The sequence below is a fragment of the Nonomuraea sp. NPDC050451 genome (genome assembly GCF_044458585.1).
In genome coordinates this window covers 4473-62143 of sequence record NZ_JBITHZ010000018.1, presented here as the reverse complement: position 1 = coordinate 62143, position 57671 = coordinate 4473, and the positions used below count along the sequence as shown (strand labels likewise).

General features: G+C 64.6%; 36 protein-coding genes and 3 pseudogenes (1 of these 39 only partly in view). 22 read left to right on the top strand and 17 right to left on the bottom strand.

What is annotated here, in order from left to right:
• The 4 genes from ACIBI9_RS40090 to ACIBI9_RS40075 all read right to left on the bottom strand — a co-directional run.
• Nucleotides 1-530, bottom strand: the beginning of a protein-coding gene (locus ACIBI9_RS40090) for an ATP-binding protein (RefSeq protein ID WP_397230353.1). The gene continues 2293 nt to the left of window position 1, outside the view; the window shows 530 of its 2823 coding nt (coding positions 1-530); it begins with the start codon at nucleotides 528-530; its stop codon lies beyond the left edge, outside the window.
• A 55-nt stretch (nucleotides 531-585) separates the two neighbouring features.
• Nucleotides 586-3300 carry a DUF1156 domain-containing protein gene (locus tag ACIBI9_RS40085; RefSeq protein WP_397230351.1) on the bottom strand — a complete coding sequence of 905 codons (2715 nt, stop codon included), beginning with the start codon at nucleotides 3298-3300 and terminating at the stop codon, nucleotides 586-588.
• Nucleotide 3301: 1 nt separating this feature from the next.
• The gene (locus tag ACIBI9_RS40080) at nucleotides 3302-6793 is read right to left on the bottom strand and encodes a helicase-related protein (protein WP_397230349.1); all 3492 of its coding nucleotides are present in this window, start codon (nucleotides 6791-6793) and stop codon (nucleotides 3302-3304) included.
• A gap of 80 nt (nucleotides 6794-6873) precedes the next feature.
• On the bottom strand, nucleotides 6874-7251 hold the full coding sequence (locus ACIBI9_RS40075; RefSeq protein ID WP_397230631.1) for a transposase: 378 nt from the start codon (nucleotides 7249-7251) through the stop codon (nucleotides 6874-6876).
• Between the two features lie 170 nt (nucleotides 7252-7421).
• On the opposite strand from ACIBI9_RS40075, the gene ACIBI9_RS40070 reads away from it, so the two are divergent.
• Nucleotides 7422-7646, top strand: coding sequence for a hypothetical protein (locus ACIBI9_RS40070; protein ID WP_397230347.1), 225 nt, complete (start codon nucleotides 7422-7424; stop codon nucleotides 7644-7646).
• 286 nt (nucleotides 7647-7932) lie between these two features.
• Here the strand turns inward: ACIBI9_RS40070 and ACIBI9_RS40065 are convergent, their stop codons facing one another.
• A complete protein-coding gene (locus tag ACIBI9_RS40065; RefSeq protein WP_397230345.1) occupies nucleotides 7933-9135 on the bottom strand; it encodes a DNA sulfur modification protein DndB in 1203 nt (400 codons plus the stop codon).
• An 877-nt stretch (nucleotides 9136-10012) separates the two neighbouring features.
• Here ACIBI9_RS40065 and ACIBI9_RS40060 point away from each other — a divergent pair.
• A complete protein-coding gene (locus tag ACIBI9_RS40060) occupies nucleotides 10013-12073 on the top strand; it encodes a hypothetical protein (RefSeq protein ID WP_397230343.1) in 2061 nt (686 codons plus the stop codon).
• 500 nt (nucleotides 12074-12573) lie between these two features.
• Nucleotides 12574-13677, top strand: coding sequence for an MrcB family domain-containing protein (locus ACIBI9_RS40055; RefSeq protein ID WP_397230341.1), 1104 nt, complete (start codon nucleotides 12574-12576; stop codon nucleotides 13675-13677).
• Between the two features lie 427 nt (nucleotides 13678-14104).
• Here the strand turns inward: ACIBI9_RS40055 and ACIBI9_RS40050 are convergent, their stop codons facing one another.
• The 3 genes from ACIBI9_RS40050 to ACIBI9_RS40040 all read right to left on the bottom strand — a co-directional run bounded on the left by ACIBI9_RS40050 (nucleotide 14105) and on the right by ACIBI9_RS40040 (nucleotide 18862).
• Nucleotides 14105-15697, bottom strand: coding sequence for a hypothetical protein (locus tag ACIBI9_RS40050; RefSeq protein WP_397230338.1), 1593 nt, complete (start codon nucleotides 15695-15697; stop codon nucleotides 14105-14107).
• A 16-nt stretch (nucleotides 15698-15713) separates the two neighbouring features.
• Nucleotides 15714-16463, bottom strand: coding sequence for a hypothetical protein (locus ACIBI9_RS40045; protein ID WP_397230336.1), 750 nt, complete (start codon nucleotides 16461-16463; stop codon nucleotides 15714-15716).
• A 512-nt stretch (nucleotides 16464-16975) separates the two neighbouring features.
• Entirely contained in the window at nucleotides 16976-18862 is a 1887-nt protein-coding gene (locus ACIBI9_RS40040) for a DUF2075 domain-containing protein (protein ID WP_397230334.1), read from the bottom strand.
• Between the two features lie 1344 nt (nucleotides 18863-20206).
• On the opposite strand from ACIBI9_RS40040, the pseudogene ACIBI9_RS40035 reads away from it, so the two are divergent.
• A pseudogene (locus tag ACIBI9_RS40035) lies at nucleotides 20207-20899 on the top strand (RtcB family protein); the annotation flags it as partial.
• On the opposite strand, the gene ACIBI9_RS40030 reads toward ACIBI9_RS40035, so the two are convergent.
• The gene (locus ACIBI9_RS40030) at nucleotides 20796-21335 is read right to left on the bottom strand and encodes an archease (protein ID WP_397230630.1); all 540 of its coding nucleotides are present in this window, start codon (nucleotides 21333-21335) and stop codon (nucleotides 20796-20798) included. The pseudogene ACIBI9_RS40035 and the gene ACIBI9_RS40030 sit on opposite strands and share 104 nt — an antisense overlap.
• 588 nt (nucleotides 21336-21923) lie before the next feature.
• Between ACIBI9_RS40030 and ACIBI9_RS40025 the strand changes: the two genes are divergently transcribed.
• A complete protein-coding gene (locus tag ACIBI9_RS40025) occupies nucleotides 21924-23174 on the top strand; it encodes a PP2C family protein-serine/threonine phosphatase (RefSeq protein WP_397230332.1) in 1251 nt (416 codons plus the stop codon).
• Nucleotides 23175-23338: 164 nt separating this feature from the next.
• Here the strand turns inward: ACIBI9_RS40025 and ACIBI9_RS40020 are convergent, their stop codons facing one another.
• Both ACIBI9_RS40020 and ACIBI9_RS40015 read right to left on the bottom strand, forming a co-directional pair.
• Complete coding sequence (locus ACIBI9_RS40020) at nucleotides 23339-23545, bottom strand: cold-shock protein (protein ID WP_394496440.1); 207 nt, start codon at nucleotides 23543-23545, stop codon at nucleotides 23339-23341.
• 362 nt (nucleotides 23546-23907) lie between these two features.
• On the bottom strand, nucleotides 23908-24150 hold the full coding sequence (locus ACIBI9_RS40015) for a hypothetical protein (protein WP_397230329.1): 243 nt from the start codon (nucleotides 24148-24150) through the stop codon (nucleotides 23908-23910).
• Nucleotides 24151-25194: 1044 nt separating this feature from the next.
• On the opposite strand from ACIBI9_RS40015, the gene ACIBI9_RS40010 reads away from it, so the two are divergent.
• The 5 genes from ACIBI9_RS40010 (at nucleotide 25195) to ACIBI9_RS39990 (ending at nucleotide 31091) form a co-directional block, all read left to right on the top strand.
• A complete protein-coding gene (locus ACIBI9_RS40010) occupies nucleotides 25195-27519 on the top strand; it encodes an ATP-dependent Clp protease ATP-binding subunit (protein WP_397230327.1) in 2325 nt (774 codons plus the stop codon).
• 261 nt (nucleotides 27520-27780) lie between these two features.
• Nucleotides 27781-28008, top strand: coding sequence for a hypothetical protein (locus ACIBI9_RS40005; protein WP_397230325.1), 228 nt, complete (start codon nucleotides 27781-27783; stop codon nucleotides 28006-28008).
• Between the two features lie 631 nt (nucleotides 28009-28639).
• Nucleotides 28640-29065, top strand: a complete 426-nt coding sequence (locus tag ACIBI9_RS40000) for a hypothetical protein (RefSeq protein ID WP_397230323.1) — start codon at nucleotides 28640-28642, stop codon at nucleotides 29063-29065.
• A 940-nt stretch (nucleotides 29066-30005) separates the two neighbouring features.
• Nucleotides 30006-30629, top strand: coding sequence for a DUF5994 family protein (locus ACIBI9_RS39995; RefSeq protein ID WP_397230321.1), 624 nt, complete (start codon nucleotides 30006-30008; stop codon nucleotides 30627-30629).
• Nucleotides 30630-30767: 138 nt separating this feature from the next.
• Complete coding sequence (locus ACIBI9_RS39990) at nucleotides 30768-31091, top strand: STAS domain-containing protein (RefSeq protein ID WP_397230318.1); 324 nt, start codon at nucleotides 30768-30770, stop codon at nucleotides 31089-31091.
• A gap of 875 nt (nucleotides 31092-31966) precedes the next feature.
• On the opposite strand, the gene ACIBI9_RS39985 is transcribed toward ACIBI9_RS39990, so the two are convergent.
• Entirely contained in the window at nucleotides 31967-32116 is a 150-nt protein-coding gene (locus tag ACIBI9_RS39985; RefSeq protein WP_397230316.1) for a hypothetical protein, read from the bottom strand.
• The gene (locus tag ACIBI9_RS39980) at nucleotides 32109-32396 is read right to left on the bottom strand and encodes a hypothetical protein (protein WP_397230314.1); all 288 of its coding nucleotides are present in this window, start codon (nucleotides 32394-32396) and stop codon (nucleotides 32109-32111) included. The genes ACIBI9_RS39985 and ACIBI9_RS39980 overlap by 8 nt, the downstream gene beginning before the upstream one ends.
• Nucleotides 32397-33837: 1441 nt before the next feature.
• Here ACIBI9_RS39980 and ACIBI9_RS39975 point away from each other — a divergent pair.
• Complete coding sequence (locus ACIBI9_RS39975) at nucleotides 33838-37026, top strand: DEAD/DEAH box helicase (protein ID WP_397230312.1); 3189 nt, start codon at nucleotides 33838-33840, stop codon at nucleotides 37024-37026.
• 301 nt (nucleotides 37027-37327) lie between these two features.
• Here ACIBI9_RS39975 and ACIBI9_RS39970 read toward each other — a convergent pair whose 3' ends face one another.
• Together ACIBI9_RS39970 and ACIBI9_RS39965 are read right to left on the bottom strand one after the other, a co-directional pair.
• Nucleotides 37328-37813 (bottom strand): hypothetical protein, encoded by a 486-nt coding sequence (locus tag ACIBI9_RS39970; RefSeq protein WP_397230310.1) that lies wholly within the window; start codon nucleotides 37811-37813, stop codon nucleotides 37328-37330.
• Nucleotides 37814-37842: 29 nt separating this feature from the next.
• Nucleotides 37843-38199, bottom strand: a complete 357-nt coding sequence (locus ACIBI9_RS39965; protein ID WP_397230309.1) for a hypothetical protein — start codon at nucleotides 38197-38199, stop codon at nucleotides 37843-37845.
• A gap of 133 nt (nucleotides 38200-38332) precedes the next feature.
• On the opposite strand from ACIBI9_RS39965, the gene ACIBI9_RS39960 reads away from it, so the two are divergent.
• From ACIBI9_RS39960 to ACIBI9_RS39930, 7 genes and pseudogenes are all read left to right on the top strand, one after another.
• Entirely contained in the window at nucleotides 38333-40501 is a 2169-nt protein-coding gene (locus ACIBI9_RS39960; protein ID WP_397230307.1) for a hypothetical protein, read from the top strand.
• 6 nt (nucleotides 40502-40507) lie between these two features.
• Nucleotides 40508-41248, top strand: coding sequence for a hypothetical protein (locus ACIBI9_RS39955; RefSeq protein ID WP_397230305.1), 741 nt, complete (start codon nucleotides 40508-40510; stop codon nucleotides 41246-41248).
• Between the two features lie 151 nt (nucleotides 41249-41399).
• Nucleotides 41400-41668 (top strand): annotated as a pseudogene (locus ACIBI9_RS39950) (transposase family protein); the annotation flags it as partial.
• Nucleotides 41669-42723: 1055 nt separating this feature from the next.
• Nucleotides 42724-44649: a hypothetical protein gene (locus ACIBI9_RS39945; RefSeq protein WP_397230303.1), complete on the top strand. Its 1926-nt coding sequence runs from the start codon at nucleotides 42724-42726 to the stop codon at nucleotides 44647-44649.
• A gap of 111 nt (nucleotides 44650-44760) precedes the next feature.
• Nucleotides 44761-46968, top strand: a complete 2208-nt coding sequence (locus ACIBI9_RS39940; protein ID WP_397230629.1) for a tetratricopeptide repeat protein — start codon at nucleotides 44761-44763, stop codon at nucleotides 46966-46968.
• Between the two features lie 2 nt (nucleotides 46969-46970).
• Nucleotides 46971-48497: a hypothetical protein gene (locus ACIBI9_RS39935; protein WP_397230301.1), complete on the top strand. Its 1527-nt coding sequence runs from the start codon at nucleotides 46971-46973 to the stop codon at nucleotides 48495-48497.
• 149 nt (nucleotides 48498-48646) lie between these two features.
• The gene (locus ACIBI9_RS39930) at nucleotides 48647-48787 is read left to right on the top strand and encodes a hypothetical protein (RefSeq protein WP_397230300.1); all 141 of its coding nucleotides are present in this window, start codon (nucleotides 48647-48649) and stop codon (nucleotides 48785-48787) included.
• A gap of 415 nt (nucleotides 48788-49202) precedes the next feature.
• On the opposite strand, the pseudogene ACIBI9_RS39925 reads toward ACIBI9_RS39930, so the two are convergent.
• Nucleotides 49203-50707 (bottom strand): annotated as a pseudogene (locus tag ACIBI9_RS39925) (ISL3 family transposase).
• A gap of 114 nt (nucleotides 50708-50821) precedes the next feature.
• Nucleotides 50822-52114, bottom strand: a complete 1293-nt coding sequence (locus ACIBI9_RS39920; RefSeq protein ID WP_397230298.1) for an IS256 family transposase — start codon at nucleotides 52112-52114, stop codon at nucleotides 50822-50824.
• Nucleotides 52115-52730: 616 nt separating this feature from the next.
• On the opposite strand from ACIBI9_RS39920, the gene ACIBI9_RS39915 reads away from it, so the two are divergent.
• From ACIBI9_RS39915 to ACIBI9_RS39900, 4 genes are all read left to right on the top strand, one after another.
• Nucleotides 52731-53414, top strand: a complete 684-nt coding sequence (locus tag ACIBI9_RS39915) for a transposase (protein ID WP_397230295.1) — start codon at nucleotides 52731-52733, stop codon at nucleotides 53412-53414.
• A gap of 288 nt (nucleotides 53415-53702) precedes the next feature.
• Entirely contained in the window at nucleotides 53703-54095 is a 393-nt protein-coding gene (locus tag ACIBI9_RS39910; RefSeq protein ID WP_397230644.1) for a hypothetical protein, read from the top strand.
• The gene (locus ACIBI9_RS39905; protein ID WP_397230628.1) at nucleotides 54023-54343 is read left to right on the top strand and encodes a transposase; all 321 of its coding nucleotides are present in this window, start codon (nucleotides 54023-54025) and stop codon (nucleotides 54341-54343) included. Before ACIBI9_RS39910 ends, ACIBI9_RS39905 begins: the two co-directional genes overlap by 73 nt.
• 374 nt (nucleotides 54344-54717) lie before the next feature.
• Nucleotides 54718-57671: Ig-like domain-containing protein (locus ACIBI9_RS39900; protein WP_397230293.1), on the top strand; the 2954-nt coding region annotated here is incomplete at its 3' end.

Genomic DNA, 57671 nt, shown 5'->3' with positions numbered 1-57671 from the left:
GGTGCGGCACCGGTACGGTCGTGCTCAGCGACGAGGTCGTAGCAGCCGAGCTGCGCGCCGAGTTCGCCCCACAGGGTGTGAGTCGCAGTGCCGGTCGCCGTCATGGGGCTGAGCGGATCGAGTTCCTCACCAGAGAGGACTGCGATCTGAACGGGGCCAGGGTCAGGCAGGTCACGCAGGCTCGCGCAGGAGGCCAGCGACGCCTCACGGTCACGGACCAGATGCAGCAGAGCGACCAGACTGTGGGTCTTGCCACCGCCGAAAGGTGTGCGCAGCTGCAGCACATGCGAGCCGGTCCCTCCGGCCAGCACGTCCATGATGTCCGACAGCAACCCGGCCATCTTCTCAGTCAGGTAGGTGGCCTGGAAGAACTTTCCGGCGTCGCGGTAAACCGGAGCAATGCCCGGCCGATGGCGAAAGACGCCGGCGAGGCTCGCCGCATACGATCCCATATCGAGAACGCCCGCGGCCACGTCGTCGTGCGGGCGTACTAGCTGCGTCCATGGCGGCAGGCGGTAGCTCGAGCTCACGGCGAGTTTGCTCCCTTTTATTCGCTTTTGTCGCTACGGTCGGTGGCTTGACGGATCAGAGCAATCCGCGTTCACCGACGATCGTCCTCCACGAGACGAGCAGCCGTTCGGCCGCGCTGGCCTCCCTGCTCTTAGTCGGCTGGGAGGCCGAGCGTAGTGCGCGTCCCGCTAGAGCCTGAATGACCTGACGAAGCGTGACGATATCGGTATTGACGGACATGAGGTAGGGGCGAACGTCGGCGGGTCGGTATTCGGCTTGCCACAACAAAGCGTGGGCGACATCGATGAGGGGAGGAGGGGTTGTGGAATCGACGTGATACAGCGGCAATGAGCCGCTGGCATCGGTCTCGGGTTTGCCGAGCCGCGCATCGTGGCCTCGTTCTTCGAAGTCGCGCAGCAGGATGTTGGATTTCTCTTTGGCGACCAAGGGGTTACTGCCGCTGGTCAGCCCACCGGGCCCATCTAGGTCGGCGCCAGTCATCCGTGCGAGGTTATTGGCCTCGTCGAAGGGGACGGTGCCGTAGCCGTAGGAGTATTGGGCAGCCACGTAGTAGCGAGTGGCCGGGTCGGCGGCCGACAGGGAGCCGAAAATAGCGTCCAGGACGCGGCTTTGGACCATCTCCAGGAACGTCTCAGCCGGAAGCGGCTCTCCGTTGTCCTGTTCGACCCGCTCATAGTGGGTCAGGGCGCGCAGTCCGGCGCCGACGGTGGCAATAACGAGGTCGGAGCCGGTGATGCCGAGTTCCTCCAGGCGCTTGAGACGCTCAGTGATGATCTCGCCGAGTTCAACCATGATGTCGGCCTCACTGCCCACGCCAGCGTCAGTGGGTCGTTTGCGGGCGACGAGGAAGATCGAAGAGGCGAGACTGGCGGTGCCGCGGCCCACGGCCCGCTCGCGCATCTCGGTGTCCAGGGGCCAAGCCTCGGTGATGGTGAAGCCTGCGCCGCGCAATGCTTCCACGAGGCTGGACCAACCGGAGGTGGTCTTGTGGGCGTACACGCACACCAGCGGCGCACCTGGCTTCAGGACGCGGTGGGCTTCGGTGAAGGACCGACGCATAAGGTCTTCATAGTGTCGGCGGGCGGCGTCCTTGTCGCCAGCATGCCGGTAGGCGGCCACGACCGCCTCGCGGCGTTTGGGTGTGAGTTCGCCGCCGAGATCGGTCGGGTACAAGAACCCAACTGACCGCTTGAGCCATACGTAGAAAAAGTCCGACAGGTCGGCGTAGGAAATGTTGTCGTAGTAGGGCGGGTCGGTGATGACTGCGTCCTGGGAGTTGTCCGGCAACGGGAGGGAGGTCGCCGAGCCACGCACGCAGGTCACGGATGCTGGCAGCGCGGACAGCTGCTCGATGAGGTCTGCGGTTTCCTTAAGGTATTTGCGTACATCGCCGGAGGCGCCACCGAACGGGTTGGCCTCGTAGAAGTCCCACACCATGGGCAGCGCCTGGCGAGCAAAGGTGTTGGTACCACCCTCATTCTTGGTATCGAGCCGGCACAGGCTGGAGCAGCGGTCGGCAACACGGTTGAGCGCCATCGCGAGGGCGGTCGCCATCGCTGCGGCCCGCATGGGCTCCATGCCCTGAGCGACGGCTTGGTCGTGAACAGTGCGGATCCCAGCAGACAGAGTGCTCAGGGCCAAGAGCTGGCGGGAGGTAAACAAGTCCCGGTAACGGGAAAACCCGTACACCATGCATGTGCCGCCGGTGATGCGCATCGTTGCGGGCAGCGGCTCATCCAGCGCCTTAATAGGCACCTCAACAAGCCGCTTGCGGATCCCGGTCTCATCAGGCAGCTCGTACTGGCCGACCTCCAGATAGCGGCGCCCGCGTTGGCCAGGAGTGGTCACAATGGCGGCCAGCGGCGCGACACCCATCCGCCCGGCACGCGCCTCACTCTTGACGTAGTCGCCGGTCACCGTGGCGCCGCAGATCCGACAGCCAACCTGGCCTCCCCGCGAGCCCTCAGCCGGATCAAACCCTAGGGCGCTCTCTGTCGTTGCGGACACCACCTGGTAGGTCACCGTGAGAGCTTCGCGATCGGCGACAGGCCGCAAGGCGACATAGCGTCCCTTCTTGCGGCCCAGCCAGGTCTGCCGGACCAGGTGGGCTTCGTGCTCGGGCATCGCGGGGTTGGGGCAACGCACGGTGCGGGTCCACAGATAGGCCAGCGGAAGTGTGCCCTTGGATTCGCCGTCAACGGAGGGGAAGATCCTCTGCTGGCCAGCCAACTCATCGACTGAGGGGTACAGGTCGGCAAGCTCCCTCCAAGCCGCCTCGACCCACTTGCCGCCCCAGTGCCGCACGTCATCTGCCAGACCGAGGTGAACTTGAGGGAACTCCAGCAGCGTTCGTTCGATAAGATGCGCGACCGGGTTCAACTCGTTGGCGGTGACACGGCAGCCCAGCCGCAGCGCCTCCAACGGGATGGCGCCGCCCCCGGAGAACAGGTCAACGACCGCAGGGCTTGTGCCGCCGTTGGCTGCGATGAGTTCGTCTCGGGCGCTGCGGATTGTGTGGTCTTCCTTGCCCCAGGTGCACAGGCCCTCGAAGAACGCTGACTCCTCCTGCGGGGTGCGAGTGCGGCCTGCAGCTGGGACTAGGGCGGCATAGACCGCAGCGCGGGAGGCGGCCAGCGGGCGGCGCGCCCACCACAGGTGGAGGGATGCCGGGTGCCCGAGTCGGCCGCCGACCTTCTCGCTGGCGCTGGTACGGCTGATCACGTCGATGGGGATGACATCCTCGATCAGCCGCTTGTCGTGTCCCTGCACGCTAGTCCTCTCGCTGCTCTTGCTGTGCGTCGTCGACCGCGTACGCCCGGATGCTCGGGCCTGGGACGCGGTACCCGGTCACTTGTCGGATCTCGGTCACGTTCGGCAGCGTGTGGAACGGGTCCTGCACACGCAGCAGCACAGGGGCCGTCGTGGCACTGTAGACGACGTACAACCAAAACCCAGCGGCCCATCGCTGGGCGGCGTACCACTCAGTGCGGTACAAGCCCACGTCTCCAGTGGCGCTGTCTCGGCCCTTGACCTCGATCCGCCGGACTTGGGTGGTCCCATCAGACAGCGTTCGGGTGGAGCGGATGTCAAAGCCGCTGCCGTCCATGGCAGCCCCGACATACACCGGATCCCAGCCCTGTTCGCGCTCGAACGCCATCGCAACATCCACAGCCGCCTGCTCAACCTCCTTGTTGCTGGTACGCAGCACGTCGATGTCGGGGTCATTAGGCCGCCGCGGCGGCAGCACTAGGGCGCTGCCCAAGTGGGTGACCTTGCCTGCCCGCACAACCCCGAGTCGGCTCAGCGACTCCAGCTTGGCCGCCCGCCGGTGCTCGAGTTCTTTCAGGTCCCGCTCAGCGTTACCACGCAACAATCGGTAGGACTCATCCCCTGCAGCGACCTTCCCGTCGTATATGTCCCAGCGCCGCTGCAAGCCGTGCTTCTGCGCGTTCATCGCCTCAGATAGGTAGGCCGAACGGAGTTTGGCCTGCTCCAGCCGACTGGCTCGCTCGGCCGTAGTGCGCGTTAGTTGGACCTGCACGCGCAGCCAGTCGGCCGCGGACTTGATTCGCCCCGGTGAGGATGCTGCCATATCAGCCTTGTGCACCGCTGAGGAAGGTGCTGGCGTCAGCATGTGCAACACATCGGCGGGTCCGCGCCGTAGCCCGTCCTCGTCCTCGATCACGGCCACCACTTCAGCGAACACCAGCTCAGGCCTACCGTGCAGGTCTTCGCCGACGACCTCATAGCTGAACAGGTGTGCGAAATAGCGCGCGGCCGCACGTGGGTCGACATATGCCGCTGTACCCTGCGGTATTCCAGCTGCGGCCAAATCCCGCTCGAGTGATTCGACCAACGTCGCGAACAGCGGATGCCCTGGAGAACACAGCGCTGCGTCCTCGTGCTCGGCGCGATCGCGATCAGACTTGCGGAATGTCAGCTTGCGATATTCCTGTTCGGGCCGGCCGTATCGGCCAACCGCACGAAGAGACTCGGTCCTCAGGCTGGCGGGCACATGCTCGATCCGCAGCAGATGGTCGGCGCGGCCCTCGACCCGTAGCTTCTGGCGGGCCGCGGCGCGCAGGAAGAACGCCTCAACGTACTCGGGCATCAGCCGACGTTCATCTGATATGAAGTTCTGACCGCGCACCCATTCGATGTCAACGTACTTCTTGGCCAAGGCGATCCCGGTGTCTCGCTCGTACTGTGCGAGCTTACTGGCGTCCAGCCGGTTGATCGCGGCGATCGCCGCGTCCCGGTTCGCTCGGGTGGGGTTGGCCAGGGTCTCCTTGACCAGCCGCTCGAAGTCCACGCCGTTGATGGTGAGAAGCTCTCCCAGCACGTCATACACCCGGCCTCCCAGATCCGCGCGCATGGCCTCAAGCCGAGCATGCAACCGCGCCAGCAGCTCGCCTTCCACCGTGTTGGTGGCACAGAAGTTGAAGATCCAGCAGTCGGCGCTCTGTCCGATCCGGTGAACCCGCCCCATCCGCTGCTCCAGTCGCACCGGATTCCATGGCAGGTCGTAGTTAATCATCAGGTGGCAGAATTGGAGGTTAATGCCCTCGCCCGCGGCTTCAGTGGCGATGCAGATCTGCTTGTCTTGCCGGAACTCTTGCTGGATACGCTTGCGCTCCGCAGGAGCGTGCCCGCCGTGAATCGTGCACACCGAATATCCGCACCGGGTCAGTTCTGCGGCCAGGTATTCCAGGGTGTCGCGGTGTTCGGTAAAGACCAGCAGTTTGCCGCGGCCATCCCGCAATTCGTCGAACTCCGCCTGCTTTAGGCAATCCTTCAACGCCACCAGCTTGCGTTCTTCACCCAGCGTCCGGACCTGGTCGGCGCTAGCGACGAGCCTGCGCAGCTCGGCCACCTCAGCGCGCAGCTGCGAGATCTGGTACGCGCCACTCACTTCGGTGGCAAGGATCTCATCAGCCCGCTCATCGATGTCGTCGTCAGTAGTCTCCCCGTCGTCGATGAAGTCCGAGTCCGCCGGCATTCGGCCGAGCATCGCTAGGCGGAGGCTACGTTCTGTCGGGCTCAGCCCATTCAGCTCGTCAGCCAGCATGGCCAGCCGGTTGGCTCGCTTATCCAGCGACGAACGGATCGCACCCAGGCTGGAGGCCAGGCGCCGTTGCAGCACCGTGCGGGCAAGCGCTACCGCGTTGCCTCGCGTTCCGCCGGTCGCTCCCAGATAGGTATTTACATAGTCGGTGATCTCACGGTAGAGGCCGAACTCGGCATTCGACAGCTGGAAGGGCTGCGTGCGGACATGCCGTTCAACGAACAACGGGGCGTTGCGCTCATCAATCAGATCCTCTTTCTGACGCCGGAGGAAGTACGGGTTGTCTGGGCTAGAGATCTGTTTCTTCACCAGATCAGGCGATGCGAACTGGTCCGGGTCAAGTAAACCCAGGAAATGTGTGAACCGGTCTACATCCCCCGAATGCGGAGTGGCGGTGAGCAGCAGGACTCGATCAGCTTGTCGAGAGACACCCTCGATCAAGGAATAACGCTTGGTCTTCACTACACGCTCGTCCTTGCCGCGTTTGGTGTAGGCCGACGCCTTATGCGCTTCATCCACAATCACCAGGTCCCACCGCGCCCGCAGCAGGTCGTCGCGGACATCGTCCCGCTTAGCAAAGTCGATGCTGCTGATCACCAAAGGGAACCGCTGCCACGGGCTGCGTCCGAGCTGATGGCGGACCTGCTCCCCCGACACGATCTCAAACTGCTCGTCGAACTTGTCAAGCATCTCGTCCTGCCACTGGGTGGTCAAAGGCGCCGGCGCCAATATCAGCACCCGTTCCACCGCGCTGCGTAGCTGCAGCTCCTTCAGCAGCAGGCCAGCCATGATCGTCTTGCCTGCTCCGGGATCATCAGCCAGTACAAACCGCAGCCGGGGCTGGGGCAGCATATGCCGGTAGACCGCCTCGATCTGATGAGGAAGACCCCGCACCCCACTCATGGAGACCGCGAACAACGGATCGTGGGCGAATGCCAGCCCGATGCGCTGCGCCTCCGCCCACAAGAACAAGTCCTGCGGATCGACCAATGCCGTCGAGGGCGCTGAGCGGGCCAGCGCCTCCTCCAGCTCGCTCCCCAGCGCCTGCGTCTCATCCGGTACGCCATCGGCGTGGCGGACTCGAACCAGGTACACATCCGAGCCGATCAGCTCCACATGCTCGATCCGGACCGGATGCGCGAAATGCCCCTCAAGCATGATCAGACGGTTCTTGACGCGCTCGCCCAAGTCGCTCACCCGGAGATCCCCTCTCCATGACTTCCGCCGATGTCAGGGCTAACGTAGTCCATTGCGTCACGACCGTCTCCACACCCGCTTCACGGAGCAGATAAATCCCCCAAACGCCGCGATCGCCTGCCAGTGGCTGGTCGATCAGGCTTTGGAGTGATCGGGACGAGAGCCCAGCGACTTTGGTGTTGGTGAGTTCCAGTGGTTGATTGGGCAACGAAGGTTGAGTGCGGCGGCGCGGTGGTGGAGCCAGCGGTCGTTGGCGTGGGTACCGCGGTAGGTAGGCTGCGGTTGCCTCGGGCGACCAGCCAGGCCATGGCGCTTTCGACCATGGGCCGCCAGTGCCGGTAGTCGGCGTGCCAGGCCGGGTCGGTGGCGGCCTGGTGGCGGGCTGCGGCCTGCAGATCATGGTGCGGTCGGATGGTGACGACACTGCCGGCCTTGGCAGTGGTGCAGCGATCCTGCAGAGGGCAGTCGGCATAGTCCGGTGACGGTGGCGCCCGAGGGCGAGGCTAGGACGACGGTATGGGCGACGGGGCATGGTCACCGTGCCGGCACTGCTGTCGATGACGAAGCCGTCCAGGGTGAACCCGTCGGCCACGGCGGGCTTGAGGGCGGGTGATTTGATCAGCAGCTGGTGTCCGGCTGCGGTCAGGGCGGCGCGGAATGCGGCACTGGCGTAGGCGGCATCGGCCAGAATCTGCAGGGGACCGCTGTCGGCGTCGAGCAGGTCGGGAGCGATGGCGGCCTCATGATGGCGGACCCGATCGGCCGTAACTTTGTGCTCCCGAGGCGGAAGCAGGAAGCGCTCGACAAGCGCGGGTACGAGCTCATCGCGTACGTGCCGGCTGAGGAGGGTTGACTATATCTGGCCACCATCAGCGACATCGCCTCGCGTCGGGTGGTCGGCTGGGCAACGGCCGACCACTGCATACCGATCTGGTCGCCGAGACCCTGCAGCATGCGTGTGCACGCCCCCGTCCTATCCGGACAGACGATCTTCCATTCGGCCCGCGACCGAGCAGTGCACCAGCACCGTCTACACCAACTGACCGCGTCTATCACGTCGTTAAGTATGCGACGCCCCGAGGCGCTACAAAGGGCGCCACTCCCGGTAAGAGAGGCGCCCTCAATAGCCCTGCGATCATTTACAGAGTGGTGGGCGCCTTTTTGTACCAGCTGGTAATAGTCCGCACCAGATGGACGATGTTCTGTGTCCGCATGATGGGTGCTGCGGCGTTCGGCTCGAAGTCGACGCTCGCCTCGGTGGTGCGCCAGATGCTGGTCTCTGCGACCGGTGCGGCCATGTGCGGGTCGAGGCGCTTGAAGAACTCTGTGATGTCGTCGAGTTCCGCCGGATTGTCGCCCGCCCGAAGTTCGCGGAACACACCACCTAGGACGCGCAGCATACCCACCGAACCGAGCAGTGAGGTGCGGCGCAGCTGCTGAGCCATGGTGAGTTCGTCGGCCTTACGTTCCTGTTCGAGATCCTCCTCGGTGACGGCAGAGAGATCGGCAAACGCGTTGGAGATGACATCCAGAAAGTCCTTGACCTGCTCGATCACTTCCCCGTCAGTCAGAGTCTGCTCTGCCTTCTTGCTGATGCGGCCGCCTGCGCCAGCGATGACGGCGCGGGTGATGTCGGCCACGTGCTTGGCGCCCATCAGGTTGGGGTTCTTGGCAGTCATGCGGTCTTGCTCGGCGTCCACCCGGCCCTTAAGGAGCGGATGGTCGATGACGTCAGACAGAGTGCGGTTGGCGACCTTGTAGCTGTCGAAGCGGGCACGGACGGCGCTGCTGATGCCCTTGGCGTTGTCGGCGACGTCGACGAACATCTGCTGCGCCTTGATGGGGTCCAGCTCCACGTAGATGTCGAGTCCGACGTGCTCGGCCTTCAGTCGGTTCATCTGACCGATGAGCTTCTCGCGTTCAGCCTTGAGCTTGGCCTCCTTTTCGGGGCTCACCCTGCGCGCCATCTCACGGTCTACGGCAGCGATGGCGTCCGTGATGCGCTGCTTCTCAATGGAGACGCCGAGCACGCGGTGCTGGCCATCGATGGTGCGCAGGGAACCGATACCACCGAGCGCCCACGGGACGGTGAGATAGCCTACAGCGCCCTGCTCGTCGACCTTCTCGAAGAAGCATCCACCACTGTCACGAGCCAGAAGCGCCGGGGCGACCCAGTCCTGCTTGCTGTCGAGATACTCGCCAAACTGCTTCGCGTGAAGGCGGTCGACCTTCCGGTTGTCCTTGTCGACGTTGTTCGGATCGGGGACGGGGAGGATGGTAGGGAGGTCGAGGAGCGGAACGCGGATGGAGTAGACCGCGCGCCCGCCCTGGACAGTCTTCATGGCCAAGTACGTGCTGGAGTCCTGCGGCTTCGACAAACGCAGAGGATCGACATCGATGCTAATGACAAGCTCCTATCCGATCAGCCACATGCTTGGTGGACGCCGATAAGAGCTAAAGAGTAACGGGAAGAAATAGGCAGCGTCAGCCAATTCTCAAATTGATCTTCCACAGATCTGCATTATAACCAGATGTCCATTAAGTGCTATTAGAAGATTTTATGGGAAGCTATACACCAAGAAGGCCAGGCTGTACTTTTCGCACCATTAGTTCCCGAGTATGCCGAAGCGAGAAATACGCTATTTGTGAGCTTTAGGGCGGATTGGGTAGAAGCAGCCTCGGTCGTCAGGTCTACATCAGCTGCCGACGCGGAACCCATGAACTTCAAAGCCCGGGGACATCTGCGGCTCGATCAAAGGCGCCTACAGCGCCCACCACCATGTTTCAGGTAACCAATCCACGTGCCTTAGGTTCACCATCCTGCGCTCTCCTTACAGCGGACGTAGTGGCTGCCGGCGCCTCTGGCACTCAGGTCTATCCACCCTCCGAATTTCCGCTACATATGGGACCGGAACATGCTAGACATTCCTCGAGCGCGCCTGTACTGAACTCGGCGCCCACAGCGTTGTGCCGGAGCTCATCCGGAGTGCGCAGCCCACGTGCTCGTCCATGGCTCACGACCATGCGGGACACCGGCCATGTGGGGTCCCGGCAGTTGGCGGTCGAACGACACATGCCGCGGCAGCGGATCGTGATTCCTCGACGGCGCCGGCCCAAACTTTCGGGCGGAGCCCACTCCCAGCGGTCGCAACAGCCGCTGGTCGGGTGCGCCCTGCCACCGTCTCATCGTGGGCCGGACGCCAACGCCAAGGGACTCCCATGTCGGAGAAGAGAACGTCTGTGTTCCCAAGCGCCCCGCCTGCCGAATGGCAGGGCCGCTTCGTTGACGCAGTCCTCGCACTCCCATCCGCTAACCTGCCGCGAGGCGCAGTCGAGGCGATCGCGCCGTTCGTGCCTCAGCCCAAGAACCTGCTTCAGCACTCCACCACCGCCAGCCCCTGGCGGTTGCGACCGGAGCTGATCAAGACTGTCACCACCAGCGCCGGCACGATCACGATCCTTCAGCTGCAGGTCCACGGCGCGGCTGGCAGCGTCTGGGAGAGAAACGAGCGGCATTCCTCAGCTTGGCGGTCAGCTGCCGACCCACAGGGCGACCATGATCTGCCGGCGCTGCCAGCACTGCGGACCTGGACCGGCATAACAAGCAAGGAAGTCGAGCAGGCGTACGCCGCTCTTCGCGCCGAGGTGGACTCCCTCAAATACCTCGTCTCAGTGATCGAGAGGGCCGGGAACGAGCTGGAAGTCAGCACCGGAAGTCGACCGTACGACCTTACCGAAGACCTCGCCCTCAATGGTCAACTGGAGCCGTGCCTCTTGGTAGCGCAGCAGTACGTGCTGCGCGAGCCACCAACTGGCAACGACGAGCGGGCCTCATTCTGGACGTGGGCTGCGGTCCGCGGCAACAACCGCACATTAGCTCGGCAGGAGCTTCTTGGCCTCACCTCGGCGGAGGTGGTCACAGGCGTCCCCGCAGCCAAACTGGGCCTGCCGGACAACGCAAATGTGCTGGTCAACCCGTCATTCTGGATCAGCAGGCTAGCCGACAGGCTGAATCGGGAGCTGCGCGAGGCCGAAGCCGCCGGGTCCAGCGAGGCTATAGCTTACCGGGCGCGCAAAGTCGCAGTTGTCGAGGCCGAGTTGGTGATCGGAAGCGACACCCCCAGCAGGCTTTACCAGATCGTGCAGAGCACCAACCGGCGGGATCACGTGCACCCGCCCCTAGACTTCCGTCCCAACGACAGGGCCCGGGCTGTGGGCCGTTCCGTCATCGCTGCTTACGCGGACGGTGGACTGATCAGTGACATCGAGGCCGAAGTGCTCATCGGCGACCGGCCGGTGACTGCACTGCCGGACATGCCAGGCCATGCGTCGATCTCCGTCCAGCGCGATGTTCGTTCCATGCGGCTGCTCGAGGCACTCTTCCCATCGATCGAACAGGCGGAACGCCGGGAGAAGATCAGGTCGGTGCTCAGCGAGCCTGCCCCGTCCCAGCTCAGCGCGGTCCATATGCGGCAGCGGCTAAGGGCGTGGTCGGCGCTCACCTCGGTCAGTTATCCCAACCCATGGAACCCGCGGGTAGCCGATGTGTTGCGGCCCTCGGCCGCCAAGGACGGAGTCAGGCTGTCCGGAAGGTCGCTTCCCGATCTGCTGAACGCTGCTGAGACCGACCACCAGGCATTCGAAGAGCTTGTTGTGCTCAGGGCGCCCCACTGGCTGGCCGCATTCGACATCATTGACGCCGATCGAGGGTCGATGGGGGCACAGCAACTGCGTATGGATGCCGCCGACCCACATGACGACTCGGCCGAGTCTGAGCGGCGGATCCGGCGCAGCGTCACCAACGCGATCGCCGCGATGCGCGCCGACCGCGCGCGGACTGTCGGCCTGCTTCGCGAGCTGGCTGCGGCTATGGACGAAGGCCGGGCTCCTCAGCCCGTAGACCCGGACGGACGGCCGGAATCGGAGAGCACCCCCGCGAGCCAGGCCTGGTTCGACCGAACCTTTCCCAAAGCGGTACGGAGTGTGGGCCGTCCGTCCAGCGTCCGGATGGAGATCGCGGCGGCTCCTGAAGAGACCGACTCCGCCGCGGTGGAGCGCCTGCGAGGGGAATTAAGCGCTCTGCTGGACAGCATCAGGGAGAGCATCCGCAGCGTTCCGGAGGTCGCCGAAGAGATCCGCGAGCGAGCCCGCGGTGCAGGCATCGCGCGGCCGCTCACCCGGACACGGGCTGACGAGATGGTGGTGCAACTTGCCCAAATGGTCAGGGCCATGCGCGAGTTGCCGGACGTGATCCTCTCGCTGGCGGACACCGAAGAATGACCGAGTCCCGCCCATTTCTGCGGTTCTCCCCCGGCAGTGAGAACCGCAGGAGTCTGGCCGCGCACCGCGCTGTACCCTCGCGAGGGGGTACCGAGTTGGGCAGCCAACCAGACAGTTGGAGGTTAGACGCGGCGGGGTCGAGTCCCATACCCAAGGCGCCTTAAAATCCACTATGCACCGTGCGTATCTGCCGTGTTCAAGAGACAAATTCACCAGTCGGGCACACTGTGATTCCCACAGCTCACGCAGAAATTCCGGTTCCAGGGCCCGTTCGAGCCACAACTGTCACACTGCGAGCTCCAGTGGGACCCGATCGCGCCACCAGTGCGCCCATAGCGCGTGGATTCCGCGATCGCCATGTCATCTTGGATGTCGGGCCGTCACGGGGCACACCGGCTGCCCGTGCCAATGCGACCCGCGCTGTAGCCGACTGCGGGTGATCAAAATGTCGCATTTGAGCTGCTATCTTCGCTGGAGACATCCAGTCGAAGGAGCCAGTAGTGGATCTTCGTCAACTGATCGCCCGGATTGCCTCAACGTACGACGCCGAACTCGATACGCAGAGCGAGGCCCAGAGACTCCTGAGGGGTGCCCATCGAAAGATGGCCGCATGGCTGCCGGACTCTCGTCCCGACTATGTCGTCAAGGGCAGCGGTGGCCAGGGCAGCACCGCCTTCGTCCCATGGATCGCGATCTTCAACGAAAAGGAGACCACAAGTGCCCAGAATGGCGTCTACGTCGTCTACCTGTTCGTCATCGAGTACGGCACCGTTATTTTGAGCCTAAATCAAGGGTCTGAACGCCTTGTGAAGCGGCTTGGCACACGCGCCGGCCGAGCCAAGATGGAGACCTTCTCCAAGAACATCCGAGATGCACTACCCGCTAAGGCCTGGGAGGGCCTAGAGGAGACGATCCTGCTTCCAGACAGCGCGCAACGACCGAAGCGCTACCAGTATGGCAATATCCTCGCTCACACCTACAAGGCCGACGGCCTACCTTCCGTCGAAGTCATGAAATCCGATCTCGACCATTTTCTCACGCTGTACGACCTCGCGCTAGACGCCAAACGCCACTTGTCCGCCGCCGGCCGTGAGATGCCAATCACGCCCAATGCGCCAACAACACCCACTCGACAGGTCGACTTCCAACCTGCGTTTAAGCCGAAGAACAACGCCGACTACGAGCAGTTCATCCATGGCGGGTTGATCCAAAAGGGCCGGACACACGAAACGCTCCTCGAGCAATACGGCCACTACTTGGACCGCTGTGGCTTCATCCCAGCGACGAACGTGCATCCTCGAGACATGCTCGCCCTCAGGGACGACATCACTTGGCTCATCGAGATCAAGATTGTTAGAGGCGGCAAAGGCATGGACGCGGCTCGAGAAGCCCTGGGACAGCTACTCGCGTACCGATATCTACACCACAACAACAATCAAGCTGTTCAACTTGTCGCGGTTTTCAACGAAACCGTTGGCGGCCTCAGTGTCGGACTCCTCGACGCCCATAAGATCGCCGTCGTCTGGAGGCATGACCACCAATGGTGGGGCACTCAGCGCGCCTTTTCCGATCGGCTCTGTGAGGCGGTGAACATGTCCGCGTAGCCCCCGGAAACACAGGGGGAGCCCAGATCGCCAACTGATCTATCTGAGTCCTCCAGTTTGGAAAACGGCTTACGAAAGCTTACCTGTCCCGCACGCTGGGTTGGGGTCATCGCCAGAGCTTCCCGATAGAGTTAGGTCCGAATGACCTAGATAATCAATACGGATTGGAGACCTTCCGTACGTGCTCCGTAGAATTTCTACGCTGCTTCAAGCTCCCAAGCCTCACTATTCTTCAATGACCGCTATCGATTACCGACAGCCCGAAGCAGCCGTGACAATGGTCAGCCTGCCCTCAATAAACCTTCTCTCCGGGCGCGCCGGACCGAGACATCGATCGAAACCTTCCAGGACTTTGATCAGCTACTTCGACGCAACCCGCACACCCGCAACATGAGGGCAGCCGGCATATATATCATGAGAACGCTGTTCAGCCGGAAAGATACTCCAGAACAGCCGCTTCTGCAGAGTTTCGCATCTGCCGAGACCTCTTCGGGCCAACATAATAAGCCTGCATAAAGTCCTCTTCGTCAGCAGCGAGCACCTCCCCGATCGTCTCAAAGCCCAAGCTTCGAAGACTTTTTTGCTGGAAGTCAGTTAGATCCAGATACTTAATTGACGCCTTGAGTTGCGCATAGAGCGCTTGATTCCCTTCCGTCAGCCCATCTACCGAAAAGGACTTGAGTTCGCGGAATTCGGGGTGATTGGCCCCATATTCGGCAAACCGTTTAATGGATAGACTAGAGCGAATCTCTGCACCAAATGAGATGGGATCCGCATCAAGCGAAGAGAGGCAACCCAAATTGACCATATATCGAGTCCCTATCTCGCTACGGGTCCCTTTGACGCCAGATACCCCTTCTTGAAGGATGCCACTATAAGACAACAGGCGAAGTGCCTCCCGCACCGCATGAGGCGCATCACGATGCACCCACACGTAGGAACTCGTACCCGCCGCAGCGGACCTATTTCTCGCGTGAAGAGTAGGGAGGACACTGTTTTCGATGAAACGCCTCCCCCAGTCAATTAGCGGCAGATGGCCAGGGTATCTCTCAGATAGGGCTGAGTGCTCTGCCCAGATCTCTTCTCGATAATACTCCTTGATTACATCTTGTACGTTCCTGCGGTTAAAGCTCGGCGTACGGTCCATCGTTTTGAGCAAGGTACGTGGATTGCCGGTTGCACAATAGGCTAGCGCGTCAAACAGCTCTCCATTTTTGGTAATGATCGCTCGAAGGGACGCGTCTTGCTTATAAACAAGCTTCCGCATGTTGAGAGCGTACTCTGGCTCCGAAATCACACGATCGACGCTGAGGGTAGTCGCATCGTGAACAGGCTGAAAGGAGTCACCATACGCCGTTGCCCCTGGATATACAGCCGCTTTGACGGCCACAAAAGGACTTCTCAAGTCCCGCATCAACGTGAAGAACTGACGCTGCTGCTCAGGCATGAAGACATGCGCCGCCTCGTCAACAAATAGGCATATTCGTTTGAGGTTTGCATACCGACACAGATCTTCGATTGCGTCTCTGAGAGTATCCGAGTCAGGCACATCCTCAACCTGAGCCGAGCCTGTAGAACCTTGGTAGGAGTTTTCTAGCGCCTTCTCGACTCGCTCCATCTCTGATTTGCCACCGGCGGGCTTCTCTCCTTGGATGGCGACTATGGCGGACGTGGAGGGTAGGGTAAGGCCGAATTCTGTTGACGCACGAACTATGGTGTTACAAATCTTTGACATCATCCAAAGCAGAAATCGCTCTGGAGTATTGGCCCGGACAAGGCTGGCTCGCGCGAACGTGATATACACCGGAAGGATTCGGTTTTCTTCGAACGAATCCACCAATTCGGCTTGAGCGGCTCTCATGAGAAATGACTTACCAACACCCCGACTCCCCTTGAGGATGATCGGCGCTCGACCTTTCAGAGCGTTAATAAGCTGCCTATCTGTATCCGATTCTACCAGATAAGATAGAACGTCCTCTTGCCTGATGTCTTCCGTGCGAAAGAAAAGATCGCCTGCCACGGCGCAAACCTACCTTCTAAGCGGGAAGTCCAATGGTTGTCCGAACAGATGGGATGTGACTGAATGAATGCTCAATTACCGAATGGAGCGCTCCTTTATCGTCGCCCGGAAGCAGCTCTTCTGCATAACGACAGTAAAGCAGGTAAAGAACCGCAGTTGCGGCCTTCTTTGCCGTCTCTGCCCAATCGCTGAGCACAGGCTCTGCATATGCGACAGTTTGCGGTAGTCTACTAGTAACTGACGCCTTCCCGTGAACAAATTGAGAGCAGTGACGAAAGCAGGAAGCAGCCATATCTGAATAGACGTGCGCCTGTTCTATAGCATCTTCTTTAAATTCTCGCACAAACGATTTAGATAGCATTCCTTCATCGGCACTCAAGGCCTTGGACCACGAAAAGTCATACCGATCCGACAACCACTTCCTTCTCTGGAGCTCGTTGGCAGAGAAATATACTGATGCGAAGCTTAGTTCGAGAAATAGACGAACACCATCATAGGCTAGACGATAAAGCCCTGACGATGCGGCGTATGTTGCATAACCAAACTCTTTGCGGGCGTCCCTCAATAGAGAGGATTCAGGTCTGGAAGAGATCATTTCCTCATAAACCTGTACATCAAGCTCGAGCCTAACCAGTCGGCCTATTGACGCCGACATATTGGCTGCAGATGCCTGGATCACCTCACCTGTGCTCGAATGCAGAGCTAACAGCTGCTCGCGAATAACTCCCATATTTCCCGCATCTGCAAGCAAACCCTGGCGATCCATGACTGATCCTCTAGTCTAATATCGAAGTAGTCCTCCGCTTAGGCATATTGTGCACCAAGATTGGAGCTCTGTCGCGGCAAATTCAGAGCTTCTAAGCTCTCGTTGTCAACGACGTGGCCAGTTGGGCTCGGTGCTGAGAGCTGCTCTGCCCGCCCGACTCCGGCAGCCGGGGCTACCGCCGACCTGTCGGCCATGCAGTTTGACCTTCAGGCGCCATCATCGTCCGGCGGAGATCGAATCGATGAGGTCCTGAGCAGGAGCGGTGCGAGCTTGTCTTACAGGGTCCATTCCGACGCACCGAAGAGCACTCCACACGGCGAACCGTCGATGTGCCATCTCCCAGGAGACGTGGATGGCTAATCGGGCGGCCGTCCCGGTCTCACCGAAGTCGCCCGGGTAGTCGACTTCGGTGAAGATGGGACATGGGCGGGATGATCTTCTATGTGGTGCAGGCATTGCGGGACGTTAGTGCAGCTCACGTCACATACAGCAGCCGTACAGCCCCCACACTCCTACCGCGGAGCGTTCATGGGCACGCCGTCATAGTCGAGCAGACGAGCACCAAGCTTGGCCAGCATCACGTTGGTGGTGCGGTCGACGGAGTACAACACGGTGCCTCGCATACCGCGGGTAGCAAGCACCCGGTAGGTGTTGCGGACCAGGAAGTCGAAGTCCAGCGCGTTCTCGACCGCCCTGTCGCGGTTCTGGCTGATGTCGGCCTGCCAGCCTCCGTCGCGCCAGACCAGGTCTGGGCCGAAAATTACGCCTGCCCAGGCGTACTCGAAGCCCTGCGCAGTATAGATGCAGCCGATCTGGCCGCGGCCGCCTGGGTGTGTCGCCCAGAGCGTGTGCGGCGGCTTGTCGCCGACCCACTCGTCCCCCTTGGCGTTCCACGGCCGGTTCCAGCCGTTAATGCGGACGTTGTCGGCGAGCGTGCCGTTTCGAGGGAACGACCAGGGCCAGCAGAAGCCGGCCGCGATACGGGCACTGCTGTTGGTCTCGGCGGCGCGCTTGTTGAGGAACTTCTCCATAGCCTCTGGGGTGGGGGCGACGTACAGCTCGTAGTTCTCCAGCGGCCGCCACCGCCGCGGCGGCTCTCCGGCCACCAGGCCGAGTAGCTGCTCGACCCAGCGGATGTATTCCGGGTCGCCGCCGCAGCGGAACTGGCTGCGCAGGTCGATCCGCAGGACCTCGTGCTTCATCTCCTTGGCCGCATTCTCAATCAGCTGGATGGTGCCGTCTTCGCCAGGGCGCACCACCTGATGCTCGTCCAGCAGGAAGACGGGCACGTCCGCCGCCTCGATGAGCTGCTTGACCTGGGACGGGCCCGTGCCGGATGCCTGGCGCCTGAGCCGGTGCGCCTCGTCGGCGATGAGCACGTCCAGCTTCGAGCGGAGGGTTTCGAAGCTGTTGAAGTACCGGAAAATGCGCCTGGCGCGCGTGTCCTCGCCGGCGTACTCCCACAACGTGCGGGTGAAGGAGCGGCTGCCGGTGGCGTGCACGACCTTCAGCCCGTCCTTGCTGCACGCGGCCAGCAGCTCCAAGGCGATCACGCTCTTGCCGGTGCCAGGGCCGCCCACGATCAGCACGACCCGCTTGTTGCCCCGGCGGCTCGCCGCCAACTGGGCCTTGACGTACTCGACGGCTATGCGCTGCTCGTCCAGCAGGGGGAAGACGGAGCGTCCGCGCACGCTCTTGTTGACCGCGGTCATCAGGCTGTCGGTCGGTGACACGCGGGCGGACAGTAGGTCGTGGGCATGCTCGAGTGCCATTTCGCCCGAGAGGGTCTTCGTGAGCATGGCCGCGAACCGTTCACGTTCCTCCAGTTCCTGGCCGTACATCTGCGTGCGCTTCGCGCCGCCCTCCAGCTCCTGGCTGTCGCCCTGGATCGTCTCGAGGACCGCGGCGGGCATGTTGTGCAGGTTGACCAGGCTCATCACCTTGGCGGTCCGGAGCATCGGCACGAAGTCGCGCAGAACCTGCCGGTACCCGTCAGCCTGGACGGCCGGGTGCAGGCGCGGGTTGCGGCCAGGCGCGTTCGGCACGTGCACCATCTGCGTGCCGCGCACCGGCCGGACCTGCGACCACTGTTTGTTCTCCACCACCACGACGCAGATCTCGCCGGTCTCGCGCTCGCTTCCGACCAGGACGATGTCCATGCGTACGTCGCAGATCGGCGCGGTCAGCTCGACCAGCACCTGCACGTCTTGCAGGCCGGCGCTGATTAGCAGGTCGACGACGGTGGGGATGCTGCCGCCCCACGAGGCGCTCTCGCTCTCTCTCGGCTTCGCGCCGTGCATCGCGACGAAGCGTCGGCGCAGTTCCTCGACCAGATGACCTTGGACGATGATCTCGGCGAGTTCATCGGCACTGCCCTGATACAGACAACGCAACGCCACGAGAGCGCTCCTTGGGAACGACGGCCGACGCACGGTCAGCAGACGGACGGGGGGCGAAGGGTGGTGCGAGCCGTACTGTAGCGATCATTGCTGACAGATTAGGACAGATCAGGGCAGCACCCGTGCGCAGATATAAAACTGGCGTCTCCACTGGCCGAACCGCGAACCCGCCCATCTCCCCTCCCAGGAGGTGGGTGGAGCGTGCCTACCTGCGATCAGGCGGCCGTCACAGTGACCCTGCCGTTCAGCAACGCGTAAACCTCGTCAGGTCCTGCGTACGGGCCGGCAGCGACGACTGCCGCGGCGGCATTGTCGTCGGCCATCTCCGTCTGGAGCCCAGCACGGAGGGTGCCATCAGTGAGGTGCAACTCCACTTGGTCGCGGTAGAGGTAGGCGGTGCGCCACCAGGGAAGGGTGACGAAGAGTGAGTCGCCGCCAGAGAATCGAACCGCCCCGCCACCCTGGAAATGGCTTAGCAGAAGGGGCCTCGGCGGCGCTCAGCCGGAGCTTGGCAAGCACCGCCTGAAGGCGCGCGGTGCAGTCCAATGTTGTCGGCGGTCAGGTGCGGCGTCAGCGGCAGCCTGAAAGCTTCGATGAGCAAGTGCAGCCTGGTTGTCAGCCCGCCGCGAGACCGTCCGGGCGCATGCCGCTTGTGGGGACATGCACGGGATGATCTTTGGGGTGGCGCACGCCGCGCGAGGCATCTGCCGAGCTCAGAGGGTGCATCCCAGCTGTACAGCCTCCGCCCTCCTAAAGCGGGTGCCGCAGGTTCGAATCCTGCCGGGGGCACTCACCTAGATCGGCATTTTTGGCCCCTGACCTGCGGTTTCATAGCCGCAGGTCTTTGCTTTGCGGACCTTGATAGGCAGCCGACGGTGCCCGCATGCAGCCATAAGACCATGATCAGGGGACATATGCGGGATGATCTTGAAGGCGTTTCCCCAGGTCAGACCCTAATTCTGGCCTATCTGGGCCTCCGGCAACCCGCTACGACCGCCCGGGCATGGGACGAACACGGCCGTTGATCGTGCCAAATACGTGCGTAAATCCGAGCGTCCTTGCCGATGAGTTCGTCGTGAGCCACCACAGCCGTAGGACGGTGGCGAGGTAGTTCAGGCTCGTACGGGGCAGATCCCGTCAACGATCAGGTCAGCCCGGCCACCGTTGAGGTCGTCGGCGCGCCGCTTGCCCATGACCAGGCTAGGCGTGGATGCTGGCGACACGGCGGTCTCAGTATGTTCGCATTGAACTGGATGCGCGACTCTCCCGCAGCCACCTCACCGGCGCCGTTCTCCGCTTTCTCGCCGCCAGGAACAACGCCGCCAAGTTGGTGCTGAGGTTCTCGTCGTCCACAGCGGTTCCCGAGGGCTGGGCGAACAGCTCCTGCGAGCGCACACCGAGGTCCACTGCGCGGGCCCTACTCCTGATCCCGACGCCTACCTGGCGATGCACGACGACGCCGTACGCTGGGGATCGCTCAACCGGCGGCTGCTGGCCGCCCGGGTCGCCCATGCCCTGGGGTTCGAGCCCACCGAGCCGATCGTCGACCAGTGCCACAACCTCGTCGAGGTCCGCGACGGGATCTACCTGCACCGCAAGGGGGCAGCGCCGGGTGACGGCCGCGACGTGCTCATCGCCGGTACGCGCGGCACCCCGTCCTACCTCGTGGCCGCCCACGCCGGGCCGGACGCCGGCCATTTCGTGGCGCACGGCGCGGGCCGCAAGATGTCGCGTGCGGACGCTCTGCGCCGGGGGCGGGCCAAGCACACGGTCGAGGAGCTGCGCCGCGCACCGATGGGGTCGCTGGTGGTGTGCGGCGACCGTCAGCTGCTCTTCGAGGAGGCGCCGACGGCCTACAAGCGCATCGAGCAGGTCATCGCCGACCTCGTCCACCATGACCTGGCCACACCGGTGGCCATCACGGTCCCCCTGGTCAACTACAAGACGGCCGACCTCGGGTCCACGCCCCAGAGGGACCACCGGGACCAAAGGGACCACAGATGCTTCGAACCTCCCTGTACATGGTGCGACTGCTGAAACACCGCACGTTAGAGGTCCAGTTGCAGGCGGGCGCGCCACACACCGTCCATGCATCCGAACCGCACGCCGTGCACCGCGACCGCCGCAGGCGCCGTGGCCACGCGCTCGACGGCCTCGACAGCACAGTGGCGAGCCGCACCTCGACCTGGCCCCTGGTCGCGACGGTTCGCTCATCTACCGACACGTCCACCGTCACCCGGCCATTCGCCTCGATCTGGCGGATCACCTCGTCCAACACGGCCACCAGCAGCGCCTCGTCGCTCTCCTCCACCAGGGCGAACATCACGCAGGCATCGGGCACCGCGTCGCCCACCCGGACGCAGCACTCCACCAGCGCCTGTACTGCCTCGGCCAGGCACTCCTCCCTGCCGTCCGCCCACGCCTCCACCGCGACGTCGGCCACCCGCAGGACCGCACGATGCCCCCGCACCATGTGCTCAGCCGTACCCGCACCCGACGGTGTCAGCCACGCACGGGTGACCATGGCGTGGCAGGCTAGGTCAGGCAGCCTGCCTACGGCCGACTCCCGTTCAAGCCAGGTAGCCGATGAGACGCAGGATTTCAGCCTGAGGGATTCGAGCCGAACTCGGGAGCGGAAACATGCGCTCCCGCAGGGCTGTCGACGGCGATGGCCGCCATGACGTGTTCGGCTGAGGCTCGCGTGTTAGCCACGGGTTGTCGCCAAGAGAATGCGGCTTTCACCGGGGAGCCGATTCTCGCCCTCCCCCGACGCCGGGCAAGGCCACAGTGCCGACTAGGTGCGATGTGCGCGAGCAGACCGTACGGTCCATCCGAGACAGGGCGTCGGGCGGGACAGGACCGCGGGCCGCACTCGAGCCGCCAACTCGACGCGGCGTGGGCGGCCTGCGCGTTGAGTGCGACAAGATCGACCTCTGCGGGTGGCTACTTTCACAAGCATCGGTGGGCGGTGAAATTGCTACACCGCCGGGTCCTCTTGCACGTCGGGCACCGTACGGCTCGTGAAAGGATCGTGGTCGGGTGCGTGGGGAGGAGGACGGTGATGGGGCTGGAGGTCCGCGATTATCTGAGCATGCTGTCGGAGGCGTCTGCGGCCATGACCAGCAGTCTGGATGCCGACACCGCACTGCGAAGGTTGTGCAGGATTCTTGTGCCCAGGCTGGCTGACTGGTGCGCGGTCGATCTGGTCGAGGGGGAGACCGTCCGACGGGTGAGTGTGGCGATGGGCGGCTCGGAGGCGCGCTTCGCCCGCATGCCAGGCAAGATCGGGCCGCTGTCGCTGGAGATGGAGGGCCTCCTCCTGCGAATCTTGCGTACGTCGGGTGCGCTGCTGATCCCTGCAGCCGCGAAGACCGAGGGAGAGTTGGCAGAGGCTCGCCTGCGCCTGCATCGGCTGCTTGCCGCCGACTCCGCGATCGTGGCGCCGCTACGGGTGCGCGGAAACGCGCTCGGTGCGCTGACGCTGGCCCGCCTCGATCCGGGTGAGCCCCTGACCGACGTGGATCTGCCATTCGTGGAGGATCTGGCCCATCGCGCCGCTCTGGCCGTGGACAACACCCGCCTGTACGGCCTGCAACACGAGATGGCCACCCGGCTCCAGCACTCCCTGCTGCCCCGGCTTCCCGACATCTGCCCGCTCCGCCTGGCGGCCGGCTATCTGCCCGCCCGGGAGTCGTCGCAGGTGGGCGGTGATTGGTACGACGCGTTCCGGCTCTCCGACGGGACTCCCACCCTGGTGATCGGCGATGTCGAGGGGCATGACATCACCGCCGCCACGCAAATGAGTGAGGTTCGCAACATGCTGCGGGCCCTGGCCTTCGATGGCCGTGAGGAGCCGAGCCAGGTGATGGCCCGCCTCGACTGGGTCCGTAATGGGTTGGACGGGAGCCTGCTCACCACCATGGTGCTGGCCCGTTTGGAAGGCCCGCCTACCGGCCCTTGGCAACTGCGCTGGGCCAATGCCGGGCACCCGGCGCCCTTGCTGATCACCCGGGACGGTGGCACCCGGTTCCTGGAAGCGGGACGTGCGCCGCTGCTCGGCCTGGACCCCAGCCTGTCCCGCACTGACGCGATCGAGACGCTGTCGCCTCGATCGACCGTCCTGTTCTACACCGACGGGCTGATCGAACGCCGTACCGAGCCGCTGGACCGGGGCATGACCAGGCTGCGCAGACAGGCCGGTACCCTGGCTGGCGCCGACGTGCAGACGATCTGCGATGAACTGCTCGCCACCAACGACAAGGCCAACGAGGACGACATCGCGCTGCTGGCCGTGCAGGTTCCGGGCGAGTAGCTGCGGACCGGCGCTGCCAGCGCGGCCCCTGAGGGCCGCCGGGTTGATCGGAGCTCCATACGGCGCAGACGGCATAAGCCGAACACCGACGGGCTGGAGAACATGGCCCTGGCCCGCCCCATAGGTACGGAGCAGGCCAGGACGCATGACGCGCACGTGTCAGGTCAGGCGGGGACGATGTTCTCCGCCTGCGGGCCCTTCTGGCCCTGGACGACGTCGAACGCCACCTTCTGCCCCTCGCTCAGCTCGCGGTAGCCGCCGTTGGCGACGATGTTGGAGTAGTGCGCGAAGACGTCGGCGCCGCCGCCGTCCTGCGCGATGAAGCCGAAGCCCTTTTCCGAGTTGAACCACTTCACGGTTCCGGTTGCCATGCCGATCTCCTTCAGATAAGTGCAGAACAAACGGAATCCGCACCGTGCGGAATCCCGTCTCGCCGCAATGAGCCCATCCGGAATGACCGGCAAAACAAAACGCGCCCGAAGATCACACTCTGTCGGGCGCGCACAAGTCTCTATGGGTACCACAACTGCAACTCTATTCGATCTAGCACACGTTCTGGGAGAGCCTCCCAGTGCAGGGCGACAGTGGGGAGCCACTCCGGCTGCCGCCTACCGCCCATCAGAGGTTTCGTCGCTGTGACTCATAGCGGTCGGAGCAAGGCCCGTGGGGCAGCCGAAGGAGCCATCCGAGCAGCTCGTGAAGGCAAGTGGTCGGCGCCGTCGATGTCACCCTGCTACTCCTCCTTGTGGATCGTGACAGCTTGGATCGCGGTCAACAGAATCGTGTGCACGGGGGATTCGTGTCGTGTAGCAGCGGATCCATGCGCGTACTCATCGAGCACAACAGTATTGCGGGAACGATCCAGTTCGACGACGGCCCCTTTGAGTGACTGACCTCCACGCAGGTGAACCGTCACCCGCTGTTGGTTGCCTTCCACGCTCGACAGCACATACGTCCATACGTCTACGTCCGCCATCAGTCCTCCGTAGGATTATCCAATAACCGGTCACGATCAGCTCCTACGCCTCTGGCGTGAGAAGGGCGTAGGTCTAACGCCAACACCTCTCTGACTGGAACAATGAGCTGACCTGATCGAGTCGGCGTGCGGATTTTCAGCAAAAACCTCCTTACGTCAATTGATATTGTAAACGCTGTGCGGTCACCGCTGAAATGATCTTCGGCGTTGTGAGGCCTTGATTCAGTAAGCGCTGCAGTAGTGTTTGGGCGGGCAGTGGCCGGTCAGCAGGTCGTGCGCATCCAGGCGCATGCTCGCGCAGATGCGATTCCGCCCCCCTGTGATGCGGGGAAACCAGCTCAGCGCGCGCTGAGCTACCATCAGCGCCGCCTGACTGATGACCGAGGGTGGACGACGGCCTGCTGGGATCGTCGAGCGGCGGAAACGACGTCTGACCTTGCCGTGTTCAAGCCCGTAGGGGCGCCCGTAACGATTTCCCGGCCGCTTGTGTCGGTGGTCTCAACGGACGGCCTCAGCGCGAGGCTATCCCGGCCTCACGATCCACCGTGATGCACATAACCCCTCCCCGCTTCCCGCCGGCCTTGCGATCGTCCGCGCCCATGGAGTCTTTGGGGGCGGCCCGTGTCGGCGAGTGCCTCGGCTCGTTCGGCTGCTGGCTGAATCCAGGGCAATCACCGCAATGAGTACTAAGGTGGTAACAAGGCGGAGCAACCGCCGGAGCCCGACGAGGTCGCCCACGCAAATCCATGCCACGGCCGGCAGTCGCCGACTCAGTACGCCGGACGATGTCGCGCGGTGATCACACCGCCCGTTCCGTGGAACGCGTGGGGTCTACCTGGGGGCATCATGGCCGACGGCCGTACACCCGCTGATCGAGCGCGGCTCGGACGAGCCCGTGCGCACCGCCGACAAAGTGCTCTCTGACAGCGGCCGACGATGGCCACGTCCCAGGAACTCCTAACGGCAATCCGATGCGGGTCATTGCCGATTCGGACGATCTGGTCACGCTCATCCGGCATATCCCGCTCCGCCAGGAGGCTTGACATGTTCGAGAAGTTCACCGAGCAAGCGAGGCATGTTGTCGTCCTGGCTCAGGAAGAGGCCAGGACACTCAACCACAACTTCATTGGTACTGAGCACATTCTTCTAGGTTTGATCCACGAAGGTGAGGGCGTGGCCGCCAAGGCTCTGGAAAGTCTGGGCGTCAGCCTTGAGGGTGTGCGCCTGCAGGTCAAGGAGATCATCGGCCAGGGCTTGCCGGCTGAGTCTGAGCACATTCCGTTCACCTTGCGGGCAAAGAGAGTCCTTGAGCTGGCGGTCCGTGAGGCTTTGCAGCTGGGTCACAACTACATCGGCACCGAGCACATCCTGCTCGGGCTCATCCGCGAGGGTGAGGGTGTGGCCGCCCAGGTGCTGGTCAAGCTTGAGGCCGATCCTGTACGTGTCCGACATTGGGTTCTCCAGTCGCTGTCCGGCCGGGGCAGCGACGAGACAGCGGCGACCCACCTTTTCCAGGAGTCGGTCCGGCCGATCTCAGGGATGCTCGATCAGTTCGGCTGTAACCTGACCCTGGCGGCCCGCGAGGGCAAGCTGGATCCGGTCATCGGCCGCGAGAAGGAGATCGAGCGGGTCATGCAGGTCCTCTCCAGGAGGACCAAGAACAACCCGGTGCTGATCGGCGAGCCCGGCGTCGGCAAGACCGCCGTCGTCGAGGGCCTGTCGCAGAAGATCGTCAGGGGCGAGGTGCCCGAGACGCTGAAGGACAAGCAGCTCTACACGCTTGACCTCGGCGCGCTGGTCGCCGGCTCCCGCTACCGCGGTGACTTCGAGGAGCGCCTGAAGAAGGTGCTCAAGGAGATCCGCACGCGCGGCGACATCATCCTGTTCATCGACGAGCTGCACACGCTCGTCGGCGCGGGCGCCGCGGAGGGCGCGATCGACGCGGCCAGCATCCTCAAGCCCATGCTGGCGCGCGGCGAGCTGCAGACGATCGGCGCGACCACGCTCGACGAGTACCGCAAGTACCTCGAGAAGGACGCCGCGCTGGAGCGCCGCTTCCAGCCGATCCAGGTGGCCGAGCCCTCGCTCAGCCACACGATCGAGATGCTCAAAGGTCTGCGGAAGTACTATGAGGCGCACCACGCCGTCTCGATCACCGACGACGCGCTGGTGGCCGCCGCGCGGCTGGCCGACCGCTACGTCAGCGACCGCTACCTTCCCGACAAGGCGATCGACCTCATCGACGAGGCCGGGGCCCGGCTGCGCATCCACCGGATGACCGCTTCGGCCGAAGACATCGTCACCGAGGAGCTGATCGCCGAGGTCCTGGCGACCGCCACCGGCATCCCGGTCTTCAAGCTGACCGAGGAGGAGTCGCAGCGCCTGCTCCGCATGGAGGACGAGCTCCACAAGCGGATCATCGGCCAGGACGACGCGATCAAGGGCCTGTCGCGCTCCATCCGGCGCACCCGCGCCGGCCTGAAGGACCCGCGCCGTCCCGGTGGCTCGTTCATCTTCGCGGGTCCCTCCGGTGTCGGTAAGACCGAGCTGTCCAAGGCTCTGGCGGAGTTCCTCTTCGGCGACGAAGACGCTCTGATCAGCCTGGACATGTCGGAGTTCATGGAGAAGCACACCGTCTCGCGGCTGTTCGGCTCGCCTCCCGGCTACGTCGGGTACGAGGAGGGCGGTCAGCTGACGGAGAAGGTGCGGCGCAAGCCATTCTCCGTGGTCCTGTTCGACGAGATCGAGAAGGCCCACCCCGACATCTTCAACTCGCTGCTGCAGATCCTGGAAGACGGTCGCCTGACCGACGCCCAGGGCCGCGTGGTCGACTTCAAGAACACGGTCATCATCATGACCACCAACCTCGGCACCCGCGACATCTCCAAGGGCATCGGGGTCGGGTTCGCGAAGTCGAATGACGCCGACTCCAACTACGACCGGATGAAGGCCAAGGTGCAGGAGGAGCTCAAGCAGCACTTCCGGCCCGAGTTCCTCAACCGTGTCGACGACATCGTGGTCTTCCACCAGCTCACGCCGGCCGAGATCATCAAGATCGTGGATCTGATGCTCACCCAGGTGGACGCTCGGCTCAAGGACCGCGACATGGGGCTCGACGTCTCGCCCGAGGCCAAGCAGCTGCTGGCCGACCGGGGCTACGACCCGGTCATGGGCGCCCGTCCGCTCCGCCGTACGATCCAGCGCGAGCTCGAGGACTCGCTGTCGGAGAAGATCCTGTACGGCGAGCTCCGGCCGGGGCACGTCGTCAAGGTGACGGTGGACGGCACCGGGCTCGTCTTCACCACAGACAGCGCGCCCGGCGACCTGCGTCAGGGCGTGGCGGCGTGTCCGAACGTCTCGGCCGGCTGACCAGCAAGAACCCCGATCGCGCCGGCTGGCCGGGTCCAGCGCCTGGCGGCGCGACCTGCAGTGTGATGGCTTCGATCTCTGCGAAGGTCAGGATGAGCGCGAGCACTCCGCTCCGGCCTCCGGCCCCGGGGCGAGAACACGGTACGGAATGTCCTCCTAGCAACCAGCGTGCAAGGGCCGAGCCGGGGAGGCGTTCGCGGACCGCCCATATTTCACACAATGCATGTCCATTTAGTCACTGACTGGGCGCATACTGAGACCATGAGGCCCAAAGCCGTGCCCCGGCGACCCTTGCCTAACAGTCCCTTCAACGTTCCGGACGTTCCCCTGCCCCCTGTCGAGCAATTTGTGGCAGGAGATCGGGCGAGCCACGACAAATACGGCCTCGGTCGGGTCATCGCGGTTGAGCAGGATGTTGCCGTTCTCGTCGATTTCGGCACTGAGACGTACCGCATAGCCGCGCCGTACGCCAAGCTCGTGAAGCTGTGACAAGGTCGCGCTCTTCGGCCGGCGCTCGTTCAGCCCTTCAGCGCCCAACAGGACCGTCGAGCGTGGCAACCGCTCCTCGACCGCGCCCCGCGAGGCATGGAGCATGTCCAGATCTGCCAGCTCCACCGCCGCTGCCCTCCCGGACTTCCCCGACGCGATCACTCACGCCTCCGGCACGGTGCGGCATCCTTTCCGGCACAGCTAGGCGTAGGCTGGTCTGGCCTGAGACTTTCCGCATGTCGGCAGCCGCGTTGACATCGCCTCGGTCGTAGCCGGTCCTTCACGCCGGAGACAGGCGGCGCGCCAGATGCCGAACCAACATCGTCTCGTCGCGCCCGTTGCTCCCCAACCGGCCCAGGTGTTCCTGGAGGCCGACCTTGGCCCGAGACGGAACGCTCGCCGACGGCGGCACCGCACACCCGCCGATCGAGGCGATCGGCGTCACGGCTCCGCCCCGTCCTGTACGCCGCCGACGGCCCAGAGCCGAGCCAGGCGCTCCTCGACGCGGCCGGCTGCACCGAGATCGACCATCTCGTGTCCCACGCCCGGCAAGCCCAGGGACCGGCTGACCCAGCCCGCGCCCAGGCAAAGCCTGCAATGACCGGAAGGATCCATTATCAGCGAGCACTCCGTGATCGACGGCAAAGCCTGCCCTGCCCCTCGTCGTGTCATCGAGACCGCAGCCATCGGCACTCGCCATCAATCCCAGGCCGAGATCACCCGATGGACGTGCATCCACGGGCAACATGTCGGTCAGGGCTGTGTGACGTGCTACCAATCCGCGGCCGAAGCCGACCCGGCCTTGCCGTTGTGGAAGGTCGCCGTATGGTTCACCTCCCCACGACCGATCCCGATCAAAGTCCTGCACGACGTGCATCGCCACGGCCGCGACTTCGCGCTCGACCAGCCGTCCACTCCCTTGGTCTTCGTCCTGACCGGCCAGGCCCGAGCCGACCAGGGAGTGGAAGCGGTGGCGGGCGTGGTCGGGTTCCTTCTGCGGAACCGGCACACCATCGATGGCTTCACCGTCACGGAGGTCCACGCCGTCCACGTCTGACGCACAATTCCATTGGCCGCCACGGTAGTTGAGGACCACCACGGCGTGAACGTCGACTCCCATTCAGGCAGGGCGGGCCTCCAGCCAGTCGGTCAGGGCCTGGCGCAGATCCGGGTGACGGGCAGCCGGCGGATATTGCCGCCGTCGCGGCCTTTGCCACGGATGCATGGTTCGCCTCGCGGGCTGCCAGGCGTATGTCGGACGCATCGTGGCCCACGACTTGGGAGATACAAGCCCGCGAGGTAGGGCAGCAGGGGATCCCGGAAGCCATGAGGGAGGGTGAGGACACCGAGGACTTTTCGAGCGTTGGCCGCCCGTGCCACGCTCGGCACCTGCAGCACCCTGGTCGTCGGTGTCTAGGCCGCCTGCGAGAGGCGTTTCTCTGTGCGGCCTGGCGACGCACGCCCTTCCCGGCACATCGCCCGAGGGACGCAGCGGGTCCGATTTCCCGCTCATCCATCCAGACCGGTCACACTACTCGGCCCTGCCGTACATAACGACGAGGTCCAGCCAGTTTTGTTGACCACCAGTGTCCTGAGCGAGGGCTTGTCAGTTGAGCCCTGCTGTGGCGTGGCCTCGAATCTCCGTCAGGCAGAGGGCCCGGACGCCGCACGGCAATTACGCATATGGTCCAGGCCCTGCCTGCGCGCCGGGCCTGCCGCTCTCCGGCCGCCGGATACAGAAGTGTGTCGCCGACAGGTAGCTGTCGATGGGCCGGGCATCGCGGCCATGCTCCAGATGCGGCGCGCGCTCCAGGCGCGGCGGCGCCGCCGACCAGGAGTGGGGCCGCAGGTGACCATATGGAACTAAGGAACCCCGTCCGGAGGATTATGCGATCAACGGCGCCGTAATTCCGGAATCGCTCCGGCAAGTTATCGCTGCAATTCTGGAATCGGACCTTGAGCGGGGTATGGTGGTGGCACCGCGGACATTTCGTGCGTTGGCATTCACGTCGGCGTCGCCCACGGCGGTAGACCGCTTTGGCCCCTTCGCGGGGACCGGACAGGCAGCCATGACGCCGACCATTCTTTCTCACCTAACGCCGATGAGCGCCCTTGCATCCAAGGTTCGGCTTTCCCTGCATCCAAGGTCGAACCGGCGGGCACCTCTAGACGGCGCGTGGTGGCCACGTTCCCGGGACGCCGCCGCCGAACTGCCCGGCCTCATCGCCGCCATCGATCGGCGGCTCGGCCAGGCGACATCACGCGTGAGCCTGCACAGGAGCGCGTGGAATCGGGTTCCGCGCCGCATTCCGGGACGCGGCCGCCAGGTCAGCGTCGGCTGGTTCCGCCACGCCGATCCTCACGTGATCACCTTGACCTTCGCCGACGCCGAGGCGATCCTCCTGCTGGTCATCCCACCGGACACCGCCACTGGCGCCGCCAAGGCCGCCATCAGACTCACCGCTCAGGACACGACCGGCGTCGCCCCCGCCGACATCCTCGCCATCGCACAAATTTCCCCCGCCCAGTCCACGCGTACGACCGACGCCGACGGCTTGACCCGCTGGGAGAACGAAGGCGGGCACATACCGGATTACCAACCCGGGCCGCCTGCCCAATAACTAACCAGCCGGTGCGGTCCGGCCCACGCGCAGCCTGCCGGCTGGATCGAGCTGGTCCCTGACGCCGCCCTCTCGGCGGCCGACCGCTCTCCGGCCGGCAGGCGTCTCATCCCTTCGCTTCTCCGATCGGAGACTCCCATGTCAGTCCTCAACACCACCCCCTCGGCGGGGCCCCGCAATCGGCAGCCCACCACCGTTCGCCTCAGCGGCGAGATCGACATCTTCACCAGCAAGGCCCTGCGCCAGCAGTTGCTGAACGCGCTGCGTCACAGCATCGGCCCGCTCGTCATCGACCTGTCGCAAGTGAGCTTCTGTGACGCCAGCGGTCTGGCTGTACTGGTGGGCATCCAGCGCCGCGCCAGCGCGCGAGGCATCAGTCTGGCCCTTACCGCCCCCCAGCCGTACACGTCCCGGCTGCTGCACATCACCGGCCTGGACCGCAGCCTGCCCATGACGGCGTGAAGCGGCGCCCGTAAAGAGATGTCCAATTCTGCGCTCAGCGTTGGCACCCGCATCTGAAGAGCGGGCACGCCTTGCAAGGCTCCCGCTGCGAATATCGTGCTGACCAGGTCAAACACCCATCAAGCGATAGGCGATGCGAGGTCCTTGTCAAGGAGCCAATGCAAGTCGAGCAGCCACCATATATCGCCCATTAGTAGACATGCTGGACTCGAAACGACTCGAGCTCTCCTAAAGCGGGTGCCGCAGGTTCGAATCCTGCCGGGGGCACTCACCTAGATCGGCATTTCAGGCCCCTGACCTGCGGTTTCTCAGCCGCAGGTCTTTTGTTTTGTGTCCTTGGTAGGCAGCAGGCGGTGCCCGCATGCAACCGTAAGACCATGATCAGGGGACATGCGCGGGATGATCTTGATGGCGTTTCCCCAGGTCGGACCACATTTTAGGCCGCCACGTTCGCCGGTACCCGCTTCCGGCCGCACGGCACGGGGGAACACAGCCAGCCTGATCATGCCGAATACGTGCATAACCTTCGTTTGAAGTTCACATCACCGGGCCAGTACGCGGGCCGCACCGGCGACAACGGTGGTCGCCGGCACCCAGCCAGCCGCGATCAGCCGTAAAAGAGCCACTGCGTCGCTCCCCCTGGGTTGAACGCCGACTGCTGGTCCGCATCGACAATGGGAAGCAGCAGATCAAAAGCATGGATTACGGCGCTTGAGTGCGGAGACTCGCCCAGCTTCAGCGGAGGCGACACCGAGTAGACGACACTGCCGATGGCCAACAGGGCAACGGGGCAGGTGGCTGCCCGCCACAGCTTGTAGCCGACACCGACCGTGACGTCCCGCAGAAGGCCTCACACCCGACCGAGCAGCGGCCGATCACGCTGCTGACAGCTGACGTCGTTCCTTGGCGTACAGGACGGCACGGGCCTCATCGTGCTGACCCTCGGCAATGCAGGAGACGGCGAGCTGTTCGTACGGCTGCGGGTGGAACTCCTCGCCGGACAGCCAGCGCACACGCTCACGCACGGAACACCGCGGCTCCAGCACCGTGTACGTCAGCCCGTCTACAGCCCACGCGCGTCGAGTGCGGCGCCACCGGGATTAGCAAGCACCGCCCCTCAAAGGCCAAATCGAGCGTGATCTGGCTGTCGACGAAACGGACCTCACTGTAGGCCGACATGCCGCCACACACCACGTCCGAGCCGACCTCGTTACGGGTGAAGCGCAGCGCAACGGCGCCCGGCTTGTCGAGTATGACGCCGCCGAGCAGGACCTGGACGTCGGTACGGCTGTTGCGGATGCGCACCTCACCGCAGGTTCGCAGGTAGCGCAGCCGCAGTGGCCCTTGGAGACCTCTCGACCAGAAGACAGACGTCGCGGCCGTTGTCCAGATGCGCGCCCTCCAGGAGAAGGCCACCGCCGACCGTGGCGCCGACGAGAGTGATCCGATCGGCCGCCACGGTCACGCCCGAAGCATCGAGAGAGCCGATGGACGCGCGGTCGAGTGTCAGGCAAGGCCCATCCTCATTACGCAAGTCCGCGCCCGCCAGTCGCAGGCTCCATCCAGCCGAGCGCCGACCAAGCGGATCTCACCCGTGGCCGCGAACCCTTCCATACACCAGACGCCGCCGTTCACAGCCATCCCGCCACCACTCGACGCCGCACCGGCGCGACACTTGTTGGCGTCGGGAGAGACCTCAGACAGGACATTTCCGATGACCTCCTCAATCAGCCCTGCGGGGTCGCTGACCGGCTGCGAGCCGACGGCGGCATGCGCCTGATGAACGCTCACATAGGTGTCAGCCTCAGGCTGAACGGCGCCAGACTGGACCACCGCCTAACGCACCAGCGATGCGGCCCTGTCAATGAACCTGTCGACAGCCTGCCGACCTCGCCCATGCACTTATCCACTTCCTCGAGGGTTACCAGCGTGTGGATGTCAGCAGCGAGTTCCATCGCCGCGCCGGCGAGCCGTAGAGCCTCATCATCGTCCGTGAGCAGGCGTACCAGGCAAAGCGCTTGCCAAGCAGCTGCTCGACTCTGGTTCTGAATCGCCTTGGCCTCCGCGTACGCCTCCGGACTCGCGTCTGCCCGTCTCTTCGCTCCCCAACGTGCCCCCTGCTTTACACGAAGATCTAGAACAGCGCCGGCAAAGGCGCTATAAGCTTTCATGCGCTCCTGACGGAGCCGCTCTGTCCGCGTGAAGCTCTCGGTACGGGCGACCGTCCATCTCTGGAAGAGGAAGGTCGTGAGTGAACCTAGAAGGGTTCCTGCGATAGCGATGAGCGCAGCGAAGACAACCTGCATAACTTCAGTTGAGCACTACTGTGCTCGATGACAAACTCGGCCCTACCGCGAGGTGGGGACACCTTGAGCGCCGGATGATGGAGATCCGGAGACAAGGAGTTCCACGTGGCGATGAAGTCGTACCCGCCGGAGTTCAAGGCGGACGCCCTCGCGTTGTATCTGTCCGGTCCGGGACGGACGCTGGCCTCGGCGGCTGAGCACTTGGGGATGTGCAGGCAGAGGCGGGCTGGGGTAGCTGGGCCGTCCTACGCCGAACTTAGCTTGACGCCCATTTGAGCCCTAACGCGGAATATGTCCCCAAATGCAACCTCAACCTGCATTGATCATTTAGCTGGAAATGTCCCCCAAATCGTGATCATGCACGTGCGGGCTTATCATCTGGGTCAACAAGTGGTGCTCCTGAGGGGGATGCGCCCGTTGGTGCGTCTCGCGGGAGACAGATGGAACATGACGTTGACGTCGAGGGGCTATCGATCGAGTTGCCTTCTCGATGGTCCGATTCGATCAAAGTTGACAAGAACATCGCACGCCAGCTCCTTTGTCCACCACGCAAGGCCCGTCTTGTCAATGAGAACCAGTCAGTATGGGCGGCCGCAGAGGACCAGCGCTGGCCTGTCATCAAAAGCCCCGCCCCGGAATACGTGCACCTCGTCCGGAAAAAGGAGCGGTTCGCTTGGGGCGGCCCCTCCGAGGCGCACGCTCCGGCCGGAGTAAGGGCATCTCTCGAGGGAGCCTTTCGTCTGCCCGGCCTCGACGCGCAGAGCCCGCGAGGGTTGCGTGCACCCCAGACCGGCGCTCTCCTGGCCGTCTTCGCCCACTGGACCACCGGAAGCCAGCACCCGGCAACGGTCGTGATGCCCACCGGCACGGGCAAGACTGACACGATGGTGGCGATCTACGCAGCCGCGCGCCCGGAGCGCCTGCTGGTCCTCGTACCCTCCGACGTGCTGCGCGGTCAGACCGCGGGCAAGTTCGAGACCCTTGGCATCCTGCCTGAACTGGGCATCGTCGCCGGCCCGTTCGAACGCCCTGTGGTAGGCCGCGTGGAGCACCACTTCGAGTCGGGCGACAGCGCCCGCTCCTTCGCGCAGGCGTGCAACGTGGTGGTCACTACCCCCGCCGCCCTTTCGGGCTTCCCCGAGGACGTCCGGACCATCTTCCTGGCCGAGTTCAGCCACCTGTTCATCGACGAGGCACACCACGTGGCGGCCAGAACCTGGAGCGAGATCCGCGACGCCTTCGACGGCCGGCCCGTCGTCCAGTTCACCGCCACCCCCTTCCGGTCTGACGGGCGCCCCCTTGGCGGACGAGTTGTCTACGCCTTCCCGCTGCGCGAAGCGCAGGCTCAGGGATATTTCGCCGGCATCGACTACATCTCCGTGCTGAGCTTCGACGACCCGGACAGGGACATCGCCGAACGCGCCCTGTCGTGCCTGCGCACCGACCTCGACAACGGCCGCGATCACCTCCTCATGGCGCGGACCAGCTCGATCAATCGGGCCAACGAGCTGCTGAACCTGTACGAAGAGCTCGCGCCGGACCTCAACCCCATGGTCATCCACAGCAAGCTCAGTGGCAGAAAGGCCAAGGCCGCCCTCGACGCGCTCGATCAACGCCACTCCCGTTTGATCATCTGCGTGGGGATGCTGGGGGAGGGTTTCGACCTGCCGCAGCTCAAGGTGGCGGCACTCCACGACACGCACAAAAGCCTAGGCATCACGCTGCAGTTCATCGGCCGTTTCGCCCGCGTGTCCTCAGCGACGGTGGGCAACGCTACCGTGGTGTCCTCGCGATCCGACGCACCGTTCGACGAGCAGCTTCGTCAGCTTTATGCGGAGGATGCCGATTGGAATCTCATCGTCCGCGACCTGTCCCAGCAGGCCGTCGGCGAACAGGAGGACGTCAGCGACTTCGAGGCCGCCTTCGGCTCCGGGCCGGAAGAGGTGTCCATCAAGTCGGTGCTGCCGAAGATGAGCGCGGTGGCATACAGGACTGGCTGCCAGGACTGGACCCCGACGAACGTCTACCAGGTCTTCCCCGAGGAGAATCTGCTCACCTACCCCATCGCCGTCAACAGACGAGATCGGGTGCTCTGGTTCGTGACCCAGGAGCAGGCTCCCGTCCAGTGGGGCCAGCTTCCCGCTGTGGAGGAAGTCGTCCACCACCTTTACGTCATGTATTGGGACGAGGCCCACGACCTGCTGTACATCAACAGCACCAACAACGACAGCCTCCACGAGGACCTGGCCACGGCCGTGTGCGGGCAGACCGCGGACCGCATCACCGGCAAGCGGATCTACCGCGTCATGGGCGGCATTGACCGGCTCGTGCCCACGAACGTCGGCGTCCTGGACGTCAGGAACCGTAACCGGCGCTTCTCCATGCACGTCGGAGCCGACGTCGCGGAGGGCTTCGCCGATGCCGAGAAGCACACCAAGGCTCAGACCAATATCTTCGCGACAGGGTTCGCCGCTGGCGTCCGCACCAGCGTCGGAGCCTCGCTCAAGGGCCGGATCTGGAGCCGCCGAACCGCCGAGTCGCTCAAGCACTGGGTCGACTGGTGCGATGAGATGGGGCTCAAGCTGCTCGACGACAGCATCAACATCGCCCATGTCATGGACAACTTCATCCAGCCCGAAGACCTCGAGGACTGGCCGGAGCTGACCGTCCTGGCTGTGGAGTGGCCGCTGGCCCTCCTGGCCCGTAATGAGGACTCCGTCCAGCTCTCCTACGGCGGCGTCTCCTATTCCTTCCTGGAAGCCGAGCTAGAGGTGACACCCCACATCCCAGACGAAGCCGTCCACTTCGTCATCGGCACGCCTGCTTGGCAGGTGCCCTACGCCATCTTCATCGAAGACGGCCTGATGCGGGTCAGAGCCGCGGGCGACGGTGAAGTGATGATCTCCACGTCCCGCCGTGACCTCTCCGCCACCGAGTTCTTCGCACGCCGCGACAATGTGCTCCAGGTCCTCTTCGAGAACGACGCCCTTGTCTGCGCGCCCGCCCGCCTCCTGCATCCCGTACGCGACATCCCACCCTTCGATTCCGCCCGGCTTCAAGTACCGGACTGGACGGGCATCGACATCACCAAGGAGTCGCAGGGACGCACCCGCGACGCCGACTCCATCCAAGCACGGATGATCCAAGTGGTCCTGGCGCGTGGCCCCTGGGACGTGGTCGTCGATGACGACGGCTCCGGCGAGGTCGCCGACATCGTCGCTCTCCGCGAGACGGAGCGCGAGCTGCACATCCTGCTCGTGCACTGCAAGTACTCATCGGAGCCGCAGGCAGGCGCACGGGTAGAAGATCTCTACGAAGTGTGCGGCCAGGCCAACAAGTCAGCCGCCTATCGCCGCGACATTACCGCCATGCTGAACACCCTGATCAACCGCGCCCGGAACAGGCAGAGGAAATACGGTCATAGCGGCATCGAGGCCGGCACCTCCGAAAGACTCGTCCGCTTGCGGGACACAGCCAGGACTCGTAAGCCGCACCTCACCATCGCCATCGCGCAGCCTGGCATGAGCCAGACCAGAGCCAGCCGTAAGCAGATGGAACTCCTGGCCAGTACCGAGGTCTATCTCCGCGAGATCGCGAATGCCGGTTTCGAGGTGTATTGCAACGTATAGATGAAGAACGGGCGACGGACTAACGGGATCGACGCGGGACTTCACCGCCGGGCACACCCGCGGTGGGAAGCAGTGCCAGATCTCCCGGCGCCGCACCCGGCCAGGCGGTACCGCTTCTTTCCTGCGTTGACTTCTGAAACCGCGCCGCGACGACTCTCCAGCAGCTACCGTAATCGGCAGCCTACCGGCGGCAACCTATTCGGAGGTCCGGCAATACCGCCCTGTCCTAAAGGAGCAGGCCCTGCCTGCGGCAGCGCCGATGTCGACTGTGATCAGTCGTGGACTCTCTCAAGAGCAGGACTCAAGGAGTGAGGTCGATCCCGACGACACTCCCACCATGCTCGATGACCTTGATCTTCTGTTCGACTCCCCCGGCGAGCCCTCGAGCCCAAGGCGCCCGAATGCCTGTGAGAGTTCCTCGTACGTGGTTGACGGTCTGCTTGACGGTCAGCGTCGTGGCCTCCTCCCGCTCCTCCCCAAGCAAGGTGAGCGGCTGCTTGAACAATCCCTCCAGAATCCGGCGCAAAGAATCAACAAGCACGGCGAAGTCGGCCTCCTCGGCCGAGGAGAGCTGGTGCCGCTCGTGGATGTCAAGCGCATCGCGTACAGCGCTACGTAGGCTCCGGAGCGTGGCGCGAGCGATCTCAACGTGAGCACTCAGCAGCAGGACACGGCGTGGTGCCCCGGCAACGACTGCGGTCTCAGGAAGCAGCACCTCGATCTCTTCTTGGCCCTCGGCCCGAAGAACTTCCAAGGCGAAGGTACTAAGGTCCTGGCCGCCGCGCATCAAAGTCTCCGACGGTAGATCGCCTAGCCTCACCGCGTCTCTCTTTCCCCGGCTCCGCCGTTGTGGTTACCTTCGTATCCGATGACTTCCCCGTTTTCGGTCACCGTGCCGATGCGCTGCCGCACAACGCCGCTGGCATCGCCTCGTATGCCGAGGAGGCGGCCCGCGACTCGCCGCACCTTCTGCGTCACAGTCACCGGACTCGTTGCGCTTTCCTGACCGGCTCTGACGATCTCCAGCACGATCCAGCAGACCACCGTCACCGCCAGGGCCGCCGCCAGCGCCCAGCTCCATGCGCTTGTCACCAGATTCGTCAGGACACCCGCGGTGACACCACACAGGACAGAGCCGCCCGCGATCAGTCCAGGCCTCCACCGACTACTCACGTCGCCTCCTGAGACTTCCTGACTACCGCGATGCTAACCCGCCAGCGAGGACGGCACAGATTCCTGGAACGGTCTACCCACTTCATGATCTGCGTCGTATGGTGACATCAAGATTTCGTGGGGGGAAGGTCACATGGTCGATTCGCCACATCTCGAAGGACTTCGCCTGGACCCAGACATCCGTGATCTCCTTACCGGATTTCGCCAGCATGCCTTGTACAACTACGGCGAAATGATCGCCGTGAAGCAGGTCGTCGAGCACCCGGTGGATCATGATGAGATCGAGCAACCCCTTCTCACGGCGGTAACGGCGGTATTCGCCGAACCGGATAACTTTGACGATCTGTTCAATCATCTGCGCGCCCCGGGCTCCGTACTTGTGCTGAACCTGCCCCCGAATGCGGGCCGTACCACTCTCGCCTATGCTCTGCTGGCCCGTCTCCAAGACGAAGGGCTGACTAGGCAGGTGCGGACGCTCCGATACGGTGGAGCGAGCGACTTTCCTATCCGGCGGCTACCGCACGAGAAGAACCAAGGTTTTCTGCTGGTGCTGCCAGCCGATGAGGAGGAGTCGGAGTACCAGGTTTCACCGCAGTTTGGAAGCCGAATCCACACTCTTACGAATGAGCTGAGAAGCCTGGATAATCGGCTCATTGTTCTCACTTACCCGCAGCAATGGCGTCGTATCAGCATGGGTGCTCCCGAGGGGGTCGCACCCGCAGTCAGCATCGTGGCTCCGTCCGGGATCGCAGCGAGTTGGCTGGCCGCCGAAGAGCCAAACCTCCCCCGCCAGCTTTGGCTCAATAACGCAGAGATTCAGAAGCTCCTGCGCGGCGGGACTCCCACGGACACTCTGCAGATCGTCGACCTCATCATGTCGGCGCACAGGAAAACGCTCGGTTATTCGTTGGAGCAGCCCAACTATCAGGCTGACACCGATGAAGGACGTGCCGAATTCCATAAGCTGGTGACCGAGGTGACCGAGGCTCGCCGCAACTGGAGAGGCAAGCTCCTCGAATGGCACAGGGCAGAAGGACGGACAAGCGTCGAACGTAACTTCCTTCTCGCCGCGTCCGTGCTCCGCGGCGCTCCCGTCGCGAACGTGTACGCCAGCGCCGCAGCCCTCAGCACCACGTTCAAGGAGAAGGCAGAGCTCTCGACCAGCGGACAGTCCTCACCCGGGGTCATCGAACTGCTCGACACGGTAGAAGGCGAAGTAACTGAGAAGGGGACGATCACTTTCGTCAGGCCCGGGTGGGATGACGCGGTCCTGGAGTACTTCTGGACCGACCGCCCCCTGGCTAGGCGACCATTCCTCACATGGCTTGCCGAAGCTCCCATCAAAGACCGCCAGGAGGCGCTGGAAGGCCTCACCCAGCAGGAGCGCGAGGCGCTGGCACAACGCATCGTCTCCTTCGCCCTTCGCTGGGCCGTACGCCACCGGCGGCAGGAGCCCCTCAGCGCCCTGGCCGCCGCCTGGCACACCTCGCAGGCCGAGAGCCGAACCAGGCGCATGTGGAACGTCCTGATCGAGTTGCTATCCAGCGCAGCAGCGCAAGAAACGTCCTCCTACCTGCACGAGATGCTCTTGAACTGGTCCAAGAGCGATCGTCCGGCACTACAGACGGCCGTCATCGCCGTATGCGCTAGCGACTTCGGTCAGGTGCACACGGTCAAGGCGTTCCGACGGCTGAAGAAGGCCGCCACGCCCCCTGACACACAGGTAACCGCTACGTTGCGAGTGACGGTTCGTAAGCTGTGGGCCGAAGCTCACCTGCGTCAAGCGCTTCTGGAGTTCATCACGAACTGGTGCCGTGAGCCAGGCGAGGAGGGTGCCGGCGGGCATCAGGCGTTCGCCGCCCTCGCCAGCGCCCCCAGCCCCACCGACCCTTCCCTGCCGCTCCTGCTGGACAGCAGCGATGAGCAAGAGCGGGATCGCACCGTGGGCATGCTGCCTACCGGCTGGACAACGCTGCTTGATCAGGAGCCAGGCTCCGCGCAGTCGGCAGAAGCCAAGGACGCGGTACGGCTGTGGATGTCAGCCGCACTCCACGACGAGAGGCTAGGAGAACCCATATTGGGCTCCTTGCGGCAGGCGGTCGCGCCGGGCGGCCCGGAAGGATCCCAGCGGCGACGTGATCGCCTACGCACCTACGTGGTGGCGTGGTCACAAGAGGGTGAACCGACACTACGAGAGCAGCGAGAAACGATGTACGCTCGGCTTTCCCAGCTGCTTGATAACGACTTGAGCGCATCAGTGCAACAACAATTGCACCAGTACACCGTCGACGAGGAACCATAAGCCGATATGGAGTTCCTGCATCGGCGCGCACGCACGGCCGAAGCTGCGCCGACGTTGGTCGGTGTCTTCATGGACCGGCTGGATACCGCGAACGCCGGGCTAGCCTTCGATGTCCGCATCCGCATCGAATGGCGGCGCGATCTCTTCGCGCCAGGTGCGCTCGCCACTCCACGTATGATCGCACGCACAGTTCGCGAAATCGTGGCAGCAACAGTCAAAGAGACGAGCGTCTTGCGCACGCAGGACGCCGAAGAGAAAACCGATGCGATGTTGCGCAGCATATTGCCCGTGCAGGGCGAAGGATTCGAAGTCCTTCGGGCTAGTGTGACCTTGAAGGCTGATGAAGAAACCATAAACGCTGCCAAGCAGATAGAGAGACTGCTGCATGAGCAAGAACTAGATAAGCTCGCGCGCAGGCAGGTCAAGGCGCGAGCGGACTTCCTGCGCGAGGTGATTTTCGCCGATCCTGCGTCCGCCTATGTGTACACGTTGCTCGACGTTCCGCAACGTGCCGGCGGGCCGGTGAAGGACGTGAACATTGACGAGATGGTCCGGCGGGTCAATGAATGGAACCCAGAATCTCGCTGGGTGGTCATTGCTCAGGTCCTGACCGACTTCGTCAATAGCCTCACCGAGAGCGGGCGCAAAGATTTGCTAAAAGTTTTTTCTACTGCTATCAACACCTTGGGCACAGCCGAGCAGTCGGAAGCACTCTCACGAGCAATGCACCTGTCTGAGGACCGCTGAAGCTTTCAAGCTCCGTGGCGGCTGTCCTGGTCACAGCATGATCGTAACGCCAGTGTTCGGCCGGTGACATGAAGAAGCTCCTGATAGACGGGTTGACCACTACAACCCACACCGTCGCAACCAGAACTTCAGGTATCGTGCCGCCGTCGATTTGTCGCCCCAGACGCTGAAGTACGTGGCCGGGAGGATCCGGCGCCATCGTAAGGCGATCGGGTCGGCCTGGCGGCGACTGAACCCCGGCCGGCAGGCGCTGCTGGTGCTGGTCTACCTACGCAGGGCGAAACGTTCACCGAGCTCGGGCCGGGGTTCGCGGTGTCGCCGGCGACCGCGTGGCGGTACGTGGAGGAGACGGCCGCGCTCCTGTCGGCCCGCTCGCCCAAGCTCGGTCAGGCGCTGCGCAAGGGCAAGCGGGACGGGCTGCTGAACCGCCCCCGGATTCGGTGGAGACTCCAACAAACCCGGCGCGGTTCAGATCGACAGGAACCCTCTTCAAGCACGGACAGTAATGTGTGGCGCTGAGGTAGAGTGTCGGGACTCGCCATGAGCAGCCGTCACCGGCCCACCCGATATGAATCCGCCTGCCGAATCACCACGACTGAACGGCTGCAGTGATCGGCCTCGGTCACGGCCGGATATAAACAGGCACCCGCATCCGAAGAGCGGGACCGCCTTGCAAGGCTCCCGCTGGAAATATCGCTTTCACCAGCGCAAACACCCGCCCAGCGCTAGAGACGGGGAGGTCCTTGCTGAGGCGCCAATGCAGGCCGAGCAATAATCACATATAGCCCATTAGTTCAAAAACCGGACACCGGTCGACTCGAGCTCTCCTAAAGCGGGTGCCGCAGGTTCGAATCCTTCCGGGGGCACTCACCTAGATAGGCAATTTCAGCCCCTGACCTGCGGTTTCTCAGCTGCAGGCCTTTGTTTTGTGACCTTGATAGGCAGCCGACGGTGTCCGCGTGCAGCCGTAAGACCGTGATCAGGGATATACACGGGATGATCTTGCATATGTTTCCCCAGGTCAAACCGATATTCTGAACCATCGACGCATCCGGCAACCCGCTACGACCGCCCGGGCACCACAGCTGCTGATCGTGCCAAATGCCCACGGGCAGCAGGAGGTGAACGTTGTGCCGATCGCCGCAACGGCGAGCTGCCCAAGGGGCACCGCAAGGGACGACGCCCTATTGGCGCACGGAGTGTTGCAGTTGTCAGTGGTTTGCACGCCCGACACGGGTCGCCGACCAGCATGCGGGCCCCCGACGGCCGGCCCGCATGTAATACCGAACGGCCTGTGGTGGATCTATGGACATGGAGGGCACGCCGCTCGGCATGGAGGAACGGGTTGACCACAGGACATCGTCGAGCGCCGATGCGAGCCTGATCAGCGCGAAGCAAGACGGTGCTCGCGTAGCCCTCGCGCCCCTGGCCGAGTACTTCGCACGGGCCGGAAGCTTGCCAGGCGGAGCCATCACGTGATCCCGTCCGGCAGGCGGAAACAGGTCACCCCGAGCGTCGCGAGCGCCATCGATCGGCTGGCGGCCCCGCGGGATTGGACGCTTGCCGAGCGGCGCCTGTGGCGCGCGATGCGCGACGGCGAGTGCTTCGAGGACGACGCGACAGTGCGCGGCCGCGTGATCCGCCACATGCTGCTCAGCCCGCCACCGCCCGCTGACGGGCAGATGCCGCAGCTGCGGGCGCGAGGCGTCCGAATCTCCGGCGTGCTGGATCTCTCCTGCGCCGACATCACAGTACCCGTGCGATTGCAGGACTGCGTTCTCGACACCACGCCCACGCTGGAGCACGCCAGGCTTTCCCGTATTCAACTCGTCGGCTGTGCCCTACCAGGTCTATCCGCCGAGGGCTTGGCCATCGACGGCGACATGGGACTGATCTCGTGCCACCTTGCAGGAGAGCTGAATCTGGCGAGCGCCAAGATCGGCGGCGTGCTCAACCTGCGATTCACGCAGATCACCCCGGCAGGTCGGATCGCGATCGACGCCGAGAACGCCGACATCGGAGGAATCGAAGCACGAGGCCTGCGCTGTGAGGGCTGCTGGTATCTCAACTCCACCACCACCGGAGGAGTCTTCCTCGACGAGGCACAGATCCTCGGCGAACATGCCTTCATCCAGGCGCCTCAGATGACCATCGGCAACGGCGGCTTCTACGCCCGCAACGGCTTCCGCTGCGAAGGCCCAATCAACCTCGCCTACTCCACCGCCGGCGGCCCGATCGCGTTCGGCAACGCGACGCTGGCCAACGCCGGGGACAAAGCATTCATCGGGATAGGGATCCGCCTGACAGGTGATCTACAAGCATCGCCCGGCAGCGTCTTCGAGGGCAGCATCGACTTGGCGGGAGCGGAGATTTCCGGCACCGTCAATCTGAGTGGAGGTCACCTGACCTCCCCCGGAGCTGAATGTGCGGTACGTCTGTCCCGCACGACGGTGCAAGGCGGCATGGTCATGCGCTCAGCACGGCTGTCCGGTCCGGTGGATCTGACGATGGCGCGTATCACCGGCGGGGTCGATCTGACCGACGCCGAGCTTCACGATCATGGCTCGCTCATCGCCGTGGGCGCGAGCATCGCGGGCGACTTGGACCTGCGCAACACTACGCTGTCCGGCCGGCTGGACGTCAGCTCAGCCGTACTTCATGGAGATCTTCGACTCGGCGGTGCCGCGTTCGGTCAGGCGGACGGGATCTCCCTGCGTGCTTCCGGGATGAGCGCGCGTCGCCTGGAATTCTCTCCGGCACGCCCGCCCGGCCGGGTCGAGTTTGACCACGCTGCCGTCGCCGTCCTGGCCGACCGGCAGGGGTCATGGCCAGCGAGCAGCGGGCAGGTCGCGCTCGACCAGTTCACTTACCAGTCGCTGGTGAGTGACATGACCGTGCGTGAACGTCTGGCCTGGCTGGTCGCTGGAACCCCGCATGCCGAGCCCGGCCCGTACAACCAGCTCGCCATCTGCCTGCGAGCGGCCGGTCTGGAGCGCGAGGCCAGCCAGGTGTTGCGCGAGAAGCTCCGCCGCACCGCGCGCACGCGCGGGCGAATCTGGCAGGTGTGGGGGCTGCAGGACATCACCGTCTGCTACGGATACCAGCCGGGACGGGCCGTCGCCGGTGTGCTGGGCCTGCTGCTGGCCGGCACCCTGTTCTTCTCCCGCGCGACCTGCGGGCCCGCAACGGGACTGTGCCCGATCAAGGCCGACGAGCATCCGGTATGGGATTCCTTCATGTACTGCCTGGACCTGCTGATACCGCTGATCAGCCTGGGCCACGACACCGCCTGGGACCCGACCGGCTGGTCCAAGGCCGTCTCCTTGGTGCTGATCGTGGCGGGCTGGGTGCTGGTGACCACGGTGGCGGCCGCGGCCGCCCGGGCTCTGACCCGGCCCTGACCCAGAAGGTACGGCCGGGCAGGTGCTGGGGCGGCTCCCGCCGGGCAGGCTTGAAGCGTGCGGTTATGGCGCGCTCTCCGGTCAACGGGCCGGACTCGGCGGATCTTGCTAGTGCTCGCGGCGGGCCTGCTGACGCTGGGGCTGGCCGGGTTTCTCGCCGACGCGTTGGGACTGCCCGATGACGTGCTGGCGTTGCTGGATCAGCGCGCCAGCGTGATCAGCATGGTCGTCGGGCTCATCGGCCTAATCGTGCAGGTTCGCCCGCCCGGCCGCGCGCCGGAGCCGCCCCTGCGGGTGGTGCAGTTGCCCCGGCCGCCCGCCCGGCACTTCGTCGGCCGCGACCACGCCCTGCGGCAGCTCATGGCCGCCCTGCAAGGCGAGGCGGGAGTGATGACTCTGGCGATCTGCGGCCTGGGTGGCATCGGCAAGAGCGAACTCGCTCTGCAGTACGCTCACGCGCACCGTGACGACTATGAGCTGATCTGGTGGATCGCTGCGGAGAACACCAGCCAGGTCAGGAGTGGGCTGGTCGAGCTGGGGCGGGCACTGGCCGCGGCTTGTCGCGGCCTGGACGGGCCGGCTTCGCTTGCACCGCTGGCGGAGCAAGACGCGCTCGCGTACACGCTGGCCTGGCTGACAGGACGCCGAAGGTGGCTGCTGGTATTCGACAACGTCGAGGACCCCCACGCACTGGACCCCCATCTGGGTCGGCTGGAAAAGGGACACGTGCTCATCACTTCCCGGCGGGCGACCGGCTGGGACACGATCAGCGGCCAGATTCCGCTGCCCGAACTGTCCCCTCAGGAGGCCGTGGCGCTGCTCGCCGACCGGATCGGCTCCCCGAACTCAGAGACGGCGCACCTGGAGAGCCTGGCCGACGAGCTGGGTTTCCTGCCGTTGGCCCTGGTGCAGGCCGGCGGCTACATCGCCGAGACTCCCGGCATGACGGTGGCCGGCTACCGGCGTCTGCTGGCCGCGGTGCCCGGCCGGATGCACGCCGCCGCGCCCCCCGGGCAGAGCGAGGCCGATCGACACGTGATCGCCCGCGTGTGGCAGGTCACGTGGCACGCCCTGGCCGCCCGCGACCCGCTGACCGTCGAACTGCTGGGCCTGCTGGCCTGCTACGCCCCCGCCGACCTGCCCATGAACGCGCTTGGCACCTCGGTGGAGGTGGCCGAGTCCGTCGCCCTGCTCGCCTCGTACAGCATGATCACTGTCACCCGGCCGGAACGGGCCCGCCCCGGCGGCCCGCCCGAGCATTCGCTGATCGGCATGCACCGGCTGGTCCATGCCGTCATCCGGGCCGAACTCACTGACGAGCACCGCCATACGCTACGCGAACGGGCAGCCTGGCTGCTCACTGCCGGGCTGCCGGCCGACCCGGAGAACATCGACTCCTGGCCGCTGTACGCCCGATTCCTGCCCCATGTCCGCACCGTCCTGGCCCCCGACTCGGCCGGGACGCTCCAGGCGATCCGGTACCTAGCCGCCAGCGGCGACCTGCGTACCGCACATGCCTGGCAACGCGACCGGCACGCCGCTCTGCACGCCGCCCTTGGCCCCAAGCATCCCGGCACCCTCGCCGCCCGGCACGACCTCGCCCGCTACCGGGGCAGAGCAGGCGATGCCGGAGCCGCGCGTGACGAGTTCGCCGCGCTCCTGCCTCTCCAGGAACGCATCCACGGCCCGGACCATCCCCGCGTGCTGGCCACCCGGCATGCCCTCGCCCTGTGGACGGGGCAGGCCGGTGACCCCGCGGCGGCCCGTGACGGTGCTGCGGCGCTCCTGCCGATCCGCGAACGCGTGCTGGGAGCCGAACACCCCGACACCCTGGGTACCCGGCACGACCTCGCCTACTGGACCGGCCAGGCAGGCGATCCGGAAGCAGCGCGCGACCAGTTCCTGGCACTGCTGCTCATCAGCGAGCGTGTCCTCGGGCCCGAGCACCCTCAGACGCTTGGAAGCAGGCACGTGCTCGCTGTTCTGCTCGGCAGGCTGGGAGACGCGCCGGCGGCTCGCGAGCAGTTCCTCGCCCTGATCCGGGTCCGTGAGCGCGTGCAGGGGCCCGACCATCCGGTCACTTTGAACGCACGGCACGAGCTGGCCCGCTGGACGGGCGAGGCTGGGGACGCGGCATCGGCGCGCGACCAGTTCGCCGCGCTGCTGCCGGTTCGACAGCGTGTGCAGGGGCCCGACCACCCCGACACTCTCATCGCCTGCGAGGCGCTGGCGTACTGGGATCGGCAGGCCACCCTCGGCGCTTCCACGCTGACGGACCGGGTCCCCTTTCGACGGCAACACAGGCGGAAAAAGGAGTGATCGTGCTGGGATTCAGCGCACGCCGCCCTCCCCGGGACTGGAACCCGGCCGAGCGGCGGTTATGGCGGGCCTTCCAGGAGGGACAGGAGCTGGATCTCCGTACCGGCGTCCCGGACGAGGACGACCCCGCGACCGGTCCCGCCTGGCCTGCCGAACGGCGGATACGGGCACAGGTCATCGCGGCCCTGCTGCTGAACGGACCCCCGCCTGCCTCAGGACGGGTGCGTTCGCTGCGGCTCACTGGCGCCCGCGTCACCGGCGGGCTCGACCTGCGCGGCGCGGTCATCGACTGCGGCCTGGATCTGACCGGGTGCTTCATGGACAGCGCGCTCGACCTCACGCTGGCCTCGGTGGAGAGCGTGTGCCTGAACGGCTGTCGGCTGCCGGAGCTGTCGGCCGAAGTGCTGCGCGCGCGGACGTTCATGATGCGCGACGCCTTTGTCGAAGGCAACGTGTGGATCCAGGGCAGCCGAATCGACCTTGACATCGATCTGGATCGGACTCGGGTCGGCGGACTGCTCAACGCCAACCTGGTGATCGTCGGAGGTGACTTCAACGGCCGCAACTGGCACCGGCACCAAGAACGACCGGGCCGGGGGCTCATCGTCGGAGGTTCGCTCAACTTCGCCGGCGCCCAGGTGAACGGGATCGACCTGTTCGCCGCGCAGGCCGGTGAGGGCATCTGGCTGCAGCGGGCCACCGTCGGCTATCTGTGCGCCGCCTCCTGCACGGTGAACGGCCGGATCAGCCTGCAAGGCAGCACCGTCACCGGCGAACTAGATCTGGCGGGAGCGCTGGTGCGGGCCGGATCTCCGGACGAGGTGATGATCGACCTCTCCGATGCCCAGGCGGGCAAGACCGTCCTCACCCCCGCAACCGGCAGCGTGGGCGTGGTGTCACTGCGCAACGCCAAGTTCGGAACGCTGCAGGACCTGTCGCAGGACGGGCCGAGAACGGAGCTCGACGGCGCCGTCTACGAACGGCTGCAACCGCTCCCCCCGCATTCGGCCCGCCAACGGCTGGCCTGGCTGCGGCGCGGCAACGACAGCTACACGCCGCAGCCGTACGAGCAACTCGCCTTCGCCTATCGCGCCTGCGGCCTGGATCGGGAAGCAGGCCAGGTGATGCGCGAGAAACTCCGCCGAGCCGCAGCCGGACGAGGCCTCGCCCAGCGGATGTGGGGCCGAGTACAGGACCTCGTCCTCGGGTACGGCTACCAGCCATGGCGTGCAGCCATCGGCGTCACCGTCCTGCTCACACTCGGCACGCTGTACTTCTCCACCGTCCACTGCAACGCCACCCCGTCCGGGACCGAAGGCCTCTGCCCGGTCAAGCCCGATGAACATCCCGCATGGGATCCCTTCCTGTACACACTCGACCTGCTCATCCCGCTGGTGACTCTGGGCCACGACACCGCTTGGGACCCTGTCGGCTCGGCAAAAGCCGTCGCCCTGGCGCTCACGGTCGCGGGATGGGTGCTCGCCACCACGATCGCCGCCGCAGCAGCACGCACAATCAACCGCCCGTAAAAACCTCAAACGGGTCCGGAAGAATCATGAGGCGCCATCCGTGCGAGTCATGAACGCTCCCACACAAGGCGGGATTTGCGCCACCATGATCGCATCGTCCCAACGGAGGAGGCTGCTTGGTCGTTTTCGCTTGTGCAGGGTGTGGCGCCGTGGTGACCGCGGGGGTGGCGCGGGTGACGCTTCCCGACCACTCTGGCCAGAAGTACGGCCATTGCGGCTACGGAGCTGAGTCCCGGCTCCAGTTGGAGCTGGGCGGTGGCTCCACCCTCATGATCCGGGACTTCGTGTAGCTCTGTTTTGGCCCCGCATGCCTTCTTGCGGTGGGAGCATCAGTGTGCTCCGTGAGCGAGGAGGCACGTATGGTGCCGAAGTCGAAGGTGGAGTTGTTCGCGGCGATTCGCCGGGACTCGCGGGTGGGCAAGCTGTCGATACGTGCGCTGGCCCGTAAGTATGGGGTGCACCGCCGGTTGGTGGGTGAGGCGTTGATGTCGGCCTGGCCCGCGCCACGCAAGGTGTTGCCAGCGCGGCCGTCGTTGCTGGATCCGTTCAAGGGCGCCATCGTGGCATGCTCCGCGAGGATCTGGGCGCTCCGCGTAAGCAGCGGCACACCGCCAAGCGCATTCATGATCGGCTGCTGGCCGAGTACGACGGGGTCTGTCTAGATAACGGCTCTGTCTCGTAATCGGTGGTGGCGTTAAGTGATCTTCACTGCAGCAGGATGCGGTGGCGCAGAAGGTCGAAACCGGCTCGGCCGTGCATCTGTCGCATGATTCTTTTCGTGCGGGTGTTGACGCCTTCGGTTCGGCCGTTGTGGTGCGGGAGGGTGAGGGCGGCGTTCACGGCGTTGCGGTCGAGTTCGAGGCCGTTGGCGAAGCCGTGCAGGTGGGGCAGGTCAGTGGCTCGGAGGGTGGTGATCCAGGCGGTGAGCTTGGCGTCGTTGCTGTCGGCGGGGGTGAGCAGGGCGGCGAAGTCGCGGACATGGCGGGCGAGGGCGGTCAGTTCGGGGCAGGCTGCGGTGAGTTCCTGCACCAGTTGGGTGTCGCTTTCGCGTAGCCGGTTGGGGTGGGTGAGCAGGAGGCGTGCCAGGCGGCGCGGGGTGGTGACGGGGCCGTTCTCCTTCGGCTCGGCCTTGGGTGATGTAGCGGTAGAGGAGATTGAGGCTGCCGGTGTAGCCGAGTTCTCTTATCTCACGAAACAACTGCTGGACTGGCACGGCGGGGTCGGTGGCGCGCCGCTCTCGCAGGTGATCGCGGTAAGGATCGACGAGGGTGGGCCGGTAGCGCGGAGCACGGCGCAGGGCGTCCGGTTCGCGGGTGCGGGCATAGCGCTTGACGGTGTTGAGGGACAGGTTCAGGCGGCGGGCGCACTCCAGCAGGCCGACGCCCTTGTCCAGTAGGTCATGGATCTGCTGCCAACGCTCGCGGGTGGTCTGTTCGCGCACTCCGGCGAGCCGGGCCGGGTTGACCGTAGCCCAGCAGGCGCTGTGGGAACGAACCTCGGCAAGAGTCTTGTCGCACAGATTCGCCCACAGGTGCCACCGGTCGCTGACCTGCACCGCATCCGGCAAAGCGCGTCGAATCGCCTCCAACGGTGCCCGATCCGTCGCGGCAGACGATTTCGACCCCGGGGTGGGATCGCAGCCAGGCCTCCAGGGCGTCGGCACCACGGCCGGGCAGCACGTCGATCCGCTCGCCGGTCTCGGCGTCGGTGAGGATGGTGGCGTAACGGTGGCGGCGTTTGAGAGCGAAGTCATCGACACCCAGCACGCGCGGGATCCGCAGCGGTGGCAGCGGCAGCCGCATGAGCAGGCGCAGTGCCGTGGACCTGGAGACCGCGACGGCCAGGACCGCCGAGAGCCGAGCCTCTGCCCGGCCGGCCAGTTCTGTGACCACGGCGCCCAGTTGGCCCGTGAGCCGACGAGTTCGACGCTGGTAGCGGTCGAGCAGCCCGGGCACCTGCTCACGAAACGTCTGCCGACCACATTCCCATGCCGGGCAGAGCAGACGCCGTCCCTGTACCGACACCACCACCCGCCGACCGTCGACGGGGAGATCGGCCACCGTCCGGCTGTAGTAGCCGTGCACTCGCCCGGTCAGCGTCCCGCACACCGGGCACGGTACCGGCTCACCGCGCGTCCGGGCCATGACCCGAATGAGGTCGTCCTCGCCCTCCACACCCTCGATGATCAGGGCAGACAAACCCGCAAACACCACACCCGTAAGATCGTCGATCTTCGACATGGCCCAGCCTGGCAGCTGATCACCCAGCGCCACCACCGATTACGGGCCAGAGCCTAGATAACGGTGTTTCTCGATCTTGATTAGTTATCGGGTGGTCGGGGTCAGGCGGCCGTCGAATGTGATGGCGAAGGCGTTCAAGGCGGCCTTCCAGCGGGTGATCCAGCGTTTGCGGCCCTTGCCGGTCGGGTCGAGGCTCATGATCGCCATGTAGACGCACTTGAGCGCGGCCTGCTCGTTCGGAAAGTGACCACGAGCCTTGACCACCCGCCGGATGCGGGCGTTGACCGACTCGATGGCGTTGGTCGAGCAGATCACCCGGCGGATCTCGGTGTCGAAGTTGAGGAAGGGCACGAACTCGGCCCAGGCGTCCTCCCACAGCGGGTACTTGCCGCCCCACGTCTCAGTGAACTCATAGAAGCGCTCGAGCGCAGCAGCCTCGGTCGGGGCGGTGTAGACCGGCTTAAGCGCCTTGGCGATGGCGTCCCAGTGCTGGCGGGCGGCATACCGGAACGAGGCCCGCAGCAAGTGAACGACGCACGTCTGGACGACGGCTTGCGGCCAGACGGTCTCGATGGCCTGCGGCAGCCCTTTCAGGCCGTCGCAGACCACCATCAGCGCATCTGTGACGCCACGGTTCTTGATCTCGGTCAGCACGTGCAGCCAGAATTTGGCGCCCTCTCCGCCGTCACCGGCCCACAACCCGAGGATGTCGCGCTCACCGTCGACGGTGACGGCCAGGGCGATGTAGATGGGCCGATTGGCGACCTGGCCCTCCCGCAGCTTCACGTGGATAGCGTCAATGAAGATCACCGGGTAGACAGGATCGAGTGGCCGGTTCTGCCACTCGGCCATGCCGTCCAGCACCTTGTCGATGATGGTGGAGATGGTCTGCTTGGACACCTCAGCGCCATAGACCTCGGCCAGGTGCGCGGAGATCTCCCCGGTGGTCAGGCCCCTGGCGGCCAGCGAAATGACCATCTCATCGACACCGGACAGACGCCGCTGCCGCTTGCGCACGATCTTCGGCTCGAAGCTGCCGTCCCGATTGCGCGGCACGCTGATCTCGACCGGACCGACGTCGGCGAGCACGGTCTTGGACCGGCTGCCGTTACGGGTGTTGCCGGTCTCGTTGCCGGAGCGCTCGTGCTTGCCGTGGCCGAGATGGTCGGTGATCTCCCCTTCCAATGCGGACTCCAGGACCAGCTTGGTCAGCTGGCCCAGCAGCCCGTTCTCACCCGCCAGCTCCACGCCCTCGACACGAGCTTGATCGACCAGCCGGGCCACCAGCTCCCGATCCGTCGAGTCCTCCGGCTTCTTGCGCGCCACCGCGGCGCCCTCCAGGTCGATCTCCGTCGATGCCTGGATCACAGTACTCATTAGGTGTGTCCTCCATGATCAGGAGTTACACCGTTGTTCTACCGTTGTTCTCAGTCCCTCCGGCCCCGCGCGGCCCCGCCTCGCGGCGAGGCGGGGCCGCTGCTCTTCCCGCAGCAGCCGGAGGCGGTGAATGGATCATGGTGTGTGCGGGGTTGGTGCGCGCGAGCACGCACGGAGGACGCAACCGCCAGACGAATATTCCAGAACGCATCCGATCCCGCATAACCGCAGGTCAGACCATGATCAAAGCGCGCCCTGTAGGATTCGAACCTACGACCTACGGATTAGAAGCAAGATCTTTTAGTGTCGCGTCGTGCCGTTGAGTGATGGTTCGTGCCGCCTGCGCGCGCTTTGCGTGCCCGGCAGTGCCGAGCCCTGACGGGGCGTGTCGGGGCGGGCGAGCACGAACCGAGCACGACGGACCCTCCATCTGATCATCACATCATAACTCCGCAACGTTTCCCGTGCCCAAGAACACGCCAGCCCTACAGGTGGCAACGGCCGCCGTGCTCGGCTCATGCTCCAACGCCCCCGTCAACGACGGCCGAATCCCGGGTCTGGCACACATTCCGTGATCTCCCGGTGGGCTCGGCCCACGACTTGTTGATCATGTTTGGTGATCGTCTCGGAGCTGCTGGAAGTCTTCCTCCCTCACCTGGCCGGCATCTGTATCGAGCGCGTGTCCCGCACCGGCAAGTCGGTACGTATCCAAGCCAGAACAGACACGTCGCAGGCGGCATGTCCTGCACGTGGAGGGGTGTCGGAGAAGGTGCACAGCCGCTACGAACGGCGGCTGTGCGACGCCGCCATCGGCGGCCAGGAAACCTTGATCCATCTACTGGTGACACGCTTCTTCTGCCGCAACCCAGCTTGCGGCAAGCAGACCTTCGCCGAACAGGTGCCCGGGCTGACCGTGCGCTACGGCCGCCACAGCACTGCCCTGCTGCAAACGTTACGGGCGATCGCGCTGGCGCTCGGCGGCCGGGCCGGCGCCCGGCTCACCGGCCGACTGGCCACGGCGGTGAGCCGGATGACCTTGATCCGGATCATCCGCGCCCTGCCCGAGCCCGCTCTGCAAGCTGGGCCGCAGGTGCTCGGAGTGGATGACTTCGCGCTACGCCGGGGCCACCGCTACGGCACCATCCTGATCGACATCACCACCCGGCGGCCCATCGACGTGCTCGACGAGCGCTCCGCCGACGCGCTGGCCAACTGGCTGGCCGACCACCCGGGCGTTGAGATCATCTGCCGCGACCGCGCCGGCAGCTACGTTGGAAGGCGCCGCCCGCGGCGCACCTGAGGCAACCCAGGTCGCCGATCGCTGGCACATGTGGAGAAACCTCAGCGAAGCCGTCGAACGCACCCTGGCCAAACACCGCACCGTCCTACGTGATCTCCCGCCACTCACCCCACCGACCGAAACCGTCGAAGCCCACACCCCGCCAGCCAGGCCAAACGCCAACCACCGGCTCGAACAGGACCACTGGCCGAGCGGACGCGACAGCGGCATGCCTCCATCCACCAGCTGCTCGCCCAAGGGCAGGACCCGCGCGCGATCGCCACCGAGCTCGGCCTGGCCCGCAACACCGTGCGCCGCTTCGCCCGCGCCGCCACTCCAGAAGAACTGCTGGTCAAGGACGGCACCGGACGCCGCCCGCGAGCCTTGGACGCCTTCGAGCCCTACCTGCGCCAGCGCTGGAACGAGGGCTGCACCAACGCCGAACAGCTCTACCAGGAACTGCACGAACGCGGTTACCGCGGCGCTCCCACCACCGTCCGCCAATACCTGCAGTCCTGGCGCTCGGACACCATCAGGCGACCTCCGGTCCCGTCCGCGCCCACGGTGCGGCAAGCCACCGGATGGCTGCTGCGCAACCCGCCACCCTCACCACTGACGAGCAAAGACACCTGGACGCCCTCACCACCGCCTGCCCGCCTCTGGCCAGGCTCTACGACCAAGTCCGCGCCTTCGCCGACATGATGGTCAACCGGCACGGCCATCATCTTGAGCGCTGGATGGCCACAGCCGACGCCGACGAACTGCCCGAACTGCGCTCCTTCATCACGGGCCTGCGCCGCGATCTCGACGCAGCCCGCGCGGGTCTGACCATGCCCTACAGCTCTGGCCCGGTCGAAGGACACGTCAACCGCATCAAGATGCTCAAGCGACAGATGTATGGACGAGCCAACCCCGACCTACTGCGCAAACGCGTCCTACTCGCCGACTGAGCATGCCCGTTCACGGAATTCGTGCCAGACCCCGAATCCCGAATCTTGGCCCCCTGACGCCCGCGTGCTCCAGGAGCATCCGATCCACTACAAACACCGGCCACACCAGTCGCGGCAACAGCGTCCCCTGAACATCGCAACGCATCCCGCCCGACGGGTGACCGACCTCGATGACCTACGCTCCATCCGCCGAGGCCCCGTCGCCACAGACACTATCAACGAACACCCAGGCCACATGACCGCAACCCAGGCCACGTAACTCAATATTCGAGCGGCACAGGTTCGACCTGATCCCGCGCTTCCCACCATCTCCGAAGCACCCTTGAGGATCAAGAGCGGCGGGCTGGCGTACCGGACGGGCGTGGGGAGTGGCCGTGGCTCGAAGCCGTCAACTGATCAGGAACTCGACATTTCCCTTTTCGATCTTGCGTTCGGATAAGGTGAATGTAAAGATCCACTCGACCCTTTTCCTCCACACCACCGAGGCGAATTTGAACGCATCACAGCGATCACGATGGGATCAACCTCGATTACTCATAGTGGCCGTATCGCTGACGCTTACTGCGTCACTCATGGCCACCGAGCAGGCCGCCGCCGAACCGTCTCCCCCGGCGAGCCCTTCCGCCTCGGTCACCACGCCGCTTTCCCCGCTCGACTCGGCCAAGGCGGAGGCGAAGAAGATCGGTCGCCAGACCGAGGTCCCCAGCCTCCACACCGAGAGCTCGACCACCTACGCCAACAGCGACGGCAAGACTCTCACCACCGAGTTCTTCACCGTCCCTGTCCGCGTCAAGCAGGGCGACACCTGGCGGCCGGTCGACACGACGCTGGTGAACGACAACGGCGCCATCAAGCCGCGTGCCACCAAGGCCGGTCTTACGCTCTCCAGCGGTGGCGGCACCGACCTGCTCACAGCGATCAGGCAGCGCGACGGGTTGACAATCAAAATCTCCGCTCCCGGGAAACTGCCCGCGCCGAAGATCGCCGACAACAGGGCCGAATACCCGGACGCCTACGGCCAGGGCGTTGATCTCGCCGTCATCGCGACGCCGACCGGGTTCCGACAAGAGGTGATCGTACGGCAGCGGCCGGTGAGCCCGCTGAAGCTCCAGGTCCCCGTCCAACTGCCCGCAGGAGCCTCCTTCGGGAAGACCTCTTCGGGGAATCTGGCCCTGCACGACGCCTCCGCGCAGGCTGAGCGCCGCACCACGGAGATCCCGACTCCGCTGCTGGTGGACGCCAGTGCAAACCTCAGCGTCGGTGAGGAAGGGCGCGTTGGCAAGGTGACGCCCTCGGTCGAGAAGAGCGCGGCGGGCCAGGTGCTCGTCTATCGGCCCGACGCGGAGTTCCTCGCCGATCCCGAGGTCACCTACCCGGTCACGTTCGTCGTGGCCGCCTCCGACTGGACCGAACTGCCGGTCGGCAACGACACCTTTATCAACAACTCCTCCTACCAGAACGGCTACGCCAACAGCGGCGCCTACCACCTGCAGGCAGGCAAGACCAACGAAGGCGCCGTGCGCTGGCGCACGTACATCCGTTTCGAGGCCATCCCGGAGGATTCGCCGCTCCGCGGCGGACGCGTGACCAACGCCGACCTCAAGCTCTGGAACATCGCGTCCAACGACTGCGGCGAATCGGTCGGCTCCGGCATCACCGCCCGCAGGATCACCCAGCACTGGGACGTGTCGACACTCACGTGGAACAACCAGCCGACGGTGACGAGCTCAGGTGCCGACACCGAATACGGCGCCTACCTCCCCGGCTGCGCCCGCGGCTACATGGACTACGAGTGGGACCTCTACCACTACGTCAACGGCATCGCGCAGGAGTGGGCCAACGGCGAGCCTAACTACGGCTTCCAGCTCACAGCGGGCAACGAGTCCGACTACACCAACTGGCGCGCGTACCGCTCGAACGAGTACGGCGAGGACGGTTACGGCTCCCACGGCCCCAAGCTCATCATCGGCTACGAACCGGCTCAGACACGGATCGCCACCCTGTGGGGACTTGAACCGGACGCGTCCGACGACCAGATCTTCGCGGCGATCGACCAGGCAACGGGCACCCAGGAAGCGCCCCCTGAGACGATGACGCCAGCTCAGGCGAGAGCCGCCACCGAGGTCACGGAGGGATACACCGAGACCGTCTCGGAGAAGATGTTCATCCCAGACGGGATGACTCCTGAAGAGCTCGAAACAGCACTCGACCCGGACGCGGCTCCCGGGCTGCCACCCGGTGACACGACACCAGCAGCCATCACCCAGACGGAGCCCGCCCGCTCGCAGACCGACGTGGTCGTCAACTCCCCGATCAAGGCGTCCTTCAGCGAGCCGGTCCGGGCCGCGAACGTGACGCTCAAGGACCCACAGGGCAACGACGTTCCAGGCGTCCTGGACATGGAGCCCGGCGACCAGCGCCTCATGTTCACCCCGGCTCAATCCCTGGCCGTGAACACCGTCTACACCGCGACCGTCAGCAACGCGACCGACGCCTCCGACAACGTCATGTCGCCCTACACCTGGTCCTTCACGACCGCAGGACCTGACACGACCCCGCCCGCGGTGACCGCGACAAACCCCTCGCCGGACGCGACGAACGTGCCCGTCAACAGCACGATCAGCGTTACTTTCGGGGAGCCCGTATCCGGCACCGAGATCAAGGTCTCAGATCCAGCAGGCGCCCCTGCAGGGGGAACCCTCACCCCCGACACGGCGCGCAAGACTTGGACGTTCAAGCCCGCAACTCTCTTGCCGGCCGAGACCGTCATCACCGTCGACGTGAGCGCCGCGAAGGATGACACCGGTAACCAGATGGCGCCGTACTCGTGGAGCTTCACCACGGCGCAACCCGACACGACCGCGCCGACAGTCACCCTGACCGACCCTCTCGGCAACGCCACCGACGTCGAGCCGGGTGCTCCGCTCCAAGTGACCTTCAGTGAACCCGTCTCCGACGCGCAGCTCACCTTGAAGGACAGCGCCGCGACGCCGGTCGACGGAACACTCGAGGTGATCTCGCCGACCGCCGTCCGCTTCATCCCTGCGCAGTCGCTGGCTGCAGAGAAGCGGTATATGGCCGAGGCGAGCGGTGCCAAGGACGCCGCAGGCAACGTGATGGTTAGCCACTCATGGTCCTTCACCACCAAGGCCGAAGAGCCACCGCCTGGATCTCCGCAGGTGAGCATGGCTTATGTGAGCCCGACCAGCGACGACGAAGGCCAGGTCACGAGCAAGCTGACACCGGCCTTCTACATCCGGCACTCCGACCCCGAAGGCCGACCCGCCACATACACGGTAGAGATAGAGCACGATCCCACTGCTACCGG

Bases quoted from the DNA above. Each gene is read 5' to 3' on its own strand.
- ACIBI9_RS40005 (WP_397230325.1), top strand. From the start codon at position 27,781: ATGAGGCCCAAAGCCGTGCCCCGGCGACCCTTGCCTAACAGTCCCTTC.
- ACIBI9_RS39920 (WP_397230298.1), bottom strand. From the start codon at position 52,114: ATGAGTACTGTGATCCAGGCATCGACGGAGATCGACCTGGAGGGCGCC.
- ACIBI9_RS39970 (WP_397230310.1), bottom strand. From the start codon at position 37,813: ATGCGCGGCGGCCAGGACCTTAGTACCTTCGCCTTGGAAGTTCTTCGG.
- ACIBI9_RS40015 (WP_397230329.1), bottom strand. From the start codon at position 24,150: ATGGCGGACGTAGACGTATGGACGTATGTGCTGTCGAGCGTGGAAGGC.
- ACIBI9_RS40060 (WP_397230343.1), top strand. From the start codon at position 10,013: ATGTCGGAGAAGAGAACGTCTGTGTTCCCAAGCGCCCCGCCTGCCGAA.
- ACIBI9_RS39990 (WP_397230318.1), top strand. From the start codon at position 30,768: ATGTCAGTCCTCAACACCACCCCCTCGGCGGGGCCCCGCAATCGGCAG.
- ACIBI9_RS39960 (WP_397230307.1), top strand. From the start codon at position 38,333: ATGGTCGATTCGCCACATCTCGAAGGACTTCGCCTGGACCCAGACATC.
- ACIBI9_RS40010 (WP_397230327.1), top strand. From the start codon at position 25,195: ATGTTCGAGAAGTTCACCGAGCAAGCGAGGCATGTTGTCGTCCTGGCT.
- ACIBI9_RS40020 (WP_394496440.1), bottom strand. From the start codon at position 23,545: ATGGCAACCGGAACCGTGAAGTGGTTCAACTCGGAAAAGGGCTTCGGC.
- ACIBI9_RS39975 (WP_397230312.1), top strand. From the start codon at position 33,838: ATGGAACATGACGTTGACGTCGAGGGGCTATCGATCGAGTTGCCTTCT.
- ACIBI9_RS40030 (WP_397230630.1), bottom strand. From the start codon at position 21,335: ATGGTGCGGGGGCATCGTGCGGTCCTGCGGGTGGCCGACGTCGCGGTG.
- ACIBI9_RS40025 (WP_397230332.1), top strand. From the start codon at position 21,924: ATGGGGCTGGAGGTCCGCGATTATCTGAGCATGCTGTCGGAGGCGTCT.
- ACIBI9_RS40045 (WP_397230336.1), bottom strand. From the start codon at position 16,463: ATGGATCGCCAGGGTTTGCTTGCAGATGCGGGAAATATGGGAGTTATT.
- ACIBI9_RS39955 (WP_397230305.1), top strand. From the start codon at position 40,508: ATGGAGTTCCTGCATCGGCGCGCACGCACGGCCGAAGCTGCGCCGACG.
- ACIBI9_RS40065 (WP_397230345.1), bottom strand. From the start codon at position 9,135: ATGAAGACTGTCCAGGGCGGGCGCGCGGTCTACTCCATCCGCGTTCCG.